This is a genomic window from Qipengyuania sphaerica, from assembly GCF_019711595.1.
Taxonomy (GTDB): domain Bacteria; phylum Pseudomonadota; class Alphaproteobacteria; order Sphingomonadales; family Sphingomonadaceae; genus Qipengyuania; species Qipengyuania sphaerica.
The window spans coordinates 1-57671 of sequence record NZ_JAIGNR010000001.1 but is presented as its reverse complement, the minus strand read 5'-3'; the positions used below and the strand labels follow the sequence as shown (position 1 = coordinate 57671).

At 58.7% G+C, this 57671-nt stretch carries 50 protein-coding genes (1 of these 50 running past the window's edge); 27 read left to right on the top strand and 23 right to left on the bottom strand.

Features of this window, described 5'->3' with window-relative positions:
• On the bottom strand, window positions 1–707 hold the 5' portion of the coding sequence (locus tag K3178_RS00250) for an ABC transporter ATP-binding protein (protein WP_221569401.1). The gene continues 232 nt to the left of window position 1, outside the view; 707 of the gene's 939 nt are visible here — the first part of the coding sequence; it begins with the start codon at window positions 705–707; its stop codon lies off the left edge, out of view.
• Between the two features lie 193 nt (window positions 708–900).
• Here K3178_RS00250 and K3178_RS00245 point away from each other — a divergent pair, with 193 nt between their 5' ends.
• From K3178_RS00245 to K3178_RS00230, 4 genes are all read left to right on the top strand, one after another.
• Window positions 901–1161 carry a zinc-finger domain-containing protein gene (locus tag K3178_RS00245; protein WP_221569400.1) on the top strand — a complete coding sequence of 87 codons (261 nt, stop codon included), beginning with the start codon at window positions 901–903 and terminating at the stop codon, window positions 1159–1161.
• A gap of 52 nt (window positions 1162–1213) precedes the next feature.
• Window positions 1214–2641, top strand: coding sequence for a metalloprotease TldD (gene tldD, locus K3178_RS00240; RefSeq protein ID WP_221569399.1), 1428 nt, complete (start codon window positions 1214–1216; stop codon window positions 2639–2641).
• Window positions 2642–2712: 71 nt separating this feature from the next.
• The gene (locus K3178_RS00235) at window positions 2713–3126 is read left to right on the top strand and encodes a hypothetical protein (protein WP_247713466.1); all 414 of its coding nucleotides are present in this window, start codon (window positions 2713–2715) and stop codon (window positions 3124–3126) included.
• 7 nt (window positions 3127–3133) lie between these two features.
• Entirely contained in the window at window positions 3134–3688 is a 555-nt protein-coding gene (locus K3178_RS00230) for a DUF924 family protein (RefSeq protein WP_221569398.1), read from the top strand.
• Window positions 3689–3693: 5 nt separating this feature from the next.
• Here K3178_RS00230 and K3178_RS00225 read toward each other — a convergent pair whose 3' ends face one another.
• Window positions 3694–4131, bottom strand: coding sequence for an Lrp/AsnC family transcriptional regulator (locus tag K3178_RS00225; RefSeq protein WP_221569397.1), 438 nt, complete (start codon window positions 4129–4131; stop codon window positions 3694–3696).
• Between the two features lie 118 nt (window positions 4132–4249).
• On the opposite strand from K3178_RS00225, the gene K3178_RS00220 reads away from it, so the two are divergent.
• The gene (locus K3178_RS00220) at window positions 4250–4867 is read left to right on the top strand and encodes a LysE family translocator (protein ID WP_221569396.1); all 618 of its coding nucleotides are present in this window, start codon (window positions 4250–4252) and stop codon (window positions 4865–4867) included.
• Here the strand turns inward: K3178_RS00220 and K3178_RS00215 are convergent.
• The 4 genes from K3178_RS00215 to K3178_RS00200 all read right to left on the bottom strand — a co-directional run bounded on the left by K3178_RS00215 (window position 4864) and on the right by K3178_RS00200 (window position 10095).
• Entirely contained in the window at window positions 4864–5577 is a 714-nt protein-coding gene (locus K3178_RS00215) for an endonuclease III domain-containing protein (protein ID WP_221569395.1), read from the bottom strand. The genes K3178_RS00220 and K3178_RS00215 overlap by 4 nt on opposite strands.
• 126 nt (window positions 5578–5703) lie before the next feature.
• Window positions 5704–6531: an alpha/beta hydrolase gene (locus K3178_RS00210; RefSeq protein ID WP_221569394.1), complete on the bottom strand. Its 828-nt coding sequence runs from the start codon at window positions 6529–6531 to the stop codon at window positions 5704–5706.
• Between the two features lie 4 nt (window positions 6532–6535).
• Window positions 6536–8110: a glutamine-hydrolyzing GMP synthase gene (guaA, locus tag K3178_RS00205; protein WP_221569393.1), complete on the bottom strand. Its 1575-nt coding sequence runs from the start codon at window positions 8108–8110 to the stop codon at window positions 6536–6538.
• A 428-nt stretch (window positions 8111–8538) separates the two neighbouring features.
• On the bottom strand, window positions 8539–10095 hold the full coding sequence (locus K3178_RS00200) for a class I adenylate-forming enzyme family protein (RefSeq protein WP_221569392.1): 1557 nt from the start codon (window positions 10093–10095) through the stop codon (window positions 8539–8541).
• A gap of 80 nt (window positions 10096–10175) precedes the next feature.
• On the opposite strand from K3178_RS00200, the gene K3178_RS00195 reads away from it, so the two are divergent.
• Complete coding sequence (locus K3178_RS00195) at window positions 10176–11066, top strand: hypothetical protein (protein WP_221569391.1); 891 nt, start codon at window positions 10176–10178, stop codon at window positions 11064–11066.
• Here K3178_RS00195 and K3178_RS00190 read toward each other — a convergent pair.
• Window positions 11063–12448, bottom strand: coding sequence for an L-serine ammonia-lyase (locus K3178_RS00190; protein ID WP_221570720.1), 1386 nt, complete (start codon window positions 12446–12448; stop codon window positions 11063–11065). The genes K3178_RS00195 and K3178_RS00190 overlap by 4 nt on opposite strands.
• Window positions 12449–12576: 128 nt before the next feature.
• Between K3178_RS00190 and gyrB the strand changes: the two genes are divergently transcribed.
• Complete coding sequence (gene gyrB, locus K3178_RS00185) at window positions 12577–15102, top strand: DNA topoisomerase (ATP-hydrolyzing) subunit B (protein ID WP_221569390.1); 2526 nt, start codon at window positions 12577–12579, stop codon at window positions 15100–15102.
• A gap of 367 nt (window positions 15103–15469) precedes the next feature.
• Here the strand turns inward: gyrB and K3178_RS00180 are convergent, their stop codons facing one another.
• On the bottom strand, window positions 15470–16693 hold the full coding sequence (locus K3178_RS00180; RefSeq protein ID WP_221569389.1) for an MFS transporter: 1224 nt from the start codon (window positions 16691–16693) through the stop codon (window positions 15470–15472).
• 85 nt (window positions 16694–16778) lie between these two features.
• Here K3178_RS00180 and K3178_RS00175 point away from each other — a divergent pair, with 85 nt between their 5' ends.
• Window positions 16779–17114: a tRNA-binding protein gene (locus tag K3178_RS00175; RefSeq protein ID WP_221569388.1), complete on the top strand. Its 336-nt coding sequence runs from the start codon at window positions 16779–16781 to the stop codon at window positions 17112–17114.
• Here the strand turns inward: K3178_RS00175 and K3178_RS00170 are convergent.
• From K3178_RS00170 to K3178_RS00155, 4 genes are all read right to left on the bottom strand, one after another.
• Window positions 17111–19078 (bottom strand): tetratricopeptide repeat-containing sulfotransferase family protein, encoded by a 1968-nt coding sequence (locus tag K3178_RS00170; RefSeq protein ID WP_221569387.1) that lies wholly within the window; start codon window positions 19076–19078, stop codon window positions 17111–17113. The genes K3178_RS00175 and K3178_RS00170 overlap by 4 nt on opposite strands.
• An 82-nt stretch (window positions 19079–19160) precedes the next feature.
• On the bottom strand, window positions 19161–21803 hold the full coding sequence (locus K3178_RS00165) for a TonB-dependent receptor (RefSeq protein WP_221569386.1): 2643 nt from the start codon (window positions 21801–21803) through the stop codon (window positions 19161–19163).
• Window positions 21804–22167: 364 nt separating this feature from the next.
• Complete coding sequence (locus tag K3178_RS00160) at window positions 22168–23850, bottom strand: BCCT family transporter (protein WP_221569385.1); 1683 nt, start codon at window positions 23848–23850, stop codon at window positions 22168–22170.
• A gap of 522 nt (window positions 23851–24372) precedes the next feature.
• Window positions 24373–24822: a helix-turn-helix domain-containing protein gene (locus K3178_RS00155; RefSeq protein ID WP_221569384.1), complete on the bottom strand. Its 450-nt coding sequence runs from the start codon at window positions 24820–24822 to the stop codon at window positions 24373–24375.
• Window positions 24823–24964: 142 nt separating this feature from the next.
• On the opposite strand from K3178_RS00155, the gene K3178_RS00150 reads away from it, so the two are divergent.
• The 9 genes from K3178_RS00150 (at window position 24965) to K3178_RS00110 (ending at window position 34517) form a co-directional block, all read left to right on the top strand.
• A complete protein-coding gene (locus tag K3178_RS00150; RefSeq protein WP_221569383.1) occupies window positions 24965–26455 on the top strand; it encodes an alginate export family protein in 1491 nt (496 codons plus the stop codon).
• 39 nt (window positions 26456–26494) lie between these two features.
• A complete protein-coding gene (locus K3178_RS00145; protein ID WP_221569382.1) occupies window positions 26495–26881 on the top strand; it encodes a hypothetical protein in 387 nt (128 codons plus the stop codon).
• 3 nt (window positions 26882–26884) lie between these two features.
• Entirely contained in the window at window positions 26885–27334 is a 450-nt protein-coding gene (locus K3178_RS00140; protein WP_221429238.1) for a hypothetical protein, read from the top strand.
• 24 nt (window positions 27335–27358) lie between these two features.
• Window positions 27359–28702: a serine hydrolase domain-containing protein gene (locus tag K3178_RS00135; protein ID WP_221569381.1), complete on the top strand. Its 1344-nt coding sequence runs from the start codon at window positions 27359–27361 to the stop codon at window positions 28700–28702.
• A 25-nt stretch (window positions 28703–28727) separates the two neighbouring features.
• On the top strand, window positions 28728–30065 hold the full coding sequence (locus K3178_RS00130; RefSeq protein WP_221569380.1) for a mechanosensitive ion channel family protein: 1338 nt from the start codon (window positions 28728–28730) through the stop codon (window positions 30063–30065).
• Between the two features lie 617 nt (window positions 30066–30682).
• Window positions 30683–31603, top strand: a complete 921-nt coding sequence (locus K3178_RS00125; protein ID WP_221569379.1) for a glycosyltransferase family 2 protein — start codon at window positions 30683–30685, stop codon at window positions 31601–31603.
• A 14-nt stretch (window positions 31604–31617) separates the two neighbouring features.
• The gene (locus tag K3178_RS00120; RefSeq protein WP_221569378.1) at window positions 31618–32730 is read left to right on the top strand and encodes a glycosyltransferase family 4 protein; all 1113 of its coding nucleotides are present in this window, start codon (window positions 31618–31620) and stop codon (window positions 32728–32730) included.
• Window positions 32731–32780: 50 nt separating this feature from the next.
• Complete coding sequence (locus K3178_RS00115) at window positions 32781–33722, top strand: FkbM family methyltransferase (protein ID WP_221569377.1); 942 nt, start codon at window positions 32781–32783, stop codon at window positions 33720–33722.
• Window positions 33723–33959: 237 nt separating this feature from the next.
• Window positions 33960–34517 carry an FxDxF family PEP-CTERM protein gene (locus K3178_RS00110; RefSeq protein ID WP_221569376.1) on the top strand — a complete coding sequence of 186 codons (558 nt, stop codon included), beginning with the start codon at window positions 33960–33962 and terminating at the stop codon, window positions 34515–34517.
• 381 nt (window positions 34518–34898) lie between these two features.
• On the opposite strand, the gene K3178_RS00105 is transcribed toward K3178_RS00110, so the two are convergent.
• On the bottom strand, window positions 34899–35714 hold the full coding sequence (locus K3178_RS00105; RefSeq protein ID WP_247713465.1) for a cell wall hydrolase: 816 nt from the start codon (window positions 35712–35714) through the stop codon (window positions 34899–34901).
• 321 nt (window positions 35715–36035) lie between these two features.
• Here K3178_RS00105 and xrtV point away from each other — a divergent pair, with 321 nt between their 5' ends.
• Genes xrtV through K3178_RS00090 form a run of 3 tightly spaced genes read left to right on the top strand, consistent with a single transcriptional unit; the run spans window position 36036 to window position 38499 of the window.
• Window positions 36036–36950: an exosortase V gene (xrtV, locus tag K3178_RS00100; RefSeq protein WP_221569375.1), complete on the top strand. Its 915-nt coding sequence runs from the start codon at window positions 36036–36038 to the stop codon at window positions 36948–36950.
• Window positions 36947–37648, top strand: a complete 702-nt coding sequence (epsI, locus tag K3178_RS14415; protein ID WP_221569373.1) for an exosortase-associated protein EpsI, V-type — start codon at window positions 36947–36949, stop codon at window positions 37646–37648. The genes xrtV and epsI overlap by 4 nt, the downstream gene beginning before the upstream one ends.
• A 14-nt stretch (window positions 37649–37662) precedes the next feature.
• Window positions 37663–38499: a hypothetical protein gene (locus K3178_RS00090; RefSeq protein WP_221569371.1), complete on the top strand. Its 837-nt coding sequence runs from the start codon at window positions 37663–37665 to the stop codon at window positions 38497–38499.
• A 31-nt stretch (window positions 38500–38530) separates the two neighbouring features.
• Here K3178_RS00090 and K3178_RS00085 read toward each other — a convergent pair whose 3' ends face one another.
• The gene (locus tag K3178_RS00085) at window positions 38531–39484 is read right to left on the bottom strand and encodes a UDP-glucuronic acid decarboxylase family protein (RefSeq protein ID WP_221569370.1); all 954 of its coding nucleotides are present in this window, start codon (window positions 39482–39484) and stop codon (window positions 38531–38533) included.
• Window positions 39485–39537: 53 nt separating this feature from the next.
• Here K3178_RS00085 and K3178_RS00080 point away from each other — a divergent pair, with 53 nt between their 5' ends.
• Entirely contained in the window at window positions 39538–40722 is a 1185-nt protein-coding gene (locus tag K3178_RS00080; protein WP_221569368.1) for a glycosyltransferase family 2 protein, read from the top strand.
• A gap of 4 nt (window positions 40723–40726) precedes the next feature.
• Here the strand turns inward: K3178_RS00080 and K3178_RS00075 are convergent, their stop codons facing one another.
• Both K3178_RS00075 and K3178_RS00070 read right to left on the bottom strand, forming a co-directional pair.
• Entirely contained in the window at window positions 40727–41647 is a 921-nt protein-coding gene (locus tag K3178_RS00075; protein ID WP_221569366.1) for a WecB/TagA/CpsF family glycosyltransferase, read from the bottom strand.
• Window positions 41648–41906: 259 nt separating this feature from the next.
• The gene (locus K3178_RS00070; protein ID WP_247713539.1) at window positions 41907–43484 is read right to left on the bottom strand and encodes a tetratricopeptide repeat protein; all 1578 of its coding nucleotides are present in this window, start codon (window positions 43482–43484) and stop codon (window positions 41907–41909) included.
• Between the two features lie 56 nt (window positions 43485–43540).
• Between K3178_RS00070 and K3178_RS00065 the strand changes: the two genes are divergently transcribed.
• From K3178_RS00065 to K3178_RS00050, 4 genes are read left to right on the top strand one after another with little or no spacing between them, the layout of a single operon-like run.
• Window positions 43541–44158: a polysaccharide biosynthesis/export family protein gene (locus K3178_RS00065; protein WP_247713464.1), complete on the top strand. Its 618-nt coding sequence runs from the start codon at window positions 43541–43543 to the stop codon at window positions 44156–44158.
• Window positions 44159–44169: 11 nt separating this feature from the next.
• Entirely contained in the window at window positions 44170–45378 is a 1209-nt protein-coding gene (locus K3178_RS00060) for a hypothetical protein (RefSeq protein ID WP_221569362.1), read from the top strand.
• Between the two features lie 3 nt (window positions 45379–45381).
• The gene (locus K3178_RS00055) at window positions 45382–46845 is read left to right on the top strand and encodes a GumC family protein (protein WP_221569361.1); all 1464 of its coding nucleotides are present in this window, start codon (window positions 45382–45384) and stop codon (window positions 46843–46845) included.
• Window positions 46842–47618: a CpsD/CapB family tyrosine-protein kinase gene (locus K3178_RS00050; protein WP_221569357.1), complete on the top strand. Its 777-nt coding sequence runs from the start codon at window positions 46842–46844 to the stop codon at window positions 47616–47618. Before K3178_RS00055 ends, K3178_RS00050 begins: the two co-directional genes overlap by 4 nt.
• Here K3178_RS00050 and K3178_RS00045 read toward each other — a convergent pair.
• A complete protein-coding gene (locus K3178_RS00045; RefSeq protein ID WP_221569356.1) occupies window positions 47609–48799 on the bottom strand; it encodes a glycosyltransferase family 4 protein in 1191 nt (396 codons plus the stop codon). The genes K3178_RS00050 and K3178_RS00045 overlap by 10 nt on opposite strands.
• A gap of 10 nt (window positions 48800–48809) precedes the next feature.
• Window positions 48810–50123 (bottom strand): O-antigen ligase family protein, encoded by a 1314-nt coding sequence (locus tag K3178_RS00040; RefSeq protein WP_221569355.1) that lies wholly within the window; start codon window positions 50121–50123, stop codon window positions 48810–48812.
• Here K3178_RS00040 and K3178_RS00035 point away from each other — a divergent pair.
• Window positions 50036–51274: an acyltransferase family protein gene (locus K3178_RS00035; RefSeq protein ID WP_345719821.1), complete on the top strand. Its 1239-nt coding sequence runs from the start codon at window positions 50036–50038 to the stop codon at window positions 51272–51274. The genes K3178_RS00040 and K3178_RS00035 overlap by 88 nt on opposite strands.
• A gap of 22 nt (window positions 51275–51296) precedes the next feature.
• Here K3178_RS00035 and K3178_RS00030 read toward each other — a convergent pair whose 3' ends face one another.
• From K3178_RS00030 to K3178_RS00010, 5 genes are all read right to left on the bottom strand, one after another.
• The gene (locus tag K3178_RS00030; protein WP_221569353.1) at window positions 51297–51542 is read right to left on the bottom strand and encodes an XrtV sorting system accessory protein; all 246 of its coding nucleotides are present in this window, start codon (window positions 51540–51542) and stop codon (window positions 51297–51299) included.
• 33 nt (window positions 51543–51575) lie between these two features.
• The gene (locus K3178_RS00025; RefSeq protein ID WP_221569352.1) at window positions 51576–52925 is read right to left on the bottom strand and encodes an oligosaccharide flippase family protein; all 1350 of its coding nucleotides are present in this window, start codon (window positions 52923–52925) and stop codon (window positions 51576–51578) included.
• Between the two features lie 226 nt (window positions 52926–53151).
• On the bottom strand, window positions 53152–54114 hold the full coding sequence (locus tag K3178_RS00020) for a DUF1996 domain-containing protein (protein ID WP_221569351.1): 963 nt from the start codon (window positions 54112–54114) through the stop codon (window positions 53152–53154).
• A gap of 469 nt (window positions 54115–54583) precedes the next feature.
• Window positions 54584–55204 (bottom strand): PEPxxWA-CTERM sorting domain-containing protein, encoded by a 621-nt coding sequence (locus K3178_RS00015; RefSeq protein ID WP_221569350.1) that lies wholly within the window; start codon window positions 55202–55204, stop codon window positions 54584–54586.
• Window positions 55205–55422: 218 nt separating this feature from the next.
• A complete protein-coding gene (locus K3178_RS00010; protein ID WP_221569348.1) occupies window positions 55423–56286 on the bottom strand; it encodes a metallophosphoesterase family protein in 864 nt (287 codons plus the stop codon).
• A 291-nt stretch (window positions 56287–56577) separates the two neighbouring features.
• Between K3178_RS00010 and K3178_RS00005 the strand changes: the two genes are divergently transcribed.
• Window positions 56578–57671, top strand: a 1094-nt coding sequence (locus K3178_RS00005; RefSeq protein ID WP_221569347.1) for a calcium-binding protein, incomplete at its 3' end; no start/stop codon positions are given.

Here is a 57671-nt window from a genome sequence, read left to right as displayed (position 1 = left end):
TTTTCGCGCGCCATGCCGACCAGTTCGCGCGTGGGCTTGTTGGCGATGAGCTCGCCGTGATTGATAATCGCAATCCGGTCGCACAGCTGCTCGGCCTCTTCGAGGTAATGGGTGGTGAGCACCACCGTCACCCCTTCCGCATTCAGCTCCTGCACCAGCTCCCACAGCTGGCGGCGCAGTTCCACGTCCACCCCGGCCGTCGGTTCGTCGAGCACGAGGATCGGCGGTGAATGCACCATGGCCTTGGCAATCAGCAGCCGCCGCTTCATCCCGCCCGACAGCGTGCGCGCATAGGCGTTGCGCTTGTCCGACAGGTGCACAGCGGCGAGCAGGTCCTCGCTGCGGCGGTCCTTCTTGGAGATGCCGTAGAAGCCGCCCTGGTTTTCCAGCACCTCGAAAGGCGTGAAGAAAGGATCGAAGACGATTTCCTGCGGCACGATCCCGATCGAACGCTTGGCGTTGCGCGGGTTCTCGTCGATGTCGAAGCCCCAGATCTCGGCATGGCCCGAGGTCTTGCGTACGAGTCCTGCAAGGATGTTGATGATCGTCGACTTGCCCGCGCCATTGGGACCGAGCAGTCCGAACACCCCGCCCTGCGGCACGTCGAAACTCACTCCCTTCAACGCCAGCTTGCCCTCGTCGCCCGGCCCGCTGGGAGCATAGCGTTTGACGAGATTGTCGATGCGGATAGCGGGAGGCGTGGTCATGACAAGCACTTGGCCATTTCCGCATTTACTATCAAGCGCAGTTTCCGGGCCGGTGGAGGCCCGGCAAGGGCGACCGCCCGCCCGCAGCGGGTGCGGCTCGCCGCACGTCTAGCGAGGACGAACCCGCGGAGGCGGGTTCGAAAAACAAGGAACGGCTTGAGCCGCTCGGTCAAACCCATTATCGGCCCACCCCATGAGTCTGCCTCCTCCCGAAGTGTCCAAGGTCACCACGCGCCGCGTGTGGTGCGACGGTGCAACCGACATCCGCAGTGGCGAGAAATATCGCGCCGCCGCGCTCGGCCATCCCAAGGTCTGGCTCGAGATCGACGAGCATGGCTATGTCGATTGCGGCTATTGCGACCGGCGCTTCGTGCTTGAAGGTGGCCCGGCCGACGGCGTCGACCAGTCGACCCTGATGGACATTTCGGAAGGCGCCGACCCCGGTCACCGTTAAGCGGCATTCCTAAGCCCTCGCCAAGCGGGGCAGTCATGCTTACATGCATGGCATGACTGACACGGCAACCGACCCGCTTTCGCTCGTCTACGGCAACAAGCTCTCGCCTGAGGAAGCGCAGGCGCTGACCCGAAAACTGCTCGCGTCCTGCGACGATGGCGAACTCTACTTGCAGTTCATCGCGTCGGAAGCCTTCGGGTTCGACGACGGCCGGCTGAAAACCGCCGACTATTCGCGCGACAGTGGCTTCGGCCTGCGCGGCGTGTCTGGCGAGACCACCGGCTTTGCCCATGCCAACGAGATCAGCGCCGCCGCGATCAGCCGCGCGGGCGAGACGCTCAAACTGCTCGATGCGACGAAGAGCCCGCTTGCCGCGCCGCCCGAGCGGACCAACCGCCACCTTTACACCGATGCCTGCCCGCTGGACCTCGTCCCCTTCGAGGAAAAAGTCGCGCTGCTGGAGAAGATCGACGCGGTCGCCCGCGCCAGGGACCCGCGCGTGGCGCAGGTTTCCGCCAGCCTGCTCGCCAACTGGAGCGTGATCGAGATCGTCCGTCCCGACGGCCATATCGCGCGCGATATCCGCCCGCTGGTGCGCCTCAACATCCAGGTCGTCGCCGAACAGAACGGACGGCGCGAGACCGGCTTCTTCGGCATGGGCGGACGCTATCTTTACGACCGGCTGTTCGACGAGGGCCAGTGGATGCGCGCGATCGACGAGGCAGTGCGGCAGGCCATGGTCAATCTTGACAGCGTCGCCGCGCCTGCTGGCGAACAGACCGTGTTGCTCGGCCCCGGCTGGCCCGGCGTGCTGCTGCACGAGGCGGTCGGCCACGGGCTCGAAGGCGACTTCAACCGCAAGGGCACCAGCGCCTTTTCGGGCCGTATCGGCGAGCGGGTGGCCGCACCGGGCGTTACCGTGGTGGACGATGGCAGCATGGCCGAACGCCGCGGCTCGCTATCGATCGACGACGAAGGCACGCCCACCGGCGAGACCGTGCTGATCGAGGACGGCATCCTGAAAGGCTATATGCAGGACCGCCTCAACGCGCGCCTGATGGGGGTCGAGCCGACCGGCAACGGCCGCCGCGAAAGCTACCAGCACGCGCCCATGCCGCGCATGACCAACACCTTCATGCGCAGCGGCGAAGACGATCCCGAAGAACTCCTGAGCCGTGTCGAGGACGGGATCTACGCCACCAGTTTCGGCGGCGGCCAGGTCGACATCACCAGCGGCAAGTTCGTCTTTGCCTGCACCGAGGCCTACAAGGTCGAGAAGGGCAAGATCGTAGCGCCGATCAAGGGTGCGACGCTGATCGGCGATGGCCCCAGCGTTCTCACCCGTGTCAAAGGCATCGGCAACGACATGGCGCTGGACGAAGGCGTGGGCATTTGCGGCAAGGGCGGGCAGAGCGTGCCTGCGGGCGTCGGCCAGCCGACATTGCTGATCGATGGCATTACGGTTGGCGGCACGGGCTGAGAGCCCGACCGGTCAGCGTGCATTCACTTCGTGTTTGATATATGTTCTCTTCCAGCATCCGGAGACTCGCCATGTTCAAACGCCTAGCCACTGCCACTGCCGCGCTCACCCTGCTCGCCGCACCCGCCGTGCAGGCAGACGAGCCTGTCGAACTGACCAAGGGCGAAAAGCGTTTGGCCAAGATGCTCGACGGCCGCGTCGCAGGCGAACCGGAAAGCTGCATCAGGACTATCGGATCGCGCAACCTCATGACGATCGACGGGACCGCGCTGGTCTATCGCAGCGGCGATACGATCTGGGTGAACTACACCAAGCGTCCGGAATGGATCGACGACAGCGATTACCTGGTCATTCGCCGGTTCAGCAATTCCTCGCTGTGCCGGACCGACCAGATCACGACCTACAGCCGCGGCGGGAATTTCTTCTCGGGCGTCATCTTCCTCGACGATTTCATCCCGTACCGGACGGCCGAAGACGCCTCCTGAACGGCGCGTGCCGACCGATAGCGAAAAGGCGGTTCTCGCCGAACTGGTGCGGACTTGGTTCGACGAGGTCGGGCCAAGCCACTGGTACAATTCGACCCCTGAAATCGACGCGATGCTACGGACACGCTTTGGCGATTTCCTCGAAAAGCAGGGGCAGCGTGAGGCCGACGACTTCCTGACCGATCCGCAGAGCGCGCTCGGAGCGATACTCCTCTTCGACCAGGTCCCGCGCAATATCCATCGCGACACGCCGCGAGCTTTTCAGCGGGATACCCTAGCCCAGGCGATTGCCCATGGCATGATCGACAAGGGCTGGACGCAGGAACTGCCCGCCGCGAAGGCGCAGTTCGCACTGATGCCGCTGATGCATTCGGAGAAGCTGGCCGACCAGGATGCATGCGTGGTCTGGTTCGCCAAGCTCGCTCCCGATGCGCTCGACTATGCGCGCTCGCACCGCGAAGCGATCGCCCGCTTCGGCCGCTTTCCGCATCGAAACGAAATACTCGGACGCGAAACTACACCGCAAGAGCAGGCCGCCATCGACGATGGTCTGAGCTGGTAGACCTCTCAGCCCGCGTGGCTGGCCAACACGCCCCGCGTGGTAACGCGCTCGACCCCTTCCAGTTCGGCAATCCGTTCGCGCAAGCTGGCGAGTGCGGCAGCGTCGGCAACCGCGCATTCGACAAGGATGTCGATATCGCCCGTCAGGCAATGCGCGCGGAGCACGCCGTCGAAGCCGGCTATCTCCTGCGTCAAATCGCTGCGGGCATAGGCGCCTTCGAGGCATACGGTCATGAAACCGCGCACCGCATCGAGCGCACCTTCGGCGAGGCGAACGGTATAGCCGCGGATGACCTGCGCTTCTTCCATGCGCAGGATTCGGTCATGCGTAGCGCTGCGAGACAGGCCGATCTCGCGCGCAAGCGAGACTAGGCTCGCCCGGGCATCGCGCTGCAGCGACGCCAGCAGCAGGCGATCCTTCGCGTCGAGTTCTGCCCTCGCCATGTCACCCTCCCAATTGCAGGCGCAGCCGGACGATTTCCGGCGTGACCGACATCATGCTGGTGGCGGGCGGACCTGCCTGCCGTGATGATATCCGCGCAATCGAGACGCGGAGCGACAAATGCAAGCCGATACCTTCTTTCTTTTCGCAATCACCACGCTGGTCGTCGTGCTGACGCCGGGGCCGGCGGCGATTGCCGTCACCGCGCAAGGCGCGACCAATGGTGCGTGGCGCAGCCTTGCAGGAATCGCGGGCGTCGCCAGTGCCAATGCGGTCTATTTTGCCCTGTCCGCTCTCGGCATTGCCGCCCTCGTGATCGCATCGGACTGGTTGTTTGCGGCGCTGAAATGGCTGGGCGTTGCCTATCTCCTTTATCTCGGGATCGGAGCGATCACCGGATCGGCGCGCGGACTGACCATCCAGCCGGGCGATCCCGCACCGCCTGCGCGGCTCTTCGCCAAGGGATTCATGGTCGAATTCGCCAATCCCAAGGCGCTTTTGTACTTCGCGGCCATCCTGCCGCAATTCCTCGACCCGGCATCGCCCATCGTACCGCAGATCGCGATCATGGGCGGCGTGACTGTCGTCATCGATTTCACCGTCTACTCGCTCTACGCGGCGCTCGGACAGTATATCGCGGCGCAGGGACTCAAGCCTGCAGTCGTCTCCACCTTGAACCGCTTTGCCGGCGGCGCGCTGTTGTTCGCGGCATGGAGGATGGCGCGCGTCACCGCCTAGCTGTCGGGAGCCCTTCGCTGGCCCGTGGCGCATAGCGACACTGCGAGGCAATTCGCGCAATCGGGCGCGGTCGGCCGGCAAAAGGTCTGGCCCAGCTTCTTCATCAGCAAATGGTGCTCGTCGAAGTCCGCGCCGTCCCATTCCTCGGGCATGATCGGCATGATTGCCTCGAATGCGCGGTCGGTATTGGCCTTGGGCGGGACCAATCCCATCCGCTGAAGAATGCGCGTGTGATGACCGTCGAGCACGATCGCGCGGCGGTCGAGCGTGCTCGCATTCATCACCCCGGCGGCGATCTTGCGCCCGATGCCCGGCAGCTGCTCGAGCCAGCGCATCGCGGCGAGCGTGTCCATATCGGCGAGGTGCGAGAGATCGACCGATCCGCGCCGCTCGACCAGTGCGGTGAGGCTAGCCTTCAACCTTTCGGCTGCGATGTTCGGATAGGTCTGGGTCGCAAGCTCGGCCTGCAAGTCTTCTAGCGGTGCATCGGCCACAGCTTCCCAGCTACCGAAGCGCCTGAGCAGCCGGTCCGTCGCCGCATTGGAGATTTGCGATTTGGTCCGCGCCCCGATGACGCCCTGTACCAGCACCCACTCGGGCCTGCGCCACTCCGCCGCGGCGCGTTCGATCCTGCCGAAGCGCTGGACGAGCAGGTCCTGGAGTCGGCGCAAGGCTTGGGTGCGGGGGTCGGGGCCAAGGGGAAGTTGCATGGAGGATGGTCTATCCGGCAGTGAAGCGGTGGACAAATTCGGCCGTGTCCGCCTGACCTTCGCCTGTGAAGGCCTCGGCAATCTTGCCTTTCTGGACGCAAGCTCCGGACGGGAGCCCGCGTGCGGTCAAGTCTCCTCGAGAAATGCGAGTATAATCTTGTCCGCAAGCTGCGGCTGCTCGGAATTGAAGAAGCCGTGCCCCACTCCTTCGACGAGTTCGATCCGGGCCTCTTCACCCGCCTCTTGCAGGTTCGCAATGAAGCGCGAGGCAATCGGCGCGGGCGTCACCTGATCTTCCGTCCCGTTCAGCAGGAGGACGGGGGCAGACAGCGATACGCCGTCGCGCAGCGGGGCGAACCTTTCACCAAGATCCTTGGTCTGCTCGTAAAATCGTGAGCCTGGGGAGATATCGAGCACGGGGTTGAGGAGCACCAGACCGCCGACCGGTACCCTGCTCTCGCCGGCCGCCAGAAGCGCCAGTGAGCCGCCCGCGCTGGCTCCCCCGATCCAGAGCTCGCCCTCGGGCAGGCCGAAAGCGGTCAGGTTCGCGGCGGCATGTTCGAATGCAGCGAGGCAATCGTCGAGCGCATCGAGCGGGGTGGCACCATGGCTCTTTCGCGTGCGATATTCGCTGGAGATGCATCCGTATCCCGCATCCGCAAGGACACGGCACGTACGGAAGAATTGCTGCGGGGTTCCTTCCAGCCAGCTGCCGCCATGAATTAGCATGACGGTGCGACTGCGTTTTGGTGCGCCGCGCGGGGGCACGAAAACGTGGAGTGAGAGTGCGCGTGACCCGCTCTCGCCTTCAACCCGCTTGAACATCACCGACCGGTCGGGAGGAAATTGGTTCGCGACCGCTTCGGGCTCGGGTTCGCGCGTCAAGGTGTGAGCGGCCAGTCCCACCACTGCGCAAGCCAGCAGGATGACGAGGGCATTCAGCCGGCCCCGCACCCGATCATTCCCACTCGATGGTGCCCGGCGGCTTCGACGTATAATCGTAGACCACGCGGTTGATGCCCTTCACCTCGTTGATGATGCGGGTTGCCACGCGGCTCAAAAAGGCGGCGTCGAAGGGGTAGATGTCGGCGGTCATGCCATCGGTACTGGTCACGGCGCGCAGGGCGCAGACGCTGTCGTAGGTGCGACCGTCGCCCATAACACCCACGGTCTTGACCGGCAGCAGCACGGCGAAGGCCTGCCAGATCGCATCGTAAAGGCCCGCGTTGCGGATTTCCTCGAGATAGATCGCGTCGGCCTTGCGCAGGATATCGCAGCGTTCCTTGGTGACTTCGCCCGGGATGCGGATCGCAAGGCCGGGGCCGGGGAAGGGATGGCGGCCGACGAAAACATCGGGCAGGCCGAGTTCGCGGCCCAGGTCGCGCACCTCGTCCTTGAACAGTTCGCGCAAGGGTTCGACCAGTTCCATGTTCATGCGTTCGGGCAGGCCGCCGACATTGTGGTGGCTCTTGATCGTCACCGAGGGCCCGCCGGTGAAGCTGACGCTCTCGATCACGTCGGGATAGAGCGTGCCCTGCGCGAGGAAATCCGCGCCGCCGATCTTCTTCGCTTCGGCTTCGAACAAATCGATAAAGGCACCGCCGATGAACTTGCGCTTCTTTTCCGGATCGGTCTGGCCTTCGAGCCCGCCGAGGAACATCTCCTCCGCGTTCACATGGACCAGCGGGATATTGTAATGGTCGCGGAACAGGGTGACGACCTGTTCGGCCTCGTTCATCCGCATGAGGCCGTGGTCGACGAAAACGCAGGTCAGCTGGTCGCCGATCGCCTCGTGGATAAGGACTGCGGCAACCGCGGAATCGACGCCGCCCGAAAGGCCGCAAATCACCTTGCCGTCACCCACCTGGGCGCGGATCTCCTCGATCTTGGTCTTGCGGAATTCCGCCATGGTCCAGTCGCCCTTGAGGCCGCAGACATGGCGCACGAAATTGGCGAGCAGCTTGCCCCCGTCGGGCGTGTGGACCACTTCGGGGTGGAACTGTGTGCCATAGTAGCGGCGCGCGTCGTCGGCGATCAACGCGAAAGGCGCGCCGGGGCTGGTGGCGACGATACGGAAGCCTTCGGCGATGCGGGTGACCTTGTCGCCGTGGCTCATCCACACCTGGTGCGTTTCGCCCGGCTTCCACAGCCCGTCGAAGAGCACGCATTCCTCGGTCACCTCGCAGAAGGCACGTCCGAATTCGCCGCCTTCGCCTGTTTCGTGTCCCGGACGCACTTCGCCGCCGAGCTGTTCGGTCATCACCTGCTGGCCGTAGCAAATGCCGAGGATCGGCACCTTGCTGTCGAAGATCACTTCGGGTGCGCGCGGGCTGTCGCGATCGGGCACGCTGGCCGGACTGCCCGAGAGGATCACGCCCTTGGGCTGGAGGCGATTGAACGCCTCCTCTGCCATGCTGAAGGGGGCGATTTCCGAGTACACGCCTGCTTCGCGCACGCGGCGTGCGATAAGCTGGGTGACCTGGCTGCCGAAGTCGACGATGAGGATGGAATCGGGGAGGTGAGAGGCGTCCATGCGCGGCGGTTAGGGCGCGTGTCGCGCACTGTCCAGAGAGGCTTGTTAGGTCACTTGCGCAAAACGCAACAGTTCCTGACCTTTTCTCACTTTAGTTCACAACTCGGCAACATTATTACAGCCCTCACAGCCGCCGCGGGATGTCGTCCGACGATATCGCGCCCCGGCAACGAGATGGCGACAGTCCCTTCCCAAGAGATGCTGTCGTCGCCTTCCTCCGGGCCAGCAGCCCAGTCGAGCAAGACACTGCGTTCCTCCTAGCGCAGGTGCCGCTCCCCCGGAGGCGATATGGCAGCGAGTAGAGACGCGGCCGCCGACACCTCCTCTCCCCCTCCCCCTAGTGTCCGCGCCGCGTCTCGAACGCCCGCTGCGGGCACAACCAGAAACTCGTCCGCGCCGCGTCTCGAACGCTCACTGCGGACTTGGGGTCATTCCGGAAGGCCGCGCCGCTCCGCTTCTTCGCGCAACTCGGTCTTGAGCAATTTGCCGATATGGCTGCGCGGCATTTCTTCGATTACATGCAACAGAGACAGGCGCTGGGTCTTGCCGAGCCGCGCGTTCACTGCCGCGAGAATGTCTTTGGCTGGCCGCGAAACCTCTCCCAATCGCACGAATCCCACCGGCGTCTCACCCCATTTGCGCGAAGGCACGCCGATGACGGCGGCTTCGAGCACGTCCTCTTCTTCCAGCAGAGCATTCTCCAGGTCGACGGGGTAGATATTGAACCCGCCCGAAATGATCATGTCGTTGGCGCGGCCGACAAGCTCGAGGAAACCCGCTTCATCGACGCGGCCGATATCGCCCATGCGCTGCCACACCTCGCCCGTCGCCGGATCGGTCCAGTAGCCTTCGCGCGTTTGCTCGGGCCGATTCTTGTAGCCGCTCATCATCGTATGGCTGCGGCCGACGAGATTGCCCGGTGTGCCCGCCGGAACCTCGCGGTCCTCATCGTCGAGAACCTTGAGTTCGCTTCCCGGAGCGGGACGTCCGACGGTGTGGAGCTTGTCGGGAAACCTGTGCGCTTCGAGCAGGCAGACGACGCCGCCTTCGGTCATCGAATAGATCTCGATCAGCGCGCCCGGCATGCGGGCCAGTACCTCGCGCTTGAGCTCGGCGGAGAAGGGAGCCGAGGTGCAATATTTGAGCGTGAGCGCCGACAGGTCGAACTCGTCGAAGCGAGGCTCGTCCATCAGCCGCTGGTACTGGACCGGCACCAGCATGGTGATGGCGGTGCGATCGGCCTGCGCATAATCCAGCCATTTCAGGCATTCGAACTTGCCCATCACGCGCACCGTGCCGCCGGCCAGTAGAGCGGGCAGGAAGGCAACCATCGTCGTGTTCGAATAGAGCGGCGTTGAGGCGAGGCTTCGAACTTCAAGACCTGCTTCGAGCCAGCTCGCCGCCGTCGCCGCAAATTGCCGCCAGCGCATCTGGTGCGAATGGACGATGCCCTTGGGCGTACCCGTCGTGCCTGAGGAATAAATGATGTTGAAGGGGTCGGAAGGCTGGTGGTCGAAGCGCGGGGCCTGCGTGCCTTCCGGCGCCATCCACTCGTCCAGTTCCTCGTCGAGGACGATCTTCGCGAGGCCCGGGAAACAGTCCTCGCCGAGTTCGTCGAGCCTGGCGCGATCGATGAAGATGTGCCGCGCGCCCGAATCATTCGCCATGCCGGCAAGCTGTTCCGCGCTGGCGCTGGTGGTAAGCGGTGCAGCCACTCCCCCTGCGCGCACGGCGGCGAGGAAGACCAGCGCATAAGCAACGCTGGAATAGCCGAGGATAGCAACCGACTGGCCACGCTCCAGCCCGTCCTCGAGGAGGCGCGCTGCAATGCGCTCTACCCGGTCGCCCAGCTGCGCCCAGGTCATTTCGCTCGTCTCGTCCCTTATTGCGGGATGCTCTTCGAGCCTTGCGGCATTGGCCGCAATAATCTCGGAGATGTTGCCGAATGGCTCGGCAAGCATGGCTGCGGTCTCGGTCTCTCCCATCGCACGAATATGACCCAGGTTCACACAGGTGCAAGCTTCGATGCCCTAGCCGCCCGGAAACTTCGATATCGGGAGGTTCGATGCGTTTTCACATAGTTGCAGGGCTCGCGGCGTTTACACTTTCATTTGCGGGGCCTGCCAGCGCAGGGGAGGAGCGGGTAATCGATGTCGACTCGCGCGTATTGGCCGTGACCGTCGATGACGAGGAAATCCCGTTTGAGATCGCCCCCGATGCACCCAACAGCCCTGTTCTCGCAGCCGAGACCGCACGACGCCTTGGACTGAAGGGGAGCCTCTTCAAGGGCGTACACCTCGTCGGCCGCACGAAGCTTACGGCGCGCTCGAACCGGGTGAAAATCGACTTCGGAGACGGCGAGCGCCGGACCCGCCGGGCGTTCTTCTTCGAGAGCGACTGGCATGAGCTTGGCGGGGCCATGATCAACCCCGCCTCACTTTCCGAAAGCGTTGTCACCTATCGCCTGCGCGATGCTGCTTCGGGCGAACGGGTGATCACGCTCCCGCTCCTCGAGAACGATATCGCCGGGTTTCATACCGAACTGGTCTTGGGCGAGGAAAGAGTGCCGACCTTCTTCAGCTTCGCCCGCCCCGAAACAATGGCGACCGCCGCTGCCGGCGCCCTCCTCGCATCGGGTTACGATGGCCAGATGACAGGCGAGGCACGCCCCCTCGAAATCGAGTTCGGCATTGCACGACCAGTGCGCACAATGAAATTCTCCGGCTCGCCGGCACTGGGCGAGCTGCGGCTCGCCAATATCGTCGTCCGGTCGCAGGATACCGGCTCTACCGATGCCATACCGGACGACGAGCGCGATCCGAACGAAATCGTCGTTGTCGGCGGCAAGGCCAAGCCGATCAGGCGGCTGTGGGTGGGCACCGACAGTCTGGCAGCCTGCTCAAGCCTGACCTTCGACAGGGAGGCGCAGGAAATACGCCTGTCCTGCGCGATTTAGCATTCGATCACGTTCACGGCGAGCCCGCCCTGGCTCGTTTCCTTGTACTTGCTGCTCATGTCGAGCCCGGTCTGGCGCATGGTTTCGATCACCTGGTCGAGGCTGACGGTGCTTTCCGCACCTGTCCGGTGAAGCGCGAGACGCGCAGCGTTGACCGCCTTCACCGCGCCGATGGCATTGCGCTCGATGCAAGGGACCTGCACCAGCCCGCCGACCGGATCGCATGTCAGGCCAAGATTGTGCTCCATCCCGATTTCGGCAGCGCTTGCGACCTGCACGGGAGTCGCGCCCCATAGTGCCGCGAGCCCGCCTGCGGCCATCGAGCAGGCCACCCCGACCTCGCCCTGGCAGCCCATTTCCGCGCCCGAAATGCTGGCGCGCTGCTTGTAGAGGAGGCCGATCGCGCCCGCCGTCAAAAGGAAGGTGCGGCGGCTCTCGGTGCAGGGCTGCTCCTGGTTGGTGACGCAGTAGAAGCGAATCACCGCCGGGATGATCCCGGCCGCACCATTGGTGGGCGCAGTGACCACGCGGCCACCGGCGGCATTCTCCTCGTTCACTGCCATAGCGTAGCAGTTAAGCCAGTCGAACAGCTGCTCGCGCTCGTTCGATTGCGGGTTCGCGGAGAGCTTGTCCCACATGTCGGGCGCGCGGCGCTGGACCTTGAGCCCGCCCGGCAGGATGCCGCGCTGCGAAAGTCCGCGCTCGATGCACTGATCCATCGCCCTCGCGACACGGTCGATGCCCTCGAGCGTTTTATCGCGGGGGCGGAAAGCGTCCTCATTGGCGAGCACCAGCTCGGCGATCGACTTGCCGGTCGCTTCGCAGCTGGCGAGAAGTTCCTCCGCCGAGCGGAAGTCGAACGGGGCGAGCGTGCCGGTATTGATCCGGTCGTCCTTGGGCTTGCGCTTCAATTGCGCCTCGGAAGCCACGAAGCCGCCGCCGGTCGAATAATAGGTCCGCTCCGCCAGCTTGCCACCATCGGTATCGAAAGCGAAGAGCGTCATGCCATTGGGGTGGAGGTCCGGGATGATATATCCGGCCAAGTCGATATCCGCGGCTGGATCGAAAGCGATTTCGTGCTTGCCACCAATCGGAAGGCGCTTTTCTTCGCGCACCCGGGCCAGCGCAGCTGCCGCCTCGTCCGGACAGGTTGTGTCGGGCGCAAAGCCCATCAGGCCGAGGATAGTGGCATCGACGGTGCCGTGACCGATGCCGGTCAGCGCCAGAGATCCCTGCAATTGGACGGCCACCCGCGAGGTGCGCTCGAGCTTGCCGGCCTTGTCCAGTGCCCGCACGAAGCTCCGCGCGATGCGCATCGGGCCGACCGTATGCGAGGAGGAAGGACCGATCCCGATCCGGAAAATGTCGAGCACCGAAAGCATGGCGGCTGGATGCGCCTTTTGTGCCATGGAATCAACCGGTTTCAGATGTAACTTCCGGGGGTCGGACCTGTGGGTAAAATCCGCCCGAATCCTTTGGTTTTTACCCTCCCCGAGCCTATATACTCGGCATGGACGAGAACACCCCAGAACAGGGCGCAGAAGCGCCCAAGAAGAACGGTTACGGCGCGGATTCGATCAAGGTCTTGAAGGGCCTCGATGCGGTCAGGAAACGCCCTGGCATGTATATCGGCGATACCGACGACGGGTCGGGCCTGCACCACATGGTATTCGAAGTGTCGGACAACGCCATCGACGAAGCGCTGGCAGGGCACTGCGACCTCGTGCTGATCGAGCTGAATGCCGATGGTTCGGTAAGCGTCGAGGACAACGGTCGCGGCATTCCGGTGGACATGCACAAGGAAGAAGGCGTCTCGGCGGCCGAGGTCATCATGACCCAGCTCCACGCGGGCGGTAAGTTCGAGAACACGTCCGACGACAATGCCTACAAGGTGTCGGGGGGCTTGCACGGTGTGGGCGTCTCGGTCGTCAACGCGCTGTCCGAATGGCTCGAACTCACCATCTGGCGCGACGGCAAGGAACACTGGATGCGCTTCGAGCATGGCGATGCGGTGGAAAGCCTGCGCATCGTCGGCGATGCGCCGCCGGTCGCGTCCAACGGCGACGAGGACGGGCTGAAGAAGGGCACGCGCGTCACCTTCATGGCGAGCCACGATACCTTCAAGAACGTCACCGAATTCGACTTCGAGAAGCTCGAGCATCGCTACCGCGAACTTGCCTTCCTCAATTCGGGCGTGCGCATCCTCATCCGCGACAATCGCCACGAGGACGCGAAAGAGCACGACCTGTTCTACGAAGGCGGCATCGCGGCCTTCGTGAAATATCTCGACCGCAACAAGCAGGCGCTCGTCGCGGAACCCATTTCGGTCAGTGCGGAGAAGGAAGGGATCGGCATCGACGTCGCGCTCGAATGGAACGATTCCTACTACGAGAACGTGCTCTGCTTCACCAACAACATCCCGCAGCGCGACGGCGGCACACACCTCGCCGCCTTCCGCGCCGCACTGACGCGCACGCTCAACAATTATGCCACCTCGTCGGGCCTGATGAAGAAGGAGAAGGTCTCGCTTTCGGGCGAAGACATGCGCGAAGGCCTCACCGCCATCGTTTCGGTCAAATTGCCTGATCCCAAGTTCTCTTCGCAGACCAAGGACAAGCTGGTTTCGTCCGAGGTCCGTCAGCCGCTGGAAAGCCTGATGGGCGAGAAGATGACCGAATGGCTCGAAGAAAATCCCAACGATGCCAAGCAGATCATCCAGAAGGTAATCGACGCCGCCGCCGCCCGCGAAGCCGCACGCCGCGCCCGCGAAATGAGCCGCAAGGGCGCGATGAGCATTGCCTCGCTGCCGGGCAAGCTCAGCGACTGCCGTGAACGCGATGCCTCCAAGGCCGAACTGTTCCTGGTCGAGGGCGATTCGGCAGGCGGCTCCGCCAAAAACGGGCGCGACAGTCAGTACCAGGCGATCCTTCCCCTGAAGGGCAAGATCCTTAACGTCGAGCGCGCGCGTTTCGACCGGATCATTTCCTCGAAGGAAGTCGGCACGCTGATCCAGGCGATGGGCACGGGCCTGCGCGATGAGTTCGACCTCGAGAAGCTGCGTTACCACAAGGTCGTGATCATGACCGACGCCGACGTCGACGGCGCGCATATCCGCACGCTGCTGCTGACCTTCTTCCACCGCCAAATGCCCGAAATCGTGAAGGCCGGGCACCTCTATATCGCACAGCCGCCGCTGTATAAGGTCGTGCGTGGCAAGTCCGAGGTCTATCTCAAGGACCAGGCCGCGTTCGATCGTTACCTGATCGAAGCGGGTCTGAGTGGTCGCATCCTCGAGACCGCTGGCGGTGCGCGCGCATCGGGCGAACTGGAGGCGCTGGTCCAGCACGCGCTCTCGGTCCGCAATCACATGAATTACGTGCCCCGCAAGTATAACGCCGAGATCGTCGAGGCGATGGCGCTTGCGGGCGCGCTCGACCCTGCCGGTGGCGACCGTTCGGCGGCCCACAACAAGGCTGCCGCCCAGCTGCAGATGGGCGATCCGGAAGCGCAATGGTCCGCCAAAATGGGCGAAGACGGCCATGTCCGCTTCCACCGCGTCTGGCGCGGAGTCACCGATGTTCACGAAATCGAAGGCCGCTTCCTCGAGAGCGCCGAGGCACGCAAGCTTCACCGCGTCACGCAGGAGAATGCCGAGGTCTATGCTTCGCCGGTGCGTCTCATCCGCGGCAGCGAGGAAGAGCCCGAGGTCGAGAGCGACGATGTCGAGGAGACCGAGGAAGCTGCGGCAATCGTGGGCGACGATGCGCTGATCCTTCCGAGCCAGCTGGTCGATGCAGTGATGGCAGCGGGCCGCAAGGGCCTCAAGGTCAGCCGCTTCAAGGGCCTCGGCGAAATGGACGCAGAGCAGTTGTGGGAGACCACGCTCGACCCTGAAAACCGCGCGCTGCTGCAGGTGAAGGTCGAGGATGCCGACGTGACCGACGAGATCTTCACCCGCCTGATGGGCGATGTCGTCGAACCGCGCCGCGAGTTCATTCAGGAGAACGCGCTGAACGTCGCCAACCTCGACGTCTGATCACGCACGTCTTAGTGGAACCAATTAGAGTGAATTTGAAAGCAATTACGCATGTTTTGGACCCATATACACCGCAGGCGGCAAGAGCCGTTGTCGGCTGCATGAGCATCAGCGACTGATTTGACGAAACTCTAGCGGCAGCTTTGCGCCCTCATTTCGGAAGTTCGAACTCTTCTCAAGAATGCCTAAAAGCGGACCGGCAGCTTTGCTCCGATAATTGGCGCCGCCATTGTCCGATACTGGTTGATGTTGTGATATTCAGCTTTCCGGCTTTAGGTCGGAGATAAGCGACATTCGCTGAGATCTGAGTTGGGGTGAGATCGTGACGACCCTGCAAATTATTGGACCGCAAGCCGTCGCCCATCCATCAGCTGTCGCCCTCCGCCTCAAGGACAGCAGCCATCGGGGTGGTTCTCGGCAGGCTTTGGAAGTTCTGTTGCAATTCTCCTGGAACGGCCGCGCGCATTGCCAATCGCCAGATACCGAACGCGCCGCCCCATGCGGCGAGAGCTCCGATGATTATGAAGATTCCGGTAGGGCCGAACGCGCCCATTCCGGCCGAACCGACAAGCGGGCCGGCCACTGCTCCTGCCGAATAGACAAGGACGAGACCACCGCTGGCGGATATCCGCTCCTCTTCGGTAAGGTGGTCGTTCGAATGCGCCACACACAAGGGGTAAAGGGCGAAAGCAAAGCCGCCGAACAGACTGCCCAGTGCAATCGTTCCGGTGGGCCCCAGCGGAAGCAGGGCGATGGCCGCGCACACTGCTGCAGCGGCCACGAAGCACAGGATGACTATCAGGCGCCGGTCGAAGCGATCGGAAAGCAGGCCAAGTGGATATTGCAAGGCGACCCCGCCTGCGATGACGCATGAGGTGAAGAGTGCGACTTGCGACAGGCCCATGCCGATCCGCTGTATGTAGACCGCGCCCAATGCATAGAAGGCGCCCAGCATCGCCCCCGTCATCAGCGTGCCGACAATGCCTAGGGGCGATGCCTTGTATAGCCGACGCAAGGAAAAAGGCGCGACAGCTTCGATACGGGGCTGTTCCATGCGCGTAAGCAGGACGGGCAAGAGGGCGATCGACAGCAGGATAGCCGACACCATGAACGGAAGGTCGGGTGCATTGTCGCCAAGGTTGAGCAGGAATTGCCCAGCCGCTTGCCCGCAATAGAGCGCGATCATGTAGAAGGCGAGCACTGCGCTACGGTTTTGCGGGCTCGCCTGCTGGTTCAGCCAGCTTTCGAGGCAAACAAAAACGCCGGCCATTGCAAATCCGTCGATGAAGCGGAGCGCCGTCCACACGCCGGGGTGATCGATGATCGCGTAGGTCAGGCTGCTCGCCGAATAGACAGTCACGAAAGCAGCAAAGGCACGAATATGGCCGATGCGGGTAATGACCTTCTCTACCCGAAGCGATCCCAGCATCAGCCCGGCAAAGTAGCTGGTCGCGACAAGCCCGATGATCCCCGCCGAAGCTCCGGCAATCTCAAGCCTGATTGCGATCAGCGTCGAAAGAAATCCGCTCCCCATCATGAGGATGAAGATCGCGACGAGAAGTGCGCGAACGGGATAAGCGGACGACATCATCATAGCGCCCGTATTCTCGCCCGGCGATCGCTTCAAGCCCAACGCACGGTTCGACATCGAGACGGCGGACCGTTAGGCCGACGTAATGGACCAGATAGGCTTCGATGATTTTCTCAAGGTGGACATCCGCAGCGGCACCGTGATCGCCGCGGATCCCTTTCCAGAGGCCCGGAAGCCGGCGATAAAGCTTCGCGTAGATTTCGGCGCCGAGATCGGGGTGAAAAAGAGCTCTGCACAGATCACCGATCTCTATGCGCCGGCGGATCTGGTCGGGCGCAAGGTCATGGCCGTGGTGAATTTCCCTACCCGCCAGATCGGACCCTTCATGTCGGAAGTTCTCGTGCTCGGATTCCCTGACGCCAAGGGCAGGATCGTGCTCGCTTCGCCGGGTGATGCACCCGATGGCGCCCGATTGGCCTAAAGCGCCAGGGGGCCGAGCGCATCCTTTAGTGGTCCGAGCCAGGGCTCATAGGGCTTCCAGGCATCCTGCCCGCTGCGATTGATCGGTTGGCGTACCTGCTCGCTGCTGGCGGTGCGTACTGCTCGCTTCGACTTGTGGAAGTCGAGACAGGCTTCTTCGAACGGGAGGTTGCAGTATTCCAGGATTCGGCGCGTCTGACCTTCCAGATCGTCGAGTACGTCCTCGTGGTGCACACGCAGGATCTTGCCTGGGAGCACATTGTCCCAGTGTTCCATCAGGGCGACGTAGTCGGAGTAGTAGCGACCGACCTCGCTTAGCCCGTAGGTGAATTCCTGCCCTTCGGCGAACAGCTGTTTGAAACCGGAGAAACAGCAATCCATTGCTGCGCGGCGGGCGTCGATGATCTTCGCGTTCGGCAGGATAAGGTGGATCAGGCCGATGTGACGGAAGTTGTTCGGCATCTTGTCGATAAAGAAGGGTGCGCCCTGCCGATGGACGCGGGTTTCCTCGATGAATTGCTCACCGCATTGCGCAAGCTGCTCGAGCGTCAGGTCGTGAAGCACATCCGGATAGTTCGACTGGCCCGCCCTGCGACCGCGCAGTTTGTGGGCAAGGGCGAGGATATTGGGCAGTTCCATCGTTCCGTCGACCTGGCTGTGGCTCGCCAAAATTTGCTCCAACAACGTCGAGCCGGCGCGCGGAAGTCCGAGGATGAAAATTGGGTCGGTCGCCGCATGCCCCGCACCCGAGTGGGAATCGAAGAGCTCCTTCGTGCAGACCTCGGCCTGCCGTGAAAGCTCCTCGCTCATCGCATCGGCACTGTAGCGGGTCTGGGCGCGTTTGAGCGCATTGCCCTCGTCGTAAAAATGGAAGGATTCTTCGTATTCCCCGCGATCTTCATAAGCCTTGCCGAGGGCAAAGGAGAGGTGGGCCCGGTCCATGAAGCCCAGTTCGGGTCTCTCCACCTGCGCCCGCATTGCTGCGATCTCTTCGTCGGGAAAGCTGTAGGTCTTCAGGTTTGCAAGTGCATAATAGGCGTCGCCATGGTCGGGCTTTGCGGCAAAGGCGGCGCGATAGCTGGCGACCGCCTCTTCCTGCTTGCCAGTCGTCTTGAGTGCATGGCCGCGGCTGGTGAGCGTGGCGGCATCTCCCGGCAGTTTTTCGAGCACCGCGTCGAACAGTTCGAAAGCGCGGTCGAAGTCGCCTGTCTGCATGCTCTCGATCGCGAGATGCGATTGGAACAGCGGGTTTCCCGGATCGCGGGCGTACAAGCCCTCTGCCTCATCGCGTGCTTTCTCGAATTTTTGGCGCCGGCGAAGCGCATCGATATAGTCGAGACGCACCTGCACATTGTCCGGCTCGAATGCTGCCGCGCTGTCGAGCAGGAACTCGGCATCGTCGAGTATGCCCAGCTTGATGCCGATCTGCGCGAGCAGGCGCATGCCTTCCACATTCCTCGGATTGGCGCGCAGGAAATGGCGACAGATCTCCTCTGCCCGCAGCAAGCGCCCTTCGTGAAGGTGGTGTGTAACTGCCACCAGCTCGCGTGGTAGCGCGGCGATACGCTCGGCCTGTGCCTTGGCGGCGGCGGCCTCTGCCATGCGGCTAGCCCCTTGAAGTTCATCTGCCAAGGCACGCCAGCTCGCATCGAGTGCCGGGTTGAGGCGCGTCGCCAGCGAATAGGCAGCGATCGCATCATCCCTGCGGCCCTGTGCGCGGGCAAGGTGCCCGGCCTCCTGCCAGGCGCGGCCGTATTCGGGCATTGCATGATGCAGTGCCTGCAAATGGCTCTGCGCGCGATCGAACTGCTTGAGATAACGTGCAGCGACGGCCGCCATATAACGCGCCTCGGCGTCGTCCGGCGCATTGGCCAGCATCTCGTCCGCGAGCTCTGCACCGCGTGCGAAGTCGCCCGCCTGAAGCGCCTGCTGCGCTGCCTTTGATGTATTCTCACGCGCGGTCATGCGTGTGCCCTTAACAAGCGAAAGCGGCGGAAGCGATGCTCAACCCCGCTCCCGCCGCCAGTTCTTCGATCAGCTTCGCCGATCAGTAATCGAAGCCGACACGCAGCCCCACGGTGAGCGGGCGGTTGGTGGTGATCCGTGCGCGATCGTTGACGAAATTGCCGGAGATCTGGGCTCGCTCATCGAACAAATTATCGGCGTAGAGTTCCACGCTCCACTGGTCGCTCTGCACGCCTGCGGACAGGTTGGCGATCGTGTAGCTGTCGAGTTCGAGCTTGTTGATCTCGATCACATCGGTGAACTTCGATGCCGAGTACGAAACCTGTGGCTGGATGAAGGCCATCCAGTCGCTCGAAAGGTCCCATTCGTAGCGGAGACGTAAGTTGCCCTGGAAGCTCGGCGCGAAAGCCAGGTCTTCACCCACGACCACGTCCTGTGTCGGGATCAGCACCTCGGTGATTTCCGTGTCGAGGATCGAGAAAGCGCCTGCAACAGTCAGCCCTGGCACCGAGTAGGGTGCATAAGTGAAGTCGCCTTCGATGCCCATGATCTCCGCATTCGCAGCGTTCGCCGAGAAGAACAGGTTGGTGATCGAGGGGTCGAAGATGGTGGTCTGCAGATTGGTGATATCGACGTAGAAGGCGCTGCCGTTGAAACGCACCTGCCCATCGGCAAGGTCGAGCTTCCAGCCCAGCTCGTAGTTCGCCACCTCGTCGGTATCGAGCTCGTAGGGAACCGTGAAGCCGGCGCCATTCGTAGCGCCGCCGGGACGGTTGAGGAGTCCCGGCCGATAGCCTTCCGAATAGGTGCCATAAAACAGCAGGTCCGGCGTCGGCGTGTAGGTTAGCGTGCCCTTGAAGATCACGCCTTCCGCCTTCGCCACGTCTGGGGCCCCGACCGGGCCGTTGCCACCGAACTGGAACGAGATATTCGTACCCGCCCGCTGCTGGTCAACACGCTGGTCGGCCGGAACGCCGGTGTTTGCGCCGAAGACCGGTGAGTTGAGATTGAAGAACGAGCTGTTCGCACTGCCCGCAAGATCGACCTCGACGTTGTAGTAACGCGCACCGCCGGTAATCGTCAGGATATCCGGCACGATGTCGAAGCTCGCCTCGCCGAAGATGCCGATCTGCTCGTCGGTCCGGAGGATGTCATTGCGGAAAATGGTTTCGGGAGCGAACGGGCCCGGGTCGCTGAAATATCCTGCTGCGGCCGAATTGATCTCACCCGGAGGCGCAGTGATGTCGGTCAGCGGATAATTGGGCAAGAAGCCCGTGGTCACACCGTCCGAACCGCGCACCTGCACATTCGAAAAGTAGTTGAAGTTGTTGAGCTCTTTCAGCTCGAGATCGCTGTAGAACGCACCACCGGTGAAGCGGAAGCGCCAGTCGTCGGGCGTGCTGAAGCGCAGCTCCTGCGTGAACACTGTCGTATCCGTAGTCGAGTCCACGGCGAGGTTTGGTGCGTAGCAGGTCGGATCGGCCGGAGCGTTGGTGACATAGCCGGGGTACACGACTGCCGTGTCGCAGATGTAGTAGGGTAGATACTGCCCCACGTAGAGGTAATCGGTGTAGTCTACGTTCTGCTGCGTGCGGCGATCGGTATAGGCACCGGTATACACGATATCGAGCATCGCGAGACGACCTTCGACCGTCCAGGATGTGTTCGAAAATTCGTCGTTCAGGCGGTCTTCTTCGTAGCGCTGGATCTGCAGATCATCGAGACCGTCGAGTTCCGGATCGGCGAAGAAGACCCCGTCGCTTTCCACTTCCTGCTGCGTGTGCGCGACAGTGATGGTCCAATCGGGCGTGATTTCCCAAAGCGCCGTGCCGCGGAAGCCGAGGTAGCTGGTGTCGTTGAAGTCTTCCTCGACCAGCGCAGCATTGTCGGCGGCGATGAAGGTGACACCGCTGAGGTCGGCGTTCTGCTGGAAACCGGCGCGAAGGGCGCTGACCGGAACGCCATTGGCGCGGACTGTGCCTTCTGGACGGAAACGGGCGCTCTCGCTGGCATCGACCGTGCCTGCGACATTGTCGATATAGCCGCCCTGGTGCTCGTAATAGACGACCCCGCGCAGGGCGAAGGTGTCGCTCACGGGCGCGTTGATCATGAACTCGCCCTTGTAGCTCGCTTCGCCGCCATCGGTGAAGGAAAGGCCTGCATCGACACTGGCGTCGAATCCGGACAGGTCGGGCTTGTTGGTAATCAGGCGAACCACACCGGCCTGCGAGCTGGCACCGAACAGCGTGCCCTGCGGACCGGAGAGGACTTCGATACGCTCCAGGTCGGCAGCGTATACGTCGAGGTTACGGCCGGGCTGCGCCAGCGGCTGCTCGTCGAGATAGAGCGATACGTTGGGTGCGAGGCCGGCCACACCGGCCGTCGTCAAGTTCGGCGTGGTCGAGGCAAGGCCGCGAATGTAGATCGTACTCTGGCCCGGTCCACTACCGCCAGCGGTGACCGTGGGCAGCTGTTCGAGGTAGTCCTCAAACGTGTCGATGCCGAGCTCTTCGAGCTGCTCTTCACCGATGGCCGCCACCGAAACGGGCACGTCCTGCAAGTCCTCGCTGCGCTTCTGCGCGGTCACGACGATGGTTTGAACCCCGCCCTGGCGCTGTTGCTGCGCGGGCGCGTCGGTCTGTGCGGTGGTGTCCTGCGCGACGGCAGGTGCAGCGATGGCAATGGCGAGCGCGCTTACGGACGCGCCGCTTACGAATGTCTTCATTTTGGAAGGTTCCCCCAATTCGGACCTTGATTTTGCACCCGACCGGACGGCGGGCAAATATTCGTGATCGGGATTGAGGCACAATCCCGCTCGACGAAATCAATAGGGTCGCGATTGCAGCCCGGCCACCGACTCCCGGGCAATTCTCCGAATGAATTGGAGTCTGTTGCGAAAGGACAACATATCCATTCTAAGGAAAGAATAGATTAAGTTGCAAATTTGAAATCTGTTTATCGATTGTATATTTACTTCGGTGTGTGTCATTTTACGCTCTTACGTTCGAGAGCAATTTGTAGTAGCTTCAAATAGCAATCTTTCTATTCGACTCGTTTGCGATTCTTTAGTGCAAACTCTTGTTCGGCCTTTACTTTGCTGCGCTCCATTCTGCACACCCTTCGGCAGTAGTCGGCACTCCGTGGCGTTTGCGCCGGATGTCGAACACCACTGCCTTGATGATGGAAATCGCCATCAGAGCGACCACAAAGGAGAACGGCAGCGCACCGATAATCATCGTGATCCGGATCGCATCGATCCCGCCAAGGATCAGCATCGAACCGACGACGAAGGCCAATGCGGCGCCCCAGAACAGGATGTGGTAACGGCGCTGGCCCTCTGTCTCCCCCGCGCCATTGATCGTGTTCACGATCAGGATCGCACTGTCGGCCGATGTCACGAGATAGGTCATCAGCAGCAATACGACGAGCCCGGACACCGCTCCCGCGACACCCGGCGACAGCAACACCGAAAGCGTAGCGAAGAGCTGGTCCGAAATTCCGGTGCCGACGATCGAACCGCCGGCTGCACCGCTGAGCTCGAGATTGATCGCCGTTCCGCCAACCAGCGTCATCCAGACAAAGCACATTAGCGAGGGCACCAGCACAACGCCAAGGACATATTCCCGCACAGTCCGTCCGCGTGAAATGCGCGCGATGAACATGCCCACGAAGGGCGCGAATGCGATCCACCAGGCCCAGTAGAAGACCGACCAGTCAAGCTGCCATTGCACCAGCGCGTCCCCGGTCTCATCGCCGCCGGGAAACAGCGTCAGCGAATTGGGCACCAGCGTGCGGAGATAGTCCCACAGCCCGACGAACAGGTATACCAGTCCCAGCAGGCCCGAACCCACAATTGCGAAAAGGGCCAAGAGGGCGAAGGATAGCGCCATATTGAGGTTGGATAGCCACTTGATGCCCTTGCCCACGCCCGAAAGCGCGCTGATGGTCGAAGCTCCGACGAGCACCAGCAGTGAAATGACGACCGCCATGGCCGAAGACGACCCGTCGGCATCCAGCAGCCAGTCGCCAAGGCCAAGCCGTGCCAGGCCGGCTACGAATTGCTCGACCCCGAAGCCCATTGTGACGGCCACGCCAAGGATCGTCGCGACCACGGCAACGATGTCGATCACATGCCCCCAGATGCCCGACATGCGCAGCCCGAACAGCGGTACCAGCGCGCTGCGGATTGTAAGGGGCAGGTTGCGGCGATAGGCGACATAGCCAATGGCAAGCCCCACTAACGCGTAGCTGCCCCAGGCCGCGAACCCCCAGTGCAGGAAGGTGTAGATATAGGCAGGCCTGACCGCTTCTGCGGACAGCGGCTCGATCGTTCCGCGAATGATATCCGGATTGTTCGCGAAATGAGCGAGTGGCTCGCCCGTGGAATAGGTCAGCATTCCGATCCCGATGCCGGCCCCGAACAACATGGCGAACCAGGAGAAGCGCCCGAACTCCGGCGCCTCATCCTGCGCGCCGATCTTGAGCCGCCCCGATGCGGGCCAAAGGGCGAGCAGGAAACAGACGGCCATCAGCGAAGCAACCAGGTAGACATACCAGCCCGAGAAGCTGGCGATGATCGTCGAATTGGCCGCGCTCAGTGTTTCGCTGGCACTGACCGGGAAGAAGATCGCCCACATGATGATCAGCGACACGATGATCTTTGAAGGGATCGTCACGGCCCGACTGAACCCGTCGTAAAAGCCGCGATCATGCGTATCGATGGGCAGTTCGACGAGCGGCGGCGCTACGGGAGCGTCGTCAATGGAGTGCATGGGATGATCATCCTGTCGGGTGGCGTAAGGAGGCAAGGAAAAGCGCGAACGGTTGCAATCTTGCCGCGGATGGAGGTTCACCGAAGCATAGATAACGGCCCGAACAATGCAAACTCGGCTCGGGAGGAGTGGCAGTTGTCGCACCGGGATCGCCAAGGGTTGCGTCTTGCTTCAACCGATCTTGGGAGCACTAATAGACCAGAGAAGCATGGGCGCCCTGCACTCCATGTCGGGTCGTACTCGTAAGACCGCTCTTGTTTACATGGCGAGCTTGCCGCAACGCCCGCAAGCAGGGTCGTCTGCAGAATGTCAGCGTTCGGCTATCAAGCAACCGAAAGCCGCCAGTCCGCTTCCGGCCCCAAAGCTGCCGATCGAGTTCCTTCAACGTGAATGACTGAAATGGGGCCGGTTCCGGACGGTCCGGTTTTAGCCCGGGAATGCTTCATAGCTGCCATTCGGCTTCCGACCCGATTGCAGACATTGCTGCCGAAGAATTTCCACGACGGATACGTCGCTTAGAACTCAGCTGCTCACTGCGCCCGCCCTAGCCAGATCAATCCCCTCGGCGATGCTTGAGATGTATTTCATCGAGAGTTCGGTCATGGGACGGAGATCCTCCGCACCTCGCTTCCCCATCTTCCAATGACCGAATTCGTCCCGCTCAACCCATAACTTTGCCTCCATCGTGGCGAGTTTGCGGCGAACGGTCTCGCGCGGAATGCCCGTCACCTGGGAAATCGAGAGGGTGTTCAGCGGCTTCCTGAAATCGATGTCACGCTGTTTGAGCAGATCCGAATAGCTGAACGAAATCGGCAGTTCGTCCTTCGGCAAGAGAGCGGCACCAATCACGGCAAGGATCAGGGTGGCGTCGAGGTCGCCCTCGAATGCTTCCCGCAGTTCGCTCAGCAGGGCGATCATGCCTTCGACGTGGCGAGGCCACAGGATCGAGAAATGGACTTCGGCAATGCTCAAAGGATCATCCTGCGTTCAATTACATAGAAGCGGATGATGACAGGAGTGCCCATTTTGGGCAATAAGGGTCTGGTCAATGATGCTGGCCTGATGAAGACAGGGGTCAGCGGGTCGCCGAATCCACTTTGCTTGGAGTTGGCGAATGAATTTTCGAGCTGTCGCTTGCCAGACTACCGGCCCTCGGCGCGCAATGCGCGATTTGCCGCTTACCACCGGTCTTCTGACGGCCTGTCTTGCCTTTGCCCCAGTGGCGCATGGTCAGGATGAACCATCGCCCGATACCGACCCCGTCGAAGACAGTGATACCCGGATCAAGTTCACTCTTGAGGGCGGCATCAATGCTGTCGCCGAAGAGAACCTGTACTGGAACCTTGCAGACCGGTTCGCGCCCTCGGCCAATTTCGATTCCGACACGCAGTGGCTCGAAGTGTATGCCAAACCTGGCGTCGAACTTACTCATGACCTCGACGGTTCGAGCGAAATCTATGGTGGCTTCTCGGTAGTCGCATCGGCGACGCTGGGCACCGACGCCTTCGACCAGGAGAACACGGGGCGCGTCACGATCGAAGAGGCGTTTCTTGGTTTCCGGACCGGGTCTGTCGAAACGGGTCAGTTCGACCTTTCGATCGGCGCGCAGGAGCTCAAGCTCGGCACCGGCATACTCATCTCGAACGGTGCCTCCAACGGTTTCGAGCGTGGCGCGGTGAAGCTTGGCCCGCGCAAGGCGTGGGAGCGGACGATCATCGCGCGGTTCCGCAGGCAGGACCTGACCGCCACAGCGTTCTTCATCGACCCCAACGAACTCGCATCGAACAACACGAAAACGCACAGTGTTGGTGGCGACCTCAGGCTTGATTGGAGCAAGGGTGACTTCGCTGGCGTCAGCTATGTCAACGTCCTGCAGTCGGGCGCACCCTATCCGCAGGCCGCACCGGGCGGCATCGGACCGCCCGACTTCCTCGATGGCGGCCGCGAAGGCCTGAGTGCCATCTCATTCTATAGCCTGGTCCATCCCGCGCCGGACGCGGTTCCGGGCCTTTATGTCGGCCTAGACGGGGCGTATCAGTGGAACGACCGTATCAGCCTCGACGCTTGGGGCGGACGCATCAAGATCGGCCACGCTTGGAACGACAAACCCTGGCGCCCCGACCTGTTCTGGTCCTACCAGACCTTCTCGGGCGACGATCCGGACACGCCCGAACTCGAGCGGTTCGACCCGCTCAACTACGAGGGCTCGCCGGCGAGCTGGGCGACGGGATCGAAGGCCGCGCTGGTCTTCATCAACTCGAACGTCCAATCCCACCAGCTGACGCTGAGGACCATGCCGAGCCCCAAGGACTTCCTGACATTGAGGGCAGCCCACATCCGGGTGAACGAGCAGCGAAGCCCGATCCAGTTCGGCCAGGCGACCCGTCTCGAGATTAGCGATGACCTGGGCAGCGTCATTTCCGGCGTCACCGCGAACCACCTCGCTGACGATTTCTTCGTCGAATACACGCGCGTGCTCACGCCGAATATCTTCCTGACCGGCGGTTTCAGCATCTCGATCCCGGGTGAGGGAATCGAGAACGCATTCGGCGGTGACGCTCCCAGCTGGACCGGAGGTTTCGTCAACGTCGTCGTGAATTTTTAAGCGCGCCGCGAAGGCGGTTTCCCAAGGAGAGGAGTTTGAATGATGAAAAGGCTCATGACCCATTCACTGGCGGCAGGCGCACTCATGCTTACTGCCGCAGGGATGTCGCCCGTCAGCGCGCAGGACGATGCTGGCGAAGCGCTCAGCGATGAGGAGCAGGTCGACAACGGCCTGAAGAACTTCGGCTATATCGCCGGCCTCTCCCGCGGGTGCGTGGCCGAGAACCAGCAGGCCGCGTTCGAGCGTGACGTGCTCGAAATTCATGCCTCGATCACGCGGCTGCTCGGCGTGGACCGCGCGTTCCTGTTCTCCGCCGCATTCGGATACGGCACGAGCGTGATCACTGATAACGAGAACTGTGTCGAAGTCCTCCGGCAATACGAGAGCCGCTCGGAAAAATTCCGCAGCGCCGCAAAGGGAGGCTGAGCGATGTACGGCAAAATATTGGTATTGGTCGGAGCCGCAACGGTGCTCACCGGCATGCCGGTCGAGGTGCAAGCCCAGAGCTGGGAGGTACGCCGGGAAATCCGTGAAGCCAACCGCGAGGTCAACCGGGAGCGCCGCGAGGCGGACCGGCGCATCCGCCGATGCAAGGACCGCGAGTGCGTCGAGCGAGAGTATCGCCGCGCCAACCGCGAGGTTGCGCGTGAACGGCGCGAGGCGCGGCGGGAAGTCAGCCGTGAAATCCGCGAAGATTATTACGACCGGTTCTATCGCGGAAACGGCCGCTGGTGGCGCGACGGGCGGTACTGGAACCGCAACGACTACCTGCGTCGCTACTACAATCGCCGTGACAACGACGGTGCGGATGTTCTCACCGGAGTCCTCGTGGGTGCGGCCGTGGTCGGGGTGATCGCAGCTGTGACGGACGACGACTGACAGCCTTGAACAGGGAGTAAATCCATGCGCTTCATCTCTAAGATTTCCGGGGCCCTGCTCTCGCTGTCGGTTGCTGGCGGGATGGCCACCACAGCGGCCGCTCAGCAAGGACAAGCCCCCCTCTCAGCGGAGGAATCCGATCCGCGGGTGATGGGGTGGATGGTCGGCTCCCCGCCACCGGAAGACAAGATCATCACGCAACCGGATTCGGTCTATTTCAGCTTTCCGCGTCTGAGATGGAGCGTGTGTCATCTGCGCGAATTCCTTCCGACCGAAGAGATCAGCCGCGGACTGGGCGCGCCCGTCCCCCTGTCCTACCTGCCGCCCGACCAGCTCGGCGAATATGCGGATGCAATCGATGCGTTGACCTTCACGCCGATGAACTCCGACGAGGAGATGACGTGGCAGGAATCGCTCGGCGCGAACTACACCGACGGTCTCCTGATCATGCACAAGGGTCGCGTGGTCTATGAAAAATACTCGGGCTGCCTGACCGAGGACGGCAAACATGCCGCCATGTCGATGACCAAGTCGCTCACGGGCCTCCTCGCGCAGATCCTCGTGACCGAGGGCAAGCTCGACGAAGCCGCGCGCGTGATCGACATCATCCCTGAAATCGAGGGCAGCGCCTTCGCCTCGGCAACGGTGCGCGAGGTCATGGATATGACCACCGGCGTCAAATATTCCGAGAACTACGCTGATCCGAACGCAGACATCTGGGTCTATTCGCGCGCGGCGAGCCCGCTCCCCAAGCCGGAGGGTTACACTGGTCCAAACGGCTATTGGGAGTATCTGCAACAGGTCCAGCCGGACGGCCGCCACGGAGATGAATTCCACTACAAGACAATCAATTCGGACATGCTTGGATGGATCATCACGCGCGTGACCGGGAAAGAGGTGACGCAGCTGGCCTCGGAACGGCTCTGGTCGAAAATGGGTGCAGAACAGGCCGCTTACCAGACCGTGGACGGCAAGGGCGTTCCCTTCGCAGGTGGCGGGCTGACTGCCAGCTTGAGGGACCTCGGCAGGCTCGGCCAGCTCGTGCTGAATGGCGGAGTCATCAATGGAAAGCGCCTTTTCCCGGCTGCGGTAACCGAGCGAATAAGCCAAGGCGGCGATCCGTCCAAATTCCTTGGTTTCCCGACCATGCCGGGTGGCAGCTACGCCAGCCAGTGGTGGTCCTTCCACAACGAGCACGAGGCGTATGCCGCTCGCGGTGTTCATGGCCAGACGATCTATATCGACCCGACTGCCGAGATGGTGCTCGTCCGGTTTGCTTCCTTCCCGACAGCGGCGAACGGGCGGATCGATCCAACCTCGCTTCCCGCTTACCAGGCGGTAGCCGAATACCTGATGTCGAAGGACTGAGGGCAAACGGAGCGGGGGAAAAGCGATGTCGACAGTAAGGTTCTGGACGCTTCTCATTGCGGCTTTCGTTGCTTTCGGGTTTCCGACCAGCGCGCTCGCACAGGAGGCCGAACCGGACAGGCAGGAGCCAGAAGTCACCGAGGCTCCTGCCGAACCCGCTCCCGACGAACTGGTCGCTCTTGCCAGCCGGCCGAATATCTCCGTAGCGCAGCTTTCACATCTGCTTGTGCCGTTGACCGTGGAGGAACTGGAGGAAGTCAGCGAAACCTGGCTCCAGCTTGTCCGCGGCAAAACCGCTGAGATCGCACGGGCGCAAGCTGAACGCGTAAGCAGTGAAAACCCCTCGGACGAGGCGAAGATCGCCGCGATCGTGGGCCTCGTCGAACAGCGTGCCCGCCTGCTCGAGCGGTACACACTTGTTGTCGACTCACTGGAGCGCAAAGGCGGCAATCTGGATCTGGTTCAGAAGCTTCGCTCTTACCGGCAGGGCATTCTCTATGAGGAAACCGCGCTTGCTCCCGCAAGGGCGCTCTTGGGCTCCTTCATCGAATGGCTTGGGAGGCCCGATGGCGGCATCGCCGTACTCTGGCGGATATTCGTCGCTTTCCTCGCCGTCGCGGCAATCATTCTCGTTGCCCGCATTGCAAGGGGCTTCGTGAAGCTCTGGATCGGCAGGTTCACGAAGATATCCAAACTGCTGCAGGCATTCATCGTCGGTGCCTTTTTCTGGCTCTTCATCCTCGCCGGCATCATCATCGTGCTGGCCTCGATCGACGTCGACATAACGCCTGTGTTCGCACTCATCGGCGGCGCTTCATTCATTCTCGCGTTCGCGTTTCAGGATACGCTCGGCAATCTCGCGAGCGGACTGATGATCATGATCAACCAGCCGTTCGACGAGGGCGACTACATCGAGGTCGGCGGCGTCGGCGGGACCGTGAAGAATGTGAACATGGTCGGCACCACAGTCGCGACGCCGGACAACCGGATCATCGTCGTCCCGAACAAGAACGTCTGGGGCAACGTGATCGTGAACGCGACAGCCAGCGAAACGCGCCGCGTAGACCTTGAGTTCGGGGCTTCCTATGAGGACTCCATCCAAGAAGTGCTGGACCTTCTCAAGGAACAGGTTGCGGCTCACCCGAAGGTCCTGTCCGAACCTGCGGCGGATATACGCCCCGCCGAACTCGGCGCGAGCGCGGTGAACTTCGTATGCCGCCCGTGGGTGAAGGCCGAAGACTATTGGGATGTGAAATGCGAGCTCACGCAGAAGGTCAAAGAGGCCTTCGATGCGCGCGGCCTGGCGATGCCTTTCCCGCAGCAGGACGTGCACGTGAAGTCGCTGCCCAAGGACGCCAAATAGTCCCTCACAGATCGCGTATTCTGCGCCTTACGAAAATAGCAACTTGCCTCTTGCGGGGCGCATTTCATAAGTTAACTCGCCTTCGCGATGGTCGCGCCTTACCGCGACCCTACAGGCTTTCGCCCCTCGATTAAGCGCTCATCACACCCTGTCCGTGAGTAATGCATCTCAAAGTGATGTCCGCTTTCCACCCACTTCGCGACAGCTTCACTGAGCTACCGATGTGCCAGAAGCGGACCGGCTGCTAACGACCCGAAAGCAGACTGTCCGGTTCCGGTGTAAAACTATACAATCCGGACGCAACGCCCCTTGTCGCTCCACACCACTTAAGCGCTGCGACCCGTAAATTGCGAAACGACGCCCCCCTGCTGCGTACGTGTGCTGACTGATCTTCACGATTGTGAAAGGTGCCTCCGCTGCTAAGCGCCAGAGGGTGCAAGAGTTCGTCCAGCCGATAGGGACCCTATAACTCATTTGGTTTTTTGGAAGGCTGGCTAACCTTTAGCAGGAAATATCCGCCTTAAACCAGGTAGGTCTCATGCCGGCGGGGTGGACTTGCCACAACCGTGTAATTATCTCGTGAGATAATGCATTAAATATCCAAGCGTTAAGGCTCCATGCGCAACTTACCGAAAATAACTGTCGCAGTCTGTACATATCGTCGCAATGAGCCTTTGCGGACGCTGCTTGCAGCACTTGTGGAAGCTGCCAACGAGGTCCGTGAGCGGGCGAAGATCGGGGTCGTTATAGTAGATGATAACCCGGATGGGCGCGCTCGTTCCGTCGTTTGCGAATTCAAAAATAGATTTGCCGGTGGAGTGAGATACCGCATTTCCGGTATTGGCAATATCTCGGTCGCTCGCAATATCGCCGTAGATGTGGCCAGCAAAGGCTCCGACTGGGTGGCCATGATTGATGATGATTGCGAACCCACTTCCAGCTGGCTCGGAGCCTATCTCGATGTACTGGAGGGGACCGGCGCGGATTGCGCCACCGGACAAATGAACCTTCGGGTTCCTCCAGGATCCCCCCGCTGGCTGGAAGAACAACCGTTTTTCGATGATGTCCGCTTCGATTTCGAAGACCGGGCAGCTTTGGATGTCGCGGCCACTAACAACTCGATTATCCGCGCATCATTCTTGCGAGAGAACCCTCAAATCCGTTTCCTTCCCGAACTCGGAAAATTGGGCGGTGAAGATATGGTTTTCTATCGCACGGCGCACCGCGCCGGATTAAAGATTAGGTTCGCCAAAGCTGCCGGAGTCTGGGGGAATGAACCTCCCGAGCGTGCAACTTTGAAACACCAGATTCTTTATCGCTACTGGTTGGGCAATTCGACCTATGTGACAAATAGACACTTTGGTGTTGGCCGGGGCAGGCTTTTTCTGCGCGGGGCCAAAGGCTTCGTGGAGGCAGTTGTTCGCCCCTTCGCCAGGCTGAGTAGGCGAGCGCCCCCGCAATGGCGGTATGGTGTTGCCGCTGCGGCCGGAGGAGTTGGATTGATGAGTGGGGCAGTCGGTGTCCGCAAGAAACACTAAATGGGTCAGATTGAATGCGTATCAGTTTTGTTTTGCCGGGGCTTCATCGCGTGCACCGAGGTGCCGAAGTGGCATTCGAGGCTGTTGCGAATGAAATAGCCAATCTGGGCTTGGATGAAGTGACACTTTTTGGCTCGGGGACAGAATTGGCGGGCCGCGCATATGCGTTCTCGTCGACATCCCTAATACCCCGCGAAAGCTTCGAGCGCTTCCCCAAAGTTCCGCCCTTTCGAACCGAGTACATCTACGAGGAATCGACTTGGGCACTGAACCATCTGAGAAGTTATCGGCCCAATGACGCTGACGTAACGGTCACCTGCAGCTATCCGTTTGTAAACTGGATGCTCACGCGATGGCCACCGTTCCGTAGGAAGCCAGCTCATATTTTCGTCACTCAGAATGGCGATTGGCCCGCTTATTGCGATGATCTCGAATATTCGCAGTTCCGCTGCGATGGCTTGATTTGCACCAACCCCGATTATTACGAGCGCAACAAGGACAGGTGGCCCTCGATCCTCGTCCCCAACGGCTTCGATCCGAAGAAATTCTATCCGGCCAAAGGCGACCGCGCGCAGTTCGATTTTTCGGAGAAGGGGCCGATCGTCCTTATGGTCAGCGCCCTAGTCGATAGTAAGCGCGTTTTGGAAGGAATGCGGGCCGTCGCAGAAATCCCCGACGCACAACTTGTGGTCGCCGGCGATGGCCCATTGAGGGAAAAATTCGACGCTCTCGGTGAGGAGATCATGCCTGGACGTTTTCGTCGAATGACACTGCCTCTGGATCAGATGCCCGACCTCTATCGTGTTGCCGACGTCATGCTTCATCCAACTTTCCACGAGTCATTCGGCAACGTTTATGTCGAGGCTCTTGCGACAGGTATTCCGGTCGTCGCCCACGATTATCCGGTGACGAAATGGATATACGGGGGGGATTATCCTGGACTCACAGATGCAGGCGATGAGGAGCTCTTGATCAAGGCACTCAAGGCAGCGCTCGAGCGCGGTAAAGAAAATGCCATCCGCCGCGCCGACAATGCCGTAACGCGGTTTGCATGGGAGAACATCGCCAAGAAGTATCGCGAGTTCCTCGCCGAGGTGCACGCACGACATCGAAGCCTCGTATCTTGAGCCAATCGTTGCTTGTCCAACCAATTACGGTTCGGGAGCCGTCTGCGCTCATGCGGCTGCGCAACCGTGCAATTCTTGCTGGTCTCCGGTCCGCGACGGCCTTGTCGCAGGCTCTGTCAGGAGGAAGGGCGATTGGGCTCGCCTGCGTTTTCGCTGCAAAGCTGATGAGCAAGGATGATTGGCTCAAATTCGATCTTGGGGGCGGTGGGACCTTTGGCGTGCCGAGAAATGATCGCTATTGGTTGCATTATTTGTTGCTGGAAAGGCAGTACGAGCCAGATCTTGATCACTTCCTTTCCCGGATGATGACAGGTGGAGATTCGTTTCTGGACTGCGGCGCCAACCTGGGCTTGTGGAGCGTGGTAGCATCTCAGGTAATTGATGATCCACGCCGTGTAGTAGCGATCGAAGCGGGCAAAAGAACTTTTTCGCGACTTAAACGAAACTGGGAAACCAATGGGAAAAGCTTCTCGGTGATCAATAAAGCTGTCGGATTGCGGTCGGGTGACAGTGTGACCTTTTATAGTAGTGAGAGCGATCACGCGTCGGCGACGATGAAAGCAGAATTGTCACCCCAAGATGCGAAAGTCGAATTGATCGAAACAATCTCAGTCGGCGAGCTAACCGACCAACAGGCCGAGTTCAGAACCTCAGATGACCAGTTGATATTCGTTAAGCTCGACATCGAAGGAATGGAACGTGAAATTTTCGCTTCTATTGAACCTGGAAAGTTTGGGAATGTGATCTTCCTGTTCGAAGATCACGGCAATGTACGCGATCACATTTCCATCGACGCATTGGAACGAGGCTTTCAAGTTGCGTTTCTCGCGGATGATGGGTCGATCGAGGTTATCATCCAAGAAAATATTGGCCGCTTGGATTTATTGAAGACCAACCCCGCGCGGGGCTACAACCTGATAGCCTTGTCTCCGAACGGTATGGCGGAGCGACGAATTACCCGCTGCTTCGGTCCGATCCTTCAAGGTAAATGATGCCCGGCGCACACGCGGATACGCACACCGTGCGTCCTTGAATAAACCGAAGCAACGCTCGTCCGATCGTGAAAACTCTCAACCCTTCAGAATGTTGGGAAACAAAAAGCCGAGAAAGCATTGGACTCCTTGTGAGTTAACCGGTAGTTAACCCTTTGAATCCTGTCGCGGAGTGATTCTTTTCCCGGAATTCGGGGAAATTCGGGGCCAGCGGCAATAATGCGAACGGAGACCTAAATGAGGAAAATTCTACCAATCGCCATGGCCGCAGCTGCATGCACCCTTGCGGTACCGGCAGCCGCAACTGTAACGATCGACGACACCAGTCTCGAGAATGTTGACGGTCCAGACACCTCGAACGGTACGACGACGATTTCCTTCGACGACTCCAATCTCGAAGAGCCGACGTTTTACGAGTGGCTTACCCTGACGAACGATCTCGCGGGACTTTACAGTTTCACGGTCGATACCAGTTCGATCGATATTGATTTCACCGAGGTATTTCTCAGTGACGGCAGCGGCACGATCACTTCGCTGTCGGAGTTGTTCGACGATGGAACCATCGAAGCCTGGGGCCTTTCGAATTTTGCTCTCGATGCAGGTCAGTACAGCCTGAATATCTACGGTGACAACCGCGGTCAGGGAGCCCTCGGCGGGACAATCACCATCACCCCGGCCGTACCTGAACCGGCGACATGGATGATGCTGCTTCTTGGCTTCTTCGGTGTTGGTTTGGCCCTGCGCCGTAATCGGTCAACAAGGCCAGCCGAGCTGCTTCGAGTGAACATGACCTGAGCCTTCAGGATCGCAAAACAGTTGAGATCGACCCCGCGCCATCAGATGGCGCGGGGTTTTTCGTGCTAGTCATGAAGGTCTTAAATTTAGTCTTCTGATTGCCGGCACTCAATCGATAGAGTCGACCCATCAAAAAAACCCTACTCTCTCGAGTAGGGCTTAGTAAAAAAGCTGAAACTAGAACCAATGGGGCTAATCAGCTTCCGCGAGTGACCGGATAGCCACAAAATGAGCATATACGATTCGCTCTCGATTACTACGGAAAATTGATCGAGATGCTGACAAAATGAAGTGCGTTCTTTCCATCCACCCGGTGGGACCATCTGATGACGAGCGATAGCCTGGACAAGGATGTCAGGCTATTTCTGAACGAACGCCACCCTAATCTATCAGCGCCCCATCTTGATCCACACGCAAAGTGCCGGCCGACGTGTCAGCGATCGGCACTCCTTTTTGAGCATCGCTCGCCAAACCTTTTTGCGTATCAGGAGTTGTCCGCGGGCTGGAGTCGACGATCAGACCACTGCCGCTGAGCGGGGAGTGATTGGCGAATGTATCATCGTTTTCCGCCGACGGAACTTCGCCCGTCAACCCCAGAATTTCCTCCACAGATGGATCGTTAGTTGGCGAATACTTGAAAGCCGCTCTTCGCCCCCAAGCTCCATTCCAACGATAAAAAATATGCCTGCCGACCTGACGGATTTTTGTAAGCTCGAACGCCCAGCGAGGCACAACATAGTCCGCGTGGTAATGCGTTGCCATGCCAACAGACTCCTCGACCACTCCTGCTAAAGCATTATTCGCCACCGTCTCGGATCGTAGCCATGCAGATTCTTGAGGTCGACGGCGTAGACTCCCATCGCAGGTAAAGGTGAATTGGCACCCCGTCTTGCGGTATGACCCTTCGTAAATGACTTCACAAACCGATGAAGGAAAAGCCGGATGGCGCACACGATTTAAAACAACTTGAGCTACAGCTCGCTGTTCATGCACGGCTTGAAATCCCGCTTCGTAGTAAATGGCATCAGCTAGGCATTTTTGGGCGCGCGAGATCGCTTGAGGATCTTTGACATACGCAGAAAGGACCAAAGCATTGGCAGCTTCTATTGGTTGATCAGAGATCGGGATTGTCTTGTTTACCGCCAAGGCGTCCTCGGCTGTCAGGCCCAAAACCCCGTTTTCGGCCAGATCGGGCATTGCGCTCCTCTGCTCCTCAAGTTGGGGGGCGATATTCCTCGCCATTCCCCGCAGAGTGGTTGGAGTGTCCTTAGCCAGAGTGAGAATACCGATTATCCCGGCCAGGAGTGTGGCGATCGCCAGAGTAACCGGATACCGGTGGAGCATTGATTGCAGCGCCCCCATCTTACAGTTTTTCGGGCGCGAACGATATCATTCAAGACGCTTACCAGAGCGGCGGGTTTTCGCGAAGCAACTTGTTTAAAATCGCGCAGTTGCTAGTGTTGCACTGAACTATTCCGATCGCCAATCCAACGAGGAAATGACCAAGGGAAAGGGGCAATGGATTTGGCGCACGCATCTCGCGACAGAAGCTGGCTGGTGAAAATGATGGGCGCCAAAAATGCCGTCGACGTAACTGTCTTGGCTATCGGCATTCTTGCCCTGACCATCCCGACCATGGCTTTCGTCGTCCGAGAAGGTTGGACCGGAGAAACAGGCGCACATGCCCCGATCATACTCGCGACAGGGCTATGGCTACTTTATGAATCGTTTTCGGAGCATAGGCGCCACTTCGTTCCGCCAAGAGCCGCATACCCCATCGCAATCCTGACGTTGATCCTGCCGCTTTATGCAATTGCCAGGGTTACCCAGATCGTAGAGATTGAAGGCTACCTGATGTATGCTGCGCTCATCGCAGTTCTTTATAGCGTGATCGGATGGGAAGGAATTCGGCGCCTCTGGTTCCCGCTGATATATCTGCTTTTCATTTTTCCGCCGCCCGAAAGCGTGGTGGCTGCAATAACACTCCCGCTGAAGCTCTGGATTTCCCAAGCTGCCGTTGGTGCCCTATCTTTTGTCGGTTATCCGATCGGCGCCCAAGGCGTGACAATTAGCGTAGGCCAGTATTTGCTACTTGTGGCAGCGGCTTGCGCAGGTTTGAACACTATCCTGTCGCTGTCGGCCATTTCTCTATTCTATGCCTATGTTCGGCACAAGGCAGAGCCGCGGTATGTAGCCTTCCTTGCGCTTCTCGTGCTTCCCGTTGCGCTCTTCGCGAATTGGGTGCGGGTCGTCATTTTGATCTTGCTCACCTATCATTTTGGGGAAGCAACTGGCCAAGGGTTCATGCACAACTTTGCCGGGCTACTTATGTTTGCGGTAGCGTTAGGTACGATGTTTGCGCTTGATGCCCTCCTTCAATCGAAGCGGCTGCGGTTTAGAGCGCAGCCAACGGAAGAACGGCTATCGGCATGAAGCACGCTGACGATAGCTTCGATCGGCCCCCAATGCGGATTACGCGTCGACATCTAGTACTGGGTGGAATGCTGACCGCAGCTGCGGTTTTGGCCGAAGCCCGGCGTCCAGTGGTTGCGAACCCGGTGATAGAGAAGCAAGATTTTCGGGCTTGGGTGCCAGACCGATGTGGGGAGTGGTCGAGCACGGGAAGTGGCGACGTTGTACTCCCGCCTCCCGACGAATTAAGCGACCGGCTATATGACAATCTGATCACCCAAGTTTACCGTGAGGCTGGCGGTGAGGAGGTCATGTTGCTCATGGCTTACAACAATCGTCAGGACGGCATGCTGCAAGTCCATCGCCCGGAAGTCTGTTACCCGGTCGGCGGGTTCGAACTGACGGAAACGGCGGCCACCCAGTTACGGTTGGGCGCAAAATCGATACCCGCTTCGATGTTCACGGCTTCAAGCCCTGGGCGGGTCGAGCATGTCATGTATTTCACTCGCGTCGGGAACAGTTTTCCGCGGAGCTGGGCGAGTCAGCGTGAAACGGTAATCGCGGAAAACCTTAGAGGCTATATTCCTGACGGCCTGATGCTGAGAGTATCGTCTCTGTCTCCAAGGCCCGAAACTGCCCTGAACCACATGCGCCAGTTCGTTCAATCGTTTCACGCCGCCTCACCTATGTCCATGCGTAGGCTTCTGACTGGCGAGTAGTAGGAGAATTCCAAATGCGTCGCATCGTCCATTCGACCCTAATCTGTGCCAGCCTGCTACTCATGGCATGCGAACAAACGCCTACCGGGCAAGTTGCCGCGATTGTCGACGGTGATGAGATCACCATTCAGGAAATCAATGGCGAGCTGGCATCGATGCGCCTGCCGCAAAGTTTCGACCCAGAATTAGCGCGGAATATAGCGTTGCAACGGGTCATTGATAGGCGGCTCTTGGCGCGTGCCGCTCGCGAGGAAGGGCTCGATCAGACGCCCGAGTTCTTCATCCGTCAGAGAGAGTTGATCGACAATATGCTGATCGACCAGTTGCGGGACAAATTGCAGCGCGCAGTCGCTACACCGACCGATGCCGAACTTAGTGATTATGCACGATCCCATCCCGAAGCTTTCGAACAACGCAAGCTGCTCGAGGTTGATCAGATTACCTTCCCTGTTCTTGCCGACCCTCAAGCCCTTAGCGCGCTCAAGGATGATCACTCCATGGATGAAGTTGCAAAATCGCTCACAGACATGGGGGTCGTTTTCAAACGTTCGCGCAGCCAGTTGGATACCGCCATGCTCGGCGCTGATAGACTTCGTCAAATTGCTGCTCTGCCGGAGGGTGAACCTTTCATTCTGCCGGGTCCGCGAGTCATCACAATCGCTGTAGTGATGGGCGAGCAAGCGGCCGAGCGCGATGCTCAGGCAATGCCCTCACAAATAGCTGACAGGATCAAGCGAGAGGAATTGGCGGAGCTGCTCGAGACGAGGCTCGAAACTGCGAAGAGTTCTGCACAGATCCAATACCAGGCGGGTTACGAACCCCCTCCCAAGGAGGAGTCCCCAGCCACCTAGGGGCGCTTGAACTTACCCGGCGATCAAACACCTAGAGAAGTTGTTCGAAGGAAGGCAATGTCTTCGCGAGTCCATCCCGCAGTGAAATCTGAGGTTGCCAATTCAGTTTTTCACGGGCCAGGCTGATGTCCGGGCGACGCTGAGTAGGATCGTCCGATGGAAGCGGCTTCTCTACGATTTTTGAGTTCGAATAGGTCATTTCGATAATGATCTCGGCCAGTTCCCGGATGGTAAATTCCGTCGGGTTGCCGAGGTTGATCGGCCCTTGGAAAGCGGAATCGTAGTCCATCAAACGCACCAGCCCTTCGACGAGATCGGAGACATATCCAAAACTGCGCGTCTGCTCTCCGCTGCCATAAACAGTGATATCCTCTCCGCGTAGGGCCTGCATCGCGAAGTTCGAGATCACGCGGCCATCGGAGGGGTGCATCCTCGGTCCGTAAGTGTTGAATATGCGTGCGACCTTGATGTCGACACCGTGCTGTCTGTGATAATCGAAGAACAGGGTTTCAGCGCAACGCTTCCCTTCATCGTAACAGGAACGAAGGCCGATCGGATTGACATTACCCCAGTACGATTCCTGTTGCGGATGCTGTTCGGGATCGCCGTATACCTCGCTCGTCGATGCTTGCAGGATCGGGCACCGCAGGCGCTTTGCGAGGCCCAGCATGTTGATTGACCCGATCACCGACGCTTTCACAGTCTGAACGGGATCGTATTGATAATGGATAGGCGATGCCGGACATGCGAGATTGTAAATCGCGTCCACTTCGACAAATAGAGGAAAGCATATGTCGTGCCTCATGAACTCGAAACGCGAGTTCCCGAAATGATGAGAAATGTTCTCCTTCGATCCCGTGAAGAGATTATCGACGCACAGGATTTCGTGTCCATCCTCGAGAAGCCGGTCAATCAGGTGCGAGCCTATGAAGCCGGCGCCGCCCGTGACCAGAATTCGTTTTCGCGAGAAATAGTTGCGTGACATTTTTTTTTGATCCTGTCGTTCTAAGTCAGATATTGTCTGGAAGTCATCTCGGAATGTTCGATATGAGCGCCCAATCAGGCGCGTTTCTCACAGTGTTATCGTGGTTGCTGGTGACGCCATTTCTGCTGTCCTTGAGCTACCTTGTCATTGAGCTTGCGGCAGGCCTCTATCCGACCCGTGTGCGCGGCGGAGTTGAAGATGCGTTGGAAAATCTGGCAATCCTTATTCCGGCCCATAACGAGCAACATGTCATTGGCGACACGATCGGCGAACTCAAGCGTACAGCCTCCTTCGCGCGAATTGTCGTTGTGGCTGACAATTGCTCGGACCGCACTGCTGAAGTTGCGAAAAGTGCGGGAGCAGACGTCATTGAGAGGTTTGATGATGAGTGCCGCGGCAAAGGGTACGCTTTGGCTTGCGGGCGCGAGTATCTGGCAAATTCGGCGCCCCACGCGGTAATCGTTCTCGATGCAGATTGCCGAATTTCGGGTTCGTCCGCCAAGGCGCTCGGTGCGAAGGCGATCGCGAGCGGTCAGGCGGTACAGGCGATCAATTTGTTCGCACCGGATCGTTCTCTTTCGGCCCAGCTGCAGATTTCGAACTTCGCCATGCTTGTGAAAAACCGGTTCCGGATGAGAGGTATGTTTCGCCTGGGAGGATCTGCGGCACTGCTTGGAACTGGAATGGCTTTTCCCTGGCACAAGTTTATCGCACTGCCCTTGGCCACCGGGGACGCTGCAGAGGACATCCAGATGACGATCCAAATTATTTCCAGTGGCGAAACGATCCTCTTTCCCGAAGTGGCGGAAGTCTGGAGCGACGCCGAAACCGTTCAGGAAACAGCCGGGCAGCGGAAGAGGTGGGAACATGGTTTTCTGGGCCACGCTTTACGTCAGGCTGCGCCTACCGTGTTGAAAGGAATTTTGAGTGCGTCGCCACCACTGGTCGCGCTCGGCCTCCACCTACTTGTCCCGCCGCTCGCATTGCTGCTCATCCTTTCCGGTCTAGCATCCATAGCCTCGGGGCTTCTTGTGTTCGGCGGTGCATCCATTCTTCCACTGGCAACCCTGCTCACTCTCATCACCGTAACCGCGATCTTGCTTGCGTTTCTTTGGGCAACCAAGGGCCGTGAATACCTGTCGCTTCGAGCTGTCGCATCAATTCCTTTTTATCTATTGTGGAAGGTCCCGATCTATCTGTCGTTCGTGACCAAGCGACAGAGGAACTGGGATGACTAGTCCTTTAAGCAACACCTCGCCGCGATCGTGACCAACGGGCCCAAGCCAGGAAAATTGTCGGCCCCTTGATTAGATAACGATACGCCAGTCGATGCGGCTCTTGGAGGAGACGGAAAAGCCATTCGCAATGGGCTTTCTGTACCCAGAGCGGAGCGCGGGTCTTCTCGCCGGTGATGAACTCCAGCGATGCGCCAATACAAAGGGCGAGGCCCCGGGCATTCCCGGCTGCTTTGATCTTCCGGCAGACCACCTCGCTTTGCGGGGCGCCTATCGCGATAAAGCTAATATCCGCATCCGTCGTCGCGACGAATTGGCAAATGGCATCTTGCGCCTCCTCGGAGTGTAAAACTCCCATGGGCGGTATGAAAAAGCTCCATTCGAATTGCGGGTAGCGAGCGCGTAGCTCTTCGTGGACGACCGGCGAGCCGCCTACCGCTGCGATACTCGTTCCATCCTCCAAGCGAGCGAGCAACGCCGCTGTAATATCGCTTCCGGGCACCGCAGGTAGCTCCACGCGCGACTTGCGCGCCATGAGCGAGAGAACACGGCTGTCGCATACAAGGTAATCCGCTTCGTCGTACGCTACCCTGATGTCGGACCCGATTGCAGAGCGCGCGATTGTGACCAAGTGGTCGACATTAGGCGTGACAGCATATCGGAACCTGGCGGCACCAATGTTCGAGCTAAGGGAGTCAAGAAGCTCTGCCAGAACGGCATTATGAAAATTCATGCCCAGGAATTCGGTCCGCAAGAGCTCCGGAGCTTCAGGCTCTTTCCCGCCCAATGGATCAATATAAAGCTCATCGGCAGACCCGGGCGGCTTTTCGAAGAATAGCTTTTTGGCTTCCAGCGGGAGAAGGTCGTCATCGTCCAGTCGATCTTGGATCGCCGAGCGCTGGTCGAATTTATCTTCAATCCCTTCCATTGCGACACCTCTCGAACACGATGAAACAAAGGCGTCTGTCCAAACGCCGCCACGACCCGACATTTCAGCATGTGGAACACGCGGATTTGTCGCAGACCACTGCGCGAGCGCCGACGCATTGGTTAAGCGCAAGGCAACTCGCGAATCACTCCGCCCGCCTGGGTCAACCTGATGTTAACCAGCGAAGTGCTTGAACTAAAGGAAAATACCTAGTTTTTTAGGATGGATGTCCCAATTCGTTACATCCACTGCAACTCATTCAGCGAATGAGGAACCTTCCGAACAGACCGCTTGAAGAGCGCTCGCCCGGCGGTGGGTCAATTCCGTATGTCTGGGTGGATAGCTCAAGACCGTGTTTTGCGGCCTTTACGCAGGCAGGGTCGATGTCTCCGCAAAGTTGCAAATATTTTCGCCAGGCCGGTGCGTAGCCCGGCATCGCTCGCGCTAGCGTCCTCTGGACCGCGAGCGCCTTGCGTGGTTCTCCTCGCTCAATGAGCCAATCGACATATTGATGTGTAAGCCAGGGCTCTTGCGGGTTTTCGGAGATCGCCTGTTCGAAAACGCGGTCGGACTGCGTGCTCTTTCCCTGTTCGTCATACGCGCTCGCAAGTACCGACCAGCCTTCCACTAATGTCGGACACTCGCCTGTCGCACGCTGAGCGGCGTAGATTGCCTTGTTGAAATCTTTATGCTCGTGATGAGCGCGGGCCTGAACATACCTCGCAGTGCAATTTGTGCTGTCAACTTCGACGATAGCCGTTGCCGCGTTTAGCGCTTCGACACTGCGGCCGAGGGCCAAATCTCGCGAGGCAGCAAAGACGGAGGCCTCGTTCCCACGCAAATCCTTCATCAGTTCTGTTGCCACGCCCACTTCATCGCGCTGCAGCAATAGTCTCGCCAATTCGACCCGCGCATCCACATTGCCCGACCTACCGACAACTTGGGATGCACGAACAATGTCCGGTGTCGAAGCATACAGGCGCAACACGCGTACCAGCGCGCCGATCTCCTCAGCTCCGACATCATCGAGTGCCAGTGCTTGCGAAACGATATCGGTAGCTTTCGAACTCTGGCCCAATTGGTAATGGAGGACTGCTTCGTCCAAACTCAGATTTGCGCTTTTCGGCAATAGAGTTCGGAGTTTCCCGAATGCCGCGATCATGCCATCGGCATCCGAAAACTCGCGATATACTTCGAGTTCGGTCAGGGCCAACGGGGGACTGTCGGATCGTTCGCTGGCATATGCGCGAAGCAAGGAGCGTGCCGCTTGCTCGTCGTCATTCAAGACGGAGGCACGTATCTTCAGGATGACCGCTTCGGTGTGGTCCGGCTCTATCGCCAATACAGCGTCGGCCTCCTCGATCGCCTCGTCATAGTCTCGGCCGAGCATATGATGGACACCATTGACCAATCGCGCTTCGACAAATCTGGGATCGTTCAATAGCAATCGCCGCGTAGCTTCCTTCGACTTTTGACGCTCGCCGACCTGGAGCCCGATCTGCGCAACAGCAAGAAGTGCCTCGGTATTTTGAGGAGCTAGAGATGTCGCGACATCATATGATGCGAAAGCGGTGGTGCGGTCGCCTAGCTGAAAACTCACTCTGCCCAGCTGGAGGTAGAAATCAGGGACATCATCCCGGATTGCAATCGCTTTCGTCAGGGCCAGACGTGCTTTGACCAAATCACCTGCTTGCTGCAGGCGAGCAGCTTCTCCGGCAAGTTCGTAGGCTTTCGCGTCGCTGGTCTCCTTCAAATACCAATATCCGGCAATGAGCGCGGCCACAGCGATAGTTGCCCATATTGATACGGTTTTAAGATTCACGTGTCGCAGGAGCATTTTCAACGCTATAGTGCCTTCCAAACAGCAAATCGACGGTGGATGGATATTCAGTAATGCGCTTTTTCGGTCTAGTTTTCACGACTACGATTGCACCATTTGCAATGCTAGCGATGTCTCCGCTGATGGCTCAAGATGGTACAGCTCAATCATCATCGGAAGCGTCGGAGCCATATCGTATCTATCCCGGTGATGAGATCGAAATCTATGTTTGGGGCGAAGAGCGTTTGCAGCGCTCGGTCAAGATCCTCCCCGACGGCACATTGGCTTTCCCGCTGGTTGGACAGGTTTTGGCCGCTGGTCGGACCCTTACGGAGATCGAGGCAATAGTCACCGAAAGGTTGCAGCCCGAGTATCGTGGCGAAGTTCCACGCGTCACCGTTTCAGTTGTATCTTCGGGCGGGACCCAGTTTTCCGTGATGGGGCGCGTAAATGCTCCAGGTGCCTTTACTCCTGCACGCCGGGTGAATGTTCTGGAGGCGCTGGCGATGGCCGGTGGGCCGAGCGAATTCGCAAACCTCGATGACATTGTTGTGCTTCGAAAGCAGGGGGGAGCCATTAGACCGTATCGCGTGAGCATCTCGCGATTGTTCAAATCGAATTTGCGCAACGCCGATGTAAATGCTGCCAACATCATGACCATTCAGCCCGGTGACACGATCATCGTACCCTAAGGGGATTTGAATTGCTGCTTCAGGGTTCGAAATTTTGCCTTGCAACAACAGTCTGCTTCTCGGCGCTGTGGTCTGCGTGCGTTCAGGCTCAGGAGGGACCAACGGTTGAAATCAGGACCGGAGCCCTCGTCGCGAGCAATCCGTTTCTCGTTGGCGGCGATGATGCCGAAGGGATCGCCTTGACCATGGAGGTCTTGCCGCAAATTCGATGGGAGGACGAAACCTCCACAGTCGTACTGGATGGGCAGGTCAGGATCGAGGAGTGGCTGGAACGTTACGATACCGATCTCTCGGGCAAGGCTGCACTGAGCGCTAGCAAGAATGTCAGTCAGACGCTGGAGCTGTTTGGCGACGCTATGTACGAGACGCGAAAGCGTGCCTCACCAGACCTGTTGGTAAATTTACCTCCCGATGGTGAAATTGCGCCGCCAACCGGGACTGACTTCGAACTTGATCCGACGTTGATCGATCAGACCGTCAGGCGTCAAAGTGCCTCGGCAAGCTTCGGGGCGGCAAAGCAGCTTTCGAGCACGCAGTCGTTGCGCGGGCAAGTTGCGACTGGTGCGAACTGGTTCGATCAGAGGGGCCTGGATTATCGAACGACCAGCCTCGACCTGAGCTATAACCAGGATCTCAGCCCTCGCGTGAGCTTGGTTCTGGGCGCAAACGGATCATTGTCCGATTTTCTCGATCAGGCTCGCGGTGATGGCGTATTTGCCACGGCGGAAGCCGGTTTCGAGTTTGAAACGAGCCCAACCGGGACTCTTGCCGCGCGCGCAGGTCTCTCGATTGTTCGCGTCGATACGGGCTTTGGGGAAACGGATAACGGCGAATATGCTGTTGCAGATGTCGAGTTCTGCGAAGAGCTTTTCCAGGGCAAGATGTGTGCAAGTGGATCGCGCGAGTCGCGTCCGACGACCATCGGCGGCGCAAGCACGGTAACCGCAGCGAACTTTTCCTGGAACAAACAGTATGATCGCGGCGAGAATCTTACTCTCAATCTAAGATACAGCGATACAAAAGCTTCTTTGGCTGCTTTCGATCTGGCAGATGTTCAGCGGACCAAGTTCTTGGGCGCGTCAGCTTATTATGCGCGACCGATCAGCGATACTGTCGGGGTTTACGTCAGTCCCAGTGCAGTGAAATTGTTTGACGACCCTTTCGACAGAGGATCGAATTATCAAATCATGTTCGGCCTCACACTTAATTTCGGCAGATAGATCATGAACTCGTTTGAGCACCATGGAGAGTCACGAGCCGAGGAAGCTGGGGCGACCTTCCTTGCCCAGGTTCCGAACATTCTCCGAGACCGTAAATGGTGGATTCTGACAGCCCTCTTAATCGGGACCTTGGCAGCCGCAGTCACATCACTGGTCGTGCCCGTGCAGTACAAGGCCGAAGCGATAATGTTGGTCGAAGCTCCTCAACTGCCGGAGGAGGTTCTGAATCAGACAGACGTAGATGTCATCGACCGGCGCATCGCCAGGATCAAACAACGAATAACCAGCAGGCCGGATCTCGTCGCCATGATTGAGCGGCATAATATCTATGCAGATCGTCGTGGAAACGATTCGATGTCGGAAATCATCGAAGACATGCGTGACGAGATCGAGATTGCTCCGACTGTTTCCGATGCGGCTAGTGGAGCTTTGTCGGAGACAATCGCATTCACTCTCTCATTTTCCTATGAGGATCCAGTCGCCGCTCAGGCAGTCGCACAGGACCTGATGGAACGCATCCTGCAACTCGACGCACGAGGTAGTGTCGAGCAGGCCACCAATACCGTCGATTTCCTCGAGGAGCGCGCATCGCGCCTCGAGGACCAGATAGCGACCATCGAGGGCCAGATTAACGACATCAAACGCCGCAACGGGATGAGCCTGTCTGACGGGGGACTGATCCTGTCGGGCGGTCAAGGCAGCTACGATGTCCAAATCGGTGCGCTCCAGCGCGACAATCAGGCATTGATATCGCAGCGGCGTGCGGCCCAAAGTGCCGATAATCGCAACCCGATTGTGGCGGCGGCGGAGCGCGAATTGGCAGCGGCAAGATCAGTTTATTCCGAAACCCATCCGGACGTCGTGCTGGCTCGCCAGAAATTAGCCGAGGCTCGTGAGCTCGCCAAATCGGCTGGGCCAAGCGGCTCCGAAATAAACGACCTGACGCGCCAAATCGAGTTCAACAATTCGCAAATCGCTGCGTTGCAAGCGGCCAAAGCCCGCGAAGAAAGCAGGCTTAACAGCCAAATTGCGGCTCAATCACGTGCCCCGCTGGTGCAGCAACAAGTTGCAAACCTTGAACGACGGCTGACAGGCTTCACCGAGCAATACGAGGAAGTGAGCGCTCAGTTGACCAGTGCCCGAACCGGGGTTCAGGCAGAAGACGAGCGCATGACCGAGCGGCTGACTGTTGTGGAGGCCCCAATCACACCAGAGCGACCTTCCTCGCCCAATTATTTGCTCATTTTAGCCGTTGGGGTGGTTGGCGGCCTTGCCGTAGGTGTAGGTCTCGCTTTCGCTGTAGAGCTCTTTTTCAGGCCTATCCGGGATCCTCAATCGCTTGAGGCTTTGCTGGGCGCTTCCCCGATTGGGGTGATCCCCGTCGTCGATGTGCTCAAGGTAGCGGACGACGCTCCAACCCGGCATGAACCCGGACGCTTGTTGCGCTGGTTGAGGTTAGCCCGATGACAATAGATTCCCATGCTTCCACCTTCCTCGGCGCAACAGATACGCTCGACATCTCACTTTTACCGGAGATTTCGTTCGATGAACGGCCTGCGCCACCTGCTCTGCTACGCAATGCAAGCGGTTTGGCCCTTCGCCCATTCTCTTTGATGAGAAGCAAGGTGCTTCAAAAACTCTCCGAAAATGACGTCACCATGGTTGGGGTCACTTCGGCGACTCCGAACGTCGGCAAGAGTACGCTGTCGATTGCATTGGCAGCATCGCTCGAGCAAGTCGCCGAAAGGCCGGTCGTTCTAGTGGATCTTGATCTGCGGCGTGGTTCCGTTGCGGAGTATCTGGATCTCGATGTGGGGGTCGGGGTCAGCGATTATCTATCGGAACCCTCGATCGGGCTGCAGTCCATCGCAGTCAGGATGCAAAATTCGGACCTTGTTGTTTTGCCGACGGGAACGGTTCCGAAGAAAACGGCGGAATTGCTGTCTGGGCCGGGCTTGGGCAAATTGGTTGCATCTTTGAAAGCTTTACCAACAAAGCCTATCTGCGTTTTCGATCTGCCGCCTGCCTTTGCCAATGACGACACGATAATCGCCTTGCAGAACCTGGACGGTTATTTCCTGATCGTGGAAAGTGGCAAGACGACCAAGCGGCACATTTTGGACCTGTTGAAGATTTTGGCACCAGCAAAATGCTTCGGCACCATTTTGAACCGCTATGAAGGCATGATCGGCGATTCCTATTCCTACGGCAGCACTGCATACTCCCGATATTACGAATGAGAACTCTGCAGGATCGGTCGGAACTTCTCGGCGAGAATGCTCGCGGCTTTGTCGATGTTGAACTCTTCAGGGAAGTGAGAGCCGGCGTTTTCGGACAGTTTTCCTCGGAGATCGTCGTCGGTCAGCAGCGTCTCTAGAGCGATCCGAAGCTGCTTCCAGTTGGATGGTTCGAAGGTCAGGCCATCTACCCTATCACTAACAAGCTCCGGGATTCCGGCAATCGCAGTCGCGATCACGGGCTTTCCCAGAGCTCTCGCTTCGATGAGTACGACTGGCAGTCCTTCCATCAGGCTCGGCAGGACGAGAAAATCGCAGTGAGCTATATGCTGCAGGGTTTCCCGTTCCGGCAAAGCACCGAGCAGCTTTACCCTTCTACCTAACCCAGCCTCTTCCATGCTCTGAACGAGTTTATCGCGAGCCGGCCCATCGCCGATGATCGATACCTCGTAATCGGGAAGCGATTGGGGGAGCGCTGACAGGGCTTCGAAAAGCCCGAAATAGCCTTTCTCGGCAGAAAGTCGCCCGACAGCCAGAACTCGGAGTGGGGAGCCTGAAGTCGCGCTCCTCGGTCGTGGCAACGAACCGAGGTCGATCCCACAACGCACGACAAGGAATTTCGCCCCATACTCGGGATCTACGAGACGCATGCCTTGGGCCATCATGAAACGGCTTGCGCAGGCTACGAACGCTGCCGCCTCTAATTTATCGCGCAGGGTGGCGATGGCAGGAAAGTCGGTCTCGGATATTCCGTGCAAGGTGAGGCTCCACGAAATCCCGGCCTGATGGGCTGCAAGCATTCCGACGGTCGCACCGCTATTGGCGAAGTGATTATGCAGGTGGGCGCAGCCATCTTCGCGAAGCAGCCTCGCTAGAAAAATGGCCTCGACGAAATGGAAGATAGACCAAATCAGGTGCCTTATCCCTGGAGGACGGTGACGCAAGGCAAGGAATAAGGTCCTCGTGGTCCTTATCGGCTCCCCGAAAAATTGGCGGATCGCGGCGATAACATACTGGTGAATGGGCCGCCCAAGGATCGCTTGATAGGTCTCGGAACCAATATCACCGTGTATCGAATAGGCCTCGACAGGAATTTCCTGTCGTCCCAGAGCCTCGATTTCCCGCCGAACGAATGTGTGGGATGGCGCCGCGAGATCACTAACAAGGTAGCCGATTTTTCTCATGTGAGATCAGTCACCGCATGACCTGGCGGATGATAGGGTCGGGGGCCCGGGTTCTGCCAACGCTTTCAAATTTCATGCCTCTGGCAGCTGCGATTATGCCCAAAGCTATCGCTATCAGGTATTGTGGCTCGCTCAGGATAATAATCCATTCGAAGATGCCATGAATAGACATGGTCAGTAGCGCGACAGCTGCCCCCAGCACGAGGTCTCCCGCCGGATTATCCTTCGCGCGAATGGCAAATGCCACCCCCCTGACGATCGCCGTTGCGATGAGAGCTATGAAAGTGAGCAGACCCAGCCAACCCATTTCGGCTGCGTGAAGCAGGTAGATGTTGTGGACGTGTGCGGCTCTGCTGCCAAAAACTGCAACCACACCGGCTTCATCCGAATATCCCTCCACATTTGCGGTCACCACATACCGGTTTGCGCCCACCCCCATGGGATGATCGCTCCACATTGCCATGGCTGCTCGTTCGAATGCTGCCCGTTCCTCGTCGCCTGACAGTTTTTCCGCTGCGGTCCGGTTGGCAAGCGCTGAAAACATAAGCGGGACGACAACTGCAGCAGCCAGTATTCCAAGACCTAATGCCTGCCATTTTACCTTGGTCGCCTTGCGAGCCAATGAAATGCAGACGAGGATGCCAATACCTAATCCGAGAAAGGCTACCGTCCCACGTGAAGCAGTAAGCGCTGCGGCCAATAAACCAGCGAGGGCGCCTAGGAGAATGACGCGTCGGCGATCGCCGGCCAAGATCATCGCAATGAGCGGTATGGTCGCGAAATGGAGCATCATGCCGAGCAAGTTCTGGTGCGACATAGTGCCGGACGCCTGGACCGCTCCGCCAACTTTTTCGTAGATGCTGAAGGCCGCTTGGAAAATAGCGCCCGAGGCCAGACCGAAGCACAACCAGTCGCGCGGCATAGGCTGCCTCGAAACGATGACTACGGCGAGAAAGAGGACGAGAACCCGAAGAGTTTGTAGGGCATAGAAAGCGCTGCTCATCGGAACTGCCGAAAATGCCATCGATACACAGGCAGCGAGGAAATATAGCGAGATGAGGACTACGAATGGCGGAAACCCGATGCGTTCTCGACTCGAGATCAAAATTGCGAGAGCCAGACTGTCCAGAATCGTTACGATCAGGCCCTTCGTGTGCCCCGGCCACATATTCCAGTTGATCAAGGCAGCATCGAGATTGAAGAATGCGATGCCGAAAGGCAAAAAGCCGATACCAAATGCGGCAAGGCGCAATCTTGCGGGATTGCCTCTCAACCAAACGACGAAGATCGGGAGCGAGACGATTACCAGAAGGATGCCGATCATTCGCATCGGAGCGGCCCTCCCGGTTTATAAGATGCGGTGTTTTGGGCCGCGCAAATCATCTCCGGCGCGAGATGAGTTGCAAAAGAAATTGTCGGAAAAGTTCTGACTTGACCCACGAAGAAACCGCCTCTCGCCTGGCGCCTTCGATACAGGCATCCACGGGGACTTCAAGTTCGCGATTATCCGTTCTGGACGGATGGAGGGCCCTGAGCATTCTCTTGGTAATCGCGGGGCATTGGCTTCCGATAGGCCATGCTAGCTGGGAGCTAAACGCCGCTGTAGCGGCCAGCGGCATGGCCCTTTTTTTCTGCCTTTCCGGTTTTCTGATCACCAAGCTCTTGCACAGTGATCCGACCGTGCGGGACTTCCTCGTCAAAAGGATTTTTCGCATCGTCCCGCTGGCTTGGCTGGCAATGATAATATTGATTGTCGTCAACCAGCCCAACTTTGCAACCAGCATCGCCAATCTTGGCTTCTACGCCAACCTTCCACCGGCACGCTTGATGGAAGGTGGCGAGCACCTTTGGAGCTTGTGCGTCGAAGTTCAGTTCTACCTGTTTGCCGCCTTGCTCGTCGCCTTGTGCGGACGCAAAGGCTTGCTGCTTCTTCCCATCGCTGCAGTCGGCGTTTCGGCTTTGAGAATATCCGATGGCGAGATCATCAGCATTGTGACCTGGCATCGCGTCGATGAAATTCTCGCAGGTGCTTGCGTCGCGCTGGTGTGGATCAATTTCCCCCCGCGCGAGAACAGCAGGATCCCGGCGTGGCTGCCCCCACTTGCGATCCTGCTCTTGATGGTTGCCAGCTTGCCGCAAGCAGGCGCTTTCGGATATTTTCGGCCGTATATCGCGGCTTTGGCGATCGGAAGCTCGCTGTACGCATTCCCGCGCATGCTAGGCAAGATATGGACAGGCAAGGCCGCTCGATACATCGCTGAAATCAGCTATTCCCTGTATGTCTGGCACGCCATGCTTCAGGCAACTCCCCTTGGTGGAAACGAGCAAGATACGATTGTGAAGTATCTTTTAAGGGTTCCACTCGCCCTAGCCACTTGGCTACTTTCGCATCTATCGACACGTCACTTCGAAATGCCCCTGACCAAACTTGGCCGGCGATTGATCCGCCGAAAGGTTGGAGCAGCTGCCAACTAAAGATGCGGTATGCCTAGGTGTCTTAAGGTTCTCGCCGAAAGGAAACCTTCAACACTTTAATGACGTAGACAACTATCAGGCTGAAACCGATGGCGGCAACAACGTCATACCCTTCGTTGCCAATGTAGTTCACGACAGCGCACCCGATTGCGGGCGGTGCGTAGTGCCACAAGGAGTCAGGCGGTTCTTCCATATTGGAGCGCTGCAACATCAGGGTAACCAGACCCGCAAACGCGAAGACGGTGACCCAATCCCATAAAGTTTCCATGCGCTACTGCCCCGTCACTGTCTATTCTGCACCTTAGACCGATCCGAGCTGCGGGGGAACCATTGGAAGAAATTCGGAAACCCAACCCAGCATTAGCAGTACCCAACGAATTGAGGCGGCAGTAATCAGCAGAGTGGTTGTCCCGACAAGATCCTGAAAGGCGAAAACGCGCTTTTGACCTGACTGACTGAAGGAAAGAACCATATACCTCGGAATGTCCCCGAGCGAGATCATGGCGAGCGCGGCGGCGAATCCATAGCTTTGAAAGGCGAACGGCACCAAAATAAGTAACCAGGCGAATTTGGCTGCGTTCGCGCCGGCGTTCAATACCGGTTTCCCCGATCCATATACGACTGACTCGTTGATTACCGAGAGTATCGAAAACCAGACGCCAACGAGAAGGACCGGGAGGATGAAGGCAGCAGATTGATAGCGCGCGTCGTACAACAAACCGATAGCGATATCTGAGAAAGCCAGGCCGCCGCCGATAAGTATTCCTGCGATGAGAACTCCGATCTGCCTCGGCTTCGTGATCGCAGCGATGCCTGCCCCGGAATGGTGTGCATCTGCGATTGTCGGAAAGACAATCAGGGTGGAGATTTTGTGGGCAAGCTGGAATGCCGCATCTGCAAAGGTCTTCGCTATGCCGTAGACGCCCAACAAACTTAGCGGGATCACTGCCGCGAAATAGAGCCGATCAAAGCTGGATGCGGCGAAATGCAGCAGCGTCGCCACAAACACCCAAGCGCCGAAGTACAGGATCCTGCGCGCCATGATTCTATCGAGACAAAGGCGCAAGTTCCTCCAGCGCATCATTCGGGCACCGAGAAGTGCCGCAATGACCGAGGTAAGCAACAAAGCCCAAACCAGCGCCTCTGCCGTAGGGGATACCAAAGCGAAGCCAATCGCGAGTATAGCCCCGATCAAGGCGATCACCAGTTCGAGCGAAACCAGTTTCCTGATCTGATGGTTCTTCTGCATGAGGAAAATCGCAGGTGTGGCAAAACCCGTGATCACGAAGATTGGGGCGAACAGCGGCAGAAGAGCGCCAAGTTCGCCACCGCCGAATGCTGTGGCCAAAAAAGGCGCCGCGAGCAGAAATGCGCCGAACAGCAAGAGCCCCCGAATGATCTGGATCGTCCAGGCGGTATTATAGAACTTAGGCCTGTTGCCCATTTTGTCGAAGACGATGTTCTGGCCTATCCCGACGTCGGAAATCTGTTCGACTCCAGTGCGCAAGGTATTCAGGATAAGCATTATGCCAAACACCGACGGGGTCACGATCGTTGCCAGCACGATGTTGGTAACAAGACGGATGACTTGTTGCAGGCCGAATGCAATTCCAACCCAGCTCACATTGCGCACAACCCGATTTATCATCATTTGATGCGCGACCTCTCGCTGCGTTCAACGCCCTCGATGCCGTGAATATCACCACGAATTACGACGCACTTCGGTTATTCTCGAGGCATCCGCATTGATCTCAATGACATGGTAGCCGGAGTTTCGCCAGCCGACATTTCAGCTCAGAGGGCTGAAGTACGGGAAATCAGATCGCAAATAAAATTCTTATGAATGGGGTGACGCCGCCCCTTCGCTGTGGCGAAGGTTAGTGAACGGTGTGCACCGCAATCTTTCGCGGGTTTGCTCCGCTTGTCGGATAAAGATTGTTTCGCTTCATCTTCCTGCCCGTTCCCAAGTCGCCGTCCGAACAATTCAACAGATTGTCGATGCAACCGTCTTGCCACATGTCGAGAACCGCATCTTCCCAGGCTCCGAACCAGTCCGAATGGAATGTCGACCCGGGCTCGACATTGTCCATGTCACTCGAGAATCGCCACAGCGCCGGCATATCTCCGGTCTCGATGCTCCACTCTACGGTCATGGTAAATTGTGCGAGAGCGTAGGGATGGCTAGCCGGACAGTAAGTGCGCGTTCCGTCTCTCACTTCCATTGAAACGTGAGACCTGTGGTCAGCCGAATCGAGGTTCCTTCCATCCCAGCAGCTTGGCGAAGCGATCGAAACCATGAGTTTCTGGCCGGCGCCACACCCAGAAAGTGCGTCGGGCATGGAATCGGATTCTCTGACGGGCGTCCATTCTTGAACGCACTTGAATTTTACCGATCCATTGGGATGGCCAAATACGTATTTGAGCCCTCGGGGAATGCCGGTGGGAGTTGTCTTGTTCGACGCAAACCACGTGTCACTGGATGGCCGGCGCTTGTAATAGATTGCCACGTAGTTCGGAATTATCGCTGATCCCTGACCGTCCAGAAGCGCTGGCATCCAATATGCCGATCGGTTCAGTGCGTTCGTGCATGTACTATCGCCGGTCATGCGCAGGCTCTCGTAAGTCGAATTCGCATCGGCCTCCGTATTGCCAAAGAACTGGTGCAAGTGAGCTGCCCCGGATTTCCCCGGGTGCACGATGGGGTCATCGTAGCTGAGATGGCTTGGCGCGCATAAGAAACGAAAAGCACCGAGCACGTCTGGAGCCGCGGTTTCCGGAATGGGGCTGGAATAAAGCCACGAATCGATATTCAAACCCGACGCCACCTTGGGCAATTGCACCTGGGCGTTCGTGCCGGGGGTCGGCGTCGGAGCGGGAGTAGGGGTGGGGGACGGTGTCGGCGTTACAACGGCTATGCCACCGGAATTGGGGGGAGTTGCACCCTCGCCAGCTCCACATGCGGTAAGACAAAGGGAAGCGACGCCAAGCAGAAGCATACGGTTAGTTTGGAGCACTATTTTCCTCCGCGCAATACAGCACGGGACCTAGTTTCTTGAGGTTAAATTCGGGTAAAATGCGACCGAGCGCGGGCCCCTAGTGCGGCGGGGCTAGCGCTTCCAGTCCCCAAGGCGATCGTGGCGGCTAAAACGCGATATTTTGGTCAGGAGATGAGACGGGGCGGCACTCTCAAGTCTGCGAGAGCATTATTTGACAAAATAAAGAGGGCCGACTCGCGAAGAGCCGACCCTGCTTGATCGCGTCTGAATTTAAATCGCCCGGCCTCGCCGCAAGGCGAGTCTGGCAAGCGCCCTATGCGAAGCTTGCGCTTCCTGTAAGTCCGCGCTTCGCCGAACGCCTCCGCAGACCGAAGCCTACGGCCGCAAAGCCCAGCAGGAGCATCATCCATGTCGAGGGTTCGGGAACCGCCGGCACGCCTGTCGAATATAGCACGGCATTCGAAAAGCCCTGCGTATCGGCGAGGGTAATATATTCAGCCCCCTCTTCTCCGAAGTCGAACGACCAGAAAACCGAAACGTTGCCGGCATCCCCCGCCACGTTCCCGAAATGGGCACCGATGAAGGTGAGACCGTAAAGCACGGTCCCGAAGTTGATCTGATTCCCGTTCTGGAGAGAAAACACGACGCTGGAAGAAACGCCATTCCAGTCGCCATCAAAATTGTAACCGAGCTCGTTTAGGGCTTCCACCTGGTTTGCGAGATCAGTCTCACTGCCGTTGAGAAGGTTGCCCGAATAATAACCCGCGCACGCCGTCGCGTTCGGAACCGGAAGCGTCACATCGCAAGGTTCGTCCACTTCCAGAGCAAAAGTAGTTTTGTCCGAAGTCGAAATCGGCGCAATCGTTTCAGTTGCGAAGGCAGGGGCGGCACACAAAGCGAGACCAATCGCCGTGGCAGCAAGGAAATTTCTCATTTACTCGTACTCCGGTCTATGGCGCGCCAAGTCTTGATGGTCACGTACTGCGAATCGACCGACCCTAGTTAAAGCACTTCCTAACGTTTGGTTAACCAAAATGCAATGGTGCACCTGTTGAATTTCTCGATGTTTTCCAGTGGGAAAGCCCTATCGTATGTTCCGTTGGTTCGATGGGCAGAGAATGGCAAACACCGCTCAGCTCGAGATCGGCAGTTTCAAACGATCAGTTTTTGAACAGTCGTCTTCGTATTCCGCGTATCTGCAGAGACACTTAATAGCCAGAGGTCGGTCCCCTGCATGCCTATAACGCTTAGGCGCCCTGACTTATGGGCGGCAGTGTCGATGTTGATCCGATTATAGAGGAATTCGGGGCTGTCCACCTCCGTGTGCCCGTGGACGACCACCGCGCCGTGATCCTCGTCGCTATACAGAAATTTGTTTCGGATCCAAAGCAGGTCACTGGCGACTTGCTTGTTCAATTCGACACCTGGGCGAACGCCCGCATGGCAGAAATAGTATGACCCCGAGCGATAGCTAAGCGGGCGCGAGTCAAGCCATTGCAGCGTTTCATCGCCGAGAGCTGCCAACAACATCTCTGCTCTTTCGGTTGGCGAACGTCGGGCAAACCGGTCTGGATCGATGCCATAGCTTTCCAGCGTTTGCCTTCCTCCGCTCCGCAGCCATAACCGCTGCATTACCTCGTCGCCTCTGGCGCTTTGAAGCAACATTTCTTCGTGGTTGCCACGAAGGACTATGAAACTTGTTGAGGCGGTATGGAATTGCTGGAGCACCTGCAGCAATTGCTTCGATTGCGGGCCTCGATCGACCACATCTCCCAGCAATATTATTGTGGATCGGGCAGCAGGCTTCGAAGCATTATCGGCATTTACTACCTTGAGCGCCTCGCGAAAGAGATCGAACTCGCCGTGCAGATCTCCGATGGCGTAGATTCTTTCGAATTCTCTACCTCTTTCGAAGAGTCTGTGAGCATAGGAGCCTTGAATTTCAGCGGTCGCCCGGCTGCCCCGAGCGCGCGATTCGCGTCGACCCAGATTTGCAACCAGTCTCCAAGGCTTCATCTCTTTGCTCCACAAAGATCAGGTCGGGATTCAACCTCGACCGCGGCCCGGCGCTTTACATGTTCCAAAACGAAACTGCTCTGCTTTTTCTATTCCGTGTCATGCACGTTTGGGAAATGTGTAGAACATTGCTCTGCGAAAAGTAAGGCGGAAGGACTTAGTATCAACACGGATGGCCAAAGATCGCCTCACACTGCCCCCTCGATTCCACGCTTGCCTTTGATGCTTGGCGGGGGGTATGCCTTTTAATTCCCAAGAGTTTTGTGAATTCAATCCATTAGGAGGTCGCAAATGGCCATTACCGGTACTGAAAACAGCGAGCTGCTCGTTGGCACTGAAAATGACGATACCATAAACGGCCTCGGTGGCGACGATACACTTCGTGGGTTGGCCGGCAATGATGCGCTCGACGGCGGTGAAGGCGCCGACACGATGGAGGGTGGCCAAGGCGACGATACCTACCGTATCGATGATCCCAATGACGTGGTGATCGAACTCGCGGATGAGGGCTACGATCACGTCGATGTTTATACAACAATGGTCTTCGACTTCGGAGAAAACATTGAAAGCGCCTATACCAATCGCCCCTCGACGCTGATTGGCAACGACGGAGATAATTATCTCGGCGGTAGTGGTGGGTCGACGTTGATCGGCGGCTTGGGGAACGATTATTACCTCGTCGCCGCCAACGCAGCGGTGATCGAAGACATGGATGGCGGGATCGACACCGTTAGCGTCACTGGGAATTATTCGCTTCCCGAGAATGTCGAGAATCTCTTGAACGAGAATTCATCCTACGCTTTGGGATGGACCTATAACGGCAATTCCCTTGATAACATCATGATCGGGTATCAGGGACCCGAGACGATCAGTGGCCTAGATGGCGATGATCAGATTTATGCTGATCCAATTACCGGCGGCACGGCATTCGGCAGCGAAGATCAACTTTACGGCGGAAACGGCAACGATATTCTCTATGCTGTCCGAGGAAATGATAGCCTGTATGGCGAGGCGGACGACGATGAGCTTCATAGTGGCCTAGGAAACGATCTCCTTGATGGCGGCGCGGGCAGCGACACTGCTAGCTATGTTGGCGTTACTGGCGGAGTGTTCATAAACCTGCTTGCAGCAGATGCGCAGGACACGCTTTCAGCCGGCATCGACACCCTTGTATCGATCGAAAACCTGGTCGGCTCCGCTTTCCGTGATCGTCTTGTGGGCGACGATGGAGCAAACCGCATCGACGCCGGCGATGGTGACGACCGTGTCTATGGCTACGGTGGGCGTGACGTGCTAGTCCTCGAAGAAGGCAACGACCGCGCCTGGGGCGGCGGCCAGGACGACCGTATCTACGGCCAGGACGGCAACGACCGCATCTATGGCGA

Excerpts from the sequence above, each read along its gene's own strand:
- tldD (WP_221569399.1), top strand. The coding sequence starts at position 1,214 with ATGACTGACACGGCAACCGACCCGCTTTCGCTCGTCTACGGCAACAAG.
- K3178_RS00180 (WP_221569389.1), bottom strand. The coding sequence starts at position 16,693 with ATGATGTCGTCCGCTTATCCCGTTCGCGCACTTCTCGTCGCGATCTTC.
- K3178_RS00135 (WP_221569381.1), top strand. The coding sequence starts at position 27,359 with ATGCGCTTCATCTCTAAGATTTCCGGGGCCCTGCTCTCGCTGTCGGTT.
- K3178_RS00110 (WP_221569376.1), top strand. The coding sequence starts at position 33,960 with ATGAGGAAAATTCTACCAATCGCCATGGCCGCAGCTGCATGCACCCTT.
- K3178_RS00120 (WP_221569378.1), top strand. The coding sequence starts at position 31,618 with ATGCGTATCAGTTTTGTTTTGCCGGGGCTTCATCGCGTGCACCGAGGT.
- K3178_RS00015 (WP_221569350.1), bottom strand. The coding sequence starts at position 55,204 with ATGAGAAATTTCCTTGCTGCCACGGCGATTGGTCTCGCTTTGTGTGCC.
- gyrB (WP_221569390.1), top strand. The coding sequence starts at position 12,577 with ATGGACGAGAACACCCCAGAACAGGGCGCAGAAGCGCCCAAGAAGAAC.
- K3178_RS00065 (WP_247713464.1), top strand. The coding sequence starts at position 43,541 with ATGCGCTTTTTCGGTCTAGTTTTCACGACTACGATTGCACCATTTGCA.
- K3178_RS00070 (WP_247713539.1), bottom strand. The coding sequence starts at position 43,484 with ATGCTCCTGCGACACGTGAATCTTAAAACCGTATCAATATGGGCAACT.
- K3178_RS00160 (WP_221569385.1), bottom strand. The coding sequence starts at position 23,850 with ATGCACTCCATTGACGACGCTCCCGTAGCGCCGCCGCTCGTCGAACTG.
- K3178_RS00055 (WP_221569361.1), top strand. The coding sequence starts at position 45,382 with ATGAACTCGTTTGAGCACCATGGAGAGTCACGAGCCGAGGAAGCTGGG.
- K3178_RS00050 (WP_221569357.1), top strand. The coding sequence starts at position 46,842 with ATGACAATAGATTCCCATGCTTCCACCTTCCTCGGCGCAACAGATACG.
- K3178_RS00140 (WP_221429238.1), top strand. The coding sequence starts at position 26,885 with ATGTACGGCAAAATATTGGTATTGGTCGGAGCCGCAACGGTGCTCACC.
- K3178_RS00215 (WP_221569395.1), bottom strand. The coding sequence starts at position 5,577 with ATGCAACTTCCCCTTGGCCCCGACCCCCGCACCCAAGCCTTGCGCCGA.
- K3178_RS00130 (WP_221569380.1), top strand. The coding sequence starts at position 28,728 with ATGTCGACAGTAAGGTTCTGGACGCTTCTCATTGCGGCTTTCGTTGCT.
- K3178_RS00195 (WP_221569391.1), top strand. The coding sequence starts at position 10,176 with ATGCGTTTTCACATAGTTGCAGGGCTCGCGGCGTTTACACTTTCATTT.
- K3178_RS00040 (WP_221569355.1), bottom strand. The coding sequence starts at position 50,123 with ATGATCGGCATCCTTCTGGTAATCGTCTCGCTCCCGATCTTCGTCGTT.
- K3178_RS00030 (WP_221569353.1), bottom strand. The coding sequence starts at position 51,542 with ATGGAAACTTTATGGGATTGGGTCACCGTCTTCGCGTTTGCGGGTCTG.
- K3178_RS00080 (WP_221569368.1), top strand. The coding sequence starts at position 39,538 with ATGTTCGATATGAGCGCCCAATCAGGCGCGTTTCTCACAGTGTTATCG.
- K3178_RS00150 (WP_221569383.1), top strand. The coding sequence starts at position 24,965 with ATGAATTTTCGAGCTGTCGCTTGCCAGACTACCGGCCCTCGGCGCGCA.
- K3178_RS00145 (WP_221569382.1), top strand. The coding sequence starts at position 26,495 with ATGATGAAAAGGCTCATGACCCATTCACTGGCGGCAGGCGCACTCATG.
- K3178_RS00125 (WP_221569379.1), top strand. The coding sequence starts at position 30,683 with ATGCGCAACTTACCGAAAATAACTGTCGCAGTCTGTACATATCGTCGC.
- epsI (WP_221569373.1), top strand. The coding sequence starts at position 36,947 with ATGAAGCACGCTGACGATAGCTTCGATCGGCCCCCAATGCGGATTACG.
- K3178_RS00200 (WP_221569392.1), bottom strand. The coding sequence starts at position 10,095 with ATGGGAGAGACCGAGACCGCAGCCATGCTTGCCGAGCCATTCGGCAAC.
- K3178_RS00090 (WP_221569371.1), top strand. The coding sequence starts at position 37,663 with ATGCGTCGCATCGTCCATTCGACCCTAATCTGTGCCAGCCTGCTACTC.
- K3178_RS00245 (WP_221569400.1), top strand. The coding sequence starts at position 901 with ATGAGTCTGCCTCCTCCCGAAGTGTCCAAGGTCACCACGCGCCGCGTG.
- K3178_RS00170 (WP_221569387.1), bottom strand. The coding sequence starts at position 19,078 with ATGACCGCGCGTGAGAATACATCAAAGGCAGCGCAGCAGGCGCTTCAG.
- K3178_RS00190 (WP_221570720.1), bottom strand. The coding sequence starts at position 12,448 with ATGCTTTCGGTGCTCGACATTTTCCGGATCGGGATCGGTCCTTCCTCC.
- K3178_RS00225 (WP_221569397.1), bottom strand. The coding sequence starts at position 4,131 with ATGGCGAGGGCAGAACTCGACGCGAAGGATCGCCTGCTGCTGGCGTCG.
- K3178_RS00035 (WP_345719821.1), top strand. The coding sequence starts at position 50,036 with ATGCGGCAAGGCGCAATCTTGCGGGATTGCCTCTCAACCAAACGACGA.
- K3178_RS00115 (WP_221569377.1), top strand. The coding sequence starts at position 32,781 with ATGCGGCTGCGCAACCGTGCAATTCTTGCTGGTCTCCGGTCCGCGACG.
- K3178_RS00025 (WP_221569352.1), bottom strand. The coding sequence starts at position 52,925 with ATGATGATAAATCGGGTTGTGCGCAATGTGAGCTGGGTTGGAATTGCA.
- guaA (WP_221569393.1), bottom strand. The coding sequence starts at position 8,110 with ATGGACGCCTCTCACCTCCCCGATTCCATCCTCATCGTCGACTTCGGC.
- K3178_RS00075 (WP_221569366.1), bottom strand. The coding sequence starts at position 41,647 with ATGGAAGGGATTGAAGATAAATTCGACCAGCGCTCGGCGATCCAAGAT.
- K3178_RS00165 (WP_221569386.1), bottom strand. The coding sequence starts at position 21,803 with ATGAAGACATTCGTAAGCGGCGCGTCCGTAAGCGCGCTCGCCATTGCC.
- K3178_RS00045 (WP_221569356.1), bottom strand. The coding sequence starts at position 48,799 with ATGAGAAAAATCGGCTACCTTGTTAGTGATCTCGCGGCGCCATCCCAC.
- K3178_RS00235 (WP_247713466.1), top strand. The coding sequence starts at position 2,713 with ATGTTCAAACGCCTAGCCACTGCCACTGCCGCGCTCACCCTGCTCGCC.
- K3178_RS00105 (WP_247713465.1), bottom strand. The coding sequence starts at position 35,714 with ATGCCCGATCTGGCCGAAAACGGGGTTTTGGGCCTGACAGCCGAGGAC.
- K3178_RS00010 (WP_221569348.1), bottom strand. The coding sequence starts at position 56,286 with ATGAAGCCTTGGAGACTGGTTGCAAATCTGGGTCGACGCGAATCGCGC.
- K3178_RS00220 (WP_221569396.1), top strand. The coding sequence starts at position 4,250 with ATGCAAGCCGATACCTTCTTTCTTTTCGCAATCACCACGCTGGTCGTC.
- K3178_RS00085 (WP_221569370.1), bottom strand. The coding sequence starts at position 39,484 with ATGTCACGCAACTATTTCTCGCGAAAACGAATTCTGGTCACGGGCGGC.
- xrtV (WP_221569375.1), top strand. The coding sequence starts at position 36,036 with ATGGATTTGGCGCACGCATCTCGCGACAGAAGCTGGCTGGTGAAAATG.
- K3178_RS00175 (WP_221569388.1), top strand. The coding sequence starts at position 16,779 with ATGGACCAGATAGGCTTCGATGATTTTCTCAAGGTGGACATCCGCAGC.